At 66.2% G+C, this 57,671-nt stretch carries 52 protein-coding genes and 4 pseudogenes (2 of these 56 cut by a window edge); 28 read left to right on the forward strand and 28 right to left on the reverse strand.

Translation table 11 applies throughout. From position 1 onward, the window contains the following. The 3 genes from L1080_RS34460 to L1080_RS34470 form a co-directional block, all read right to left on the reverse strand. A protein-coding gene (locus L1080_RS34460; protein WP_250776807.1) for an oxidoreductase crosses the window boundary here: on the reverse strand, positions 1-307 show its 5' portion. Its footprint begins 1,709 nt before the window's first position; 307 of the gene's 2,016 nt are visible here — the first part of the coding sequence; the start codon lies at positions 305-307; its stop codon lies off the left edge, out of view. Between the two features lie 140 nt (positions 308-447). Then, a complete protein-coding gene (locus tag L1080_RS34465; RefSeq protein WP_250776804.1) occupies positions 448-2,007 on the reverse strand; it encodes a GMC oxidoreductase in 1,560 nt (519 codons plus the stop codon). A 143-nt stretch (positions 2,008-2,150) separates the two neighbouring features. Beyond that, positions 2,151-3,725 carry a PucR family transcriptional regulator gene (locus L1080_RS34470; RefSeq protein WP_250776803.1) on the reverse strand — a complete coding sequence of 525 codons (1,575 nt, stop codon included), beginning with the start codon at positions 3,723-3,725 and terminating at the stop codon, positions 2,151-2,153. Positions 3,726-3,908: 183 nt separating this feature from the next. Between L1080_RS34470 and L1080_RS34475 the strand changes: the two genes are divergently transcribed. The 3 genes and pseudogenes from L1080_RS34475 to L1080_RS34485 all read left to right on the forward strand — a co-directional run. Further along, on the forward strand, positions 3,909-5,696 hold the full coding sequence (locus L1080_RS34475; protein WP_250776801.1) for a thiamine pyrophosphate-binding protein: 1,788 nt from the start codon (positions 3,909-3,911) through the stop codon (positions 5,694-5,696). Positions 5,697-5,794: 98 nt separating this feature from the next. After that, positions 5,795-6,667 (forward strand): mycofactocin-coupled SDR family oxidoreductase, encoded by an 873-nt coding sequence (locus L1080_RS34480; protein ID WP_250776800.1) that lies wholly within the window; start codon positions 5,795-5,797, stop codon positions 6,665-6,667. 624 nt (positions 6,668-7,291) lie between these two features. Next, positions 7,292-7,855 (forward strand): annotated as a pseudogene (locus tag L1080_RS34485) (IS256 family transposase); the annotation flags it as partial. A gap of 905 nt (positions 7,856-8,760) precedes the next feature. Here the strand turns inward: L1080_RS34485 and L1080_RS34490 are convergent. After that, complete coding sequence (locus L1080_RS34490) at positions 8,761-9,255, reverse strand: FBP domain-containing protein (RefSeq protein ID WP_250776799.1); 495 nt, start codon at positions 9,253-9,255, stop codon at positions 8,761-8,763. A gap of 61 nt (positions 9,256-9,316) precedes the next feature. Between L1080_RS34490 and L1080_RS34495 the strand changes: the two genes are divergently transcribed. Further along, complete coding sequence (locus L1080_RS34495; protein ID WP_250776798.1) at positions 9,317-9,985, forward strand: TetR/AcrR family transcriptional regulator; 669 nt, start codon at positions 9,317-9,319, stop codon at positions 9,983-9,985. Positions 9,986-10,521: 536 nt separating this feature from the next. On the opposite strand, the gene L1080_RS34500 is transcribed toward L1080_RS34495, so the two are convergent. After that, the gene (locus L1080_RS34500) at positions 10,522-10,905 is read right to left on the reverse strand and encodes a MerR family transcriptional regulator (protein ID WP_250776797.1); all 384 of its coding nucleotides are present in this window, start codon (positions 10,903-10,905) and stop codon (positions 10,522-10,524) included. A 57-nt stretch (positions 10,906-10,962) separates the two neighbouring features. On the opposite strand from L1080_RS34500, the gene L1080_RS34505 reads away from it, so the two are divergent. Further along, a complete protein-coding gene (locus L1080_RS34505) occupies positions 10,963-11,652 on the forward strand; it encodes an RBBP9/YdeN family alpha/beta hydrolase (RefSeq protein ID WP_250776796.1) in 690 nt (229 codons plus the stop codon). Positions 11,653-11,865: 213 nt separating this feature from the next. Beyond that, positions 11,866-12,026: pseudogene (locus L1080_RS34510) on the forward strand (double-stranded RNA binding motif domain-containing protein); the annotation flags it as partial. A 161-nt stretch (positions 12,027-12,187) separates the two neighbouring features. On the opposite strand, the gene L1080_RS34515 reads toward L1080_RS34510, so the two are convergent. The 5 genes from L1080_RS34515 to L1080_RS34535 all read right to left on the reverse strand — a co-directional run bounded on the left by L1080_RS34515 (position 12,188) and on the right by L1080_RS34535 (position 15,994). After that, positions 12,188-12,985: a hypothetical protein gene (locus tag L1080_RS34515; RefSeq protein ID WP_250776795.1), complete on the reverse strand. Its 798-nt coding sequence runs from the start codon at positions 12,983-12,985 to the stop codon at positions 12,188-12,190. Beyond that, on the reverse strand, positions 12,985-14,916 hold the full coding sequence (locus tag L1080_RS34520; protein WP_250776794.1) for a hypothetical protein: 1,932 nt from the start codon (positions 14,914-14,916) through the stop codon (positions 12,985-12,987). Before L1080_RS34520 ends, L1080_RS34515 begins: the two co-directional genes overlap by 1 nt. Then, positions 14,913-15,302, reverse strand: coding sequence for a hypothetical protein (locus L1080_RS34525; protein ID WP_250776793.1), 390 nt, complete (start codon positions 15,300-15,302; stop codon positions 14,913-14,915). Before L1080_RS34525 ends, L1080_RS34520 begins: the two co-directional genes overlap by 4 nt. A 166-nt stretch (positions 15,303-15,468) precedes the next feature. Further along, on the reverse strand, positions 15,469-15,639 hold the full coding sequence (locus tag L1080_RS34530) for a hypothetical protein (RefSeq protein WP_250776792.1): 171 nt from the start codon (positions 15,637-15,639) through the stop codon (positions 15,469-15,471). 127 nt (positions 15,640-15,766) lie between these two features. Next, positions 15,767-15,994, reverse strand: coding sequence for a hypothetical protein (locus L1080_RS34535; protein WP_109335662.1), 228 nt, complete (start codon positions 15,992-15,994; stop codon positions 15,767-15,769). Positions 15,995-16,200: 206 nt separating this feature from the next. Between L1080_RS34535 and L1080_RS34540 the strand changes: the two genes are divergently transcribed. Further along, positions 16,201-17,145: a phospholipase D family protein gene (locus tag L1080_RS34540; protein ID WP_250776791.1), complete on the forward strand. Its 945-nt coding sequence runs from the start codon at positions 16,201-16,203 to the stop codon at positions 17,143-17,145. Positions 17,146-18,114: 969 nt separating this feature from the next. On the opposite strand, the gene L1080_RS34545 is transcribed toward L1080_RS34540, so the two are convergent. After that, on the reverse strand, positions 18,115-19,290 hold the full coding sequence (locus L1080_RS34545; protein ID WP_250776790.1) for an MFS transporter: 1,176 nt from the start codon (positions 19,288-19,290) through the stop codon (positions 18,115-18,117). A gap of 142 nt (positions 19,291-19,432) precedes the next feature. On the opposite strand from L1080_RS34545, the gene L1080_RS34550 reads away from it, so the two are divergent. Continuing rightward, positions 19,433-20,794, forward strand: coding sequence for an amidase (locus tag L1080_RS34550; RefSeq protein WP_250776789.1), 1,362 nt, complete (start codon positions 19,433-19,435; stop codon positions 20,792-20,794). A gap of 23 nt (positions 20,795-20,817) precedes the next feature. Here the strand turns inward: L1080_RS34550 and L1080_RS34555 are convergent, their stop codons facing one another. Beyond that, entirely contained in the window at positions 20,818-22,005 is a 1,188-nt protein-coding gene (locus L1080_RS34555) for a CaiB/BaiF CoA transferase family protein (RefSeq protein WP_250776788.1), read from the reverse strand. A gap of 183 nt (positions 22,006-22,188) precedes the next feature. Here L1080_RS34555 and L1080_RS34560 point away from each other — a divergent pair, with 183 nt between their 5' ends. The 11 genes and pseudogenes from L1080_RS34560 to L1080_RS34610 form a co-directional block, all read left to right on the forward strand. Beyond that, positions 22,189-23,292 (forward strand): XdhC family protein, encoded by a 1,104-nt coding sequence (locus L1080_RS34560; protein ID WP_208963945.1) that lies wholly within the window; start codon positions 22,189-22,191, stop codon positions 23,290-23,292. Between the two features lie 91 nt (positions 23,293-23,383). Beyond that, on the forward strand, positions 23,384-25,087 hold the full coding sequence (locus tag L1080_RS34565) for a PucR family transcriptional regulator (protein WP_250776787.1): 1,704 nt from the start codon (positions 23,384-23,386) through the stop codon (positions 25,085-25,087). Positions 25,088-25,252: 165 nt separating this feature from the next. Continuing rightward, on the forward strand, positions 25,253-26,680 hold the full coding sequence (locus L1080_RS34570; protein WP_250776786.1) for a uracil-xanthine permease family protein: 1,428 nt from the start codon (positions 25,253-25,255) through the stop codon (positions 26,678-26,680). A gap of 76 nt (positions 26,681-26,756) precedes the next feature. After that, positions 26,757-27,668 carry an FAD binding domain-containing protein gene (locus tag L1080_RS34575; RefSeq protein ID WP_250776785.1) on the forward strand — a complete coding sequence of 304 codons (912 nt, stop codon included), beginning with the start codon at positions 26,757-26,759 and terminating at the stop codon, positions 27,666-27,668. A gap of 2 nt (positions 27,669-27,670) precedes the next feature. After that, the gene (locus tag L1080_RS34580) at positions 27,671-28,315 is read left to right on the forward strand and encodes a (2Fe-2S)-binding protein (RefSeq protein WP_250776784.1); all 645 of its coding nucleotides are present in this window, start codon (positions 27,671-27,673) and stop codon (positions 28,313-28,315) included. Then, positions 28,312-30,813 (forward strand): aerobic carbon-monoxide dehydrogenase large subunit, encoded by a 2,502-nt coding sequence (cutA, locus tag L1080_RS34585; protein WP_250776783.1) that lies wholly within the window; start codon positions 28,312-28,314, stop codon positions 30,811-30,813. Before L1080_RS34580 ends, cutA begins: the two co-directional genes overlap by 4 nt. Next, positions 30,810-31,466 (forward strand): SRPBCC family protein, encoded by a 657-nt coding sequence (locus L1080_RS34590; protein ID WP_250776782.1) that lies wholly within the window; start codon positions 30,810-30,812, stop codon positions 31,464-31,466. Before cutA ends, L1080_RS34590 begins: the two co-directional genes overlap by 4 nt. Positions 31,467-31,646: 180 nt before the next feature. Further along, the gene (locus L1080_RS34595) at positions 31,647-33,749 is read left to right on the forward strand and encodes a hydantoinase/oxoprolinase family protein (protein WP_250776781.1); all 2,103 of its coding nucleotides are present in this window, start codon (positions 31,647-31,649) and stop codon (positions 33,747-33,749) included. Beyond that, positions 33,746-35,695, forward strand: a complete 1,950-nt coding sequence (locus L1080_RS34600; RefSeq protein WP_250776780.1) for a hydantoinase B/oxoprolinase family protein — start codon at positions 33,746-33,748, stop codon at positions 35,693-35,695. Before L1080_RS34595 ends, L1080_RS34600 begins: the two co-directional genes overlap by 4 nt. Before the next feature lie 4 nt (positions 35,696-35,699). After that, the gene (locus L1080_RS34605) at positions 35,700-36,566 is read left to right on the forward strand and encodes an NmrA family NAD(P)-binding protein (RefSeq protein WP_250776779.1); all 867 of its coding nucleotides are present in this window, start codon (positions 35,700-35,702) and stop codon (positions 36,564-36,566) included. Next, a pseudogene (locus L1080_RS34610) lies at positions 36,518-36,882 on the forward strand (ferritin-like domain-containing protein); the annotation flags it as partial. The gene L1080_RS34605 and the pseudogene L1080_RS34610, both read left to right, overlap by 49 nt. A gap of 148 nt (positions 36,883-37,030) precedes the next feature. On the opposite strand, the gene L1080_RS34615 reads toward L1080_RS34610, so the two are convergent. The 3 genes from L1080_RS34615 to L1080_RS34625 form a co-directional block, all read right to left on the reverse strand. Continuing rightward, the gene (locus L1080_RS34615) at positions 37,031-37,237 is read right to left on the reverse strand and encodes a hypothetical protein (RefSeq protein WP_250776778.1); all 207 of its coding nucleotides are present in this window, start codon (positions 37,235-37,237) and stop codon (positions 37,031-37,033) included. Positions 37,238-37,333: 96 nt separating this feature from the next. Further along, complete coding sequence (locus L1080_RS34620) at positions 37,334-38,164, reverse strand: ribbon-helix-helix protein, CopG family (protein ID WP_250776777.1); 831 nt, start codon at positions 38,162-38,164, stop codon at positions 37,334-37,336. 106 nt (positions 38,165-38,270) lie between these two features. Continuing rightward, positions 38,271-38,588, reverse strand: a complete 318-nt coding sequence (locus L1080_RS34625) for a hypothetical protein (protein ID WP_250776776.1) — start codon at positions 38,586-38,588, stop codon at positions 38,271-38,273. A gap of 163 nt (positions 38,589-38,751) precedes the next feature. Between L1080_RS34625 and mihF the strand changes: the two genes are divergently transcribed. After that, a complete protein-coding gene (gene mihF, locus L1080_RS34630) occupies positions 38,752-39,063 on the forward strand; it encodes an integration host factor, actinobacterial type (protein ID WP_208963953.1) in 312 nt (103 codons plus the stop codon). A 447-nt stretch (positions 39,064-39,510) separates the two neighbouring features. Here mihF and L1080_RS34635 read toward each other — a convergent pair whose 3' ends face one another. From L1080_RS34635 to L1080_RS34645, 3 genes and pseudogenes are all read right to left on the reverse strand, one after another. Further along, positions 39,511-39,852, reverse strand: coding sequence for a histone-like nucleoid-structuring protein Lsr2 (locus L1080_RS34635; protein ID WP_250776895.1), 342 nt, complete (start codon positions 39,850-39,852; stop codon positions 39,511-39,513). Positions 39,853-40,173: 321 nt separating this feature from the next. Then, positions 40,174-40,404, reverse strand: a pseudogene (locus tag L1080_RS34640) (hypothetical protein); the annotation flags it as partial. A 30-nt stretch (positions 40,405-40,434) separates the two neighbouring features. Continuing rightward, on the reverse strand, positions 40,435-40,626 hold the full coding sequence (locus tag L1080_RS34645; protein WP_250776894.1) for a glutaredoxin family protein: 192 nt from the start codon (positions 40,624-40,626) through the stop codon (positions 40,435-40,437). Between L1080_RS34645 and L1080_RS34650 the strand changes: the two genes are divergently transcribed. The 3 genes from L1080_RS34650 (at position 40,614) to L1080_RS34660 (ending at position 43,645) form a co-directional block, all read left to right on the forward strand. Next, positions 40,614-40,895, forward strand: coding sequence for a hypothetical protein (locus tag L1080_RS34650; RefSeq protein ID WP_250776899.1), 282 nt, complete (start codon positions 40,614-40,616; stop codon positions 40,893-40,895). The genes L1080_RS34645 and L1080_RS34650 overlap by 13 nt on opposite strands. 148 nt (positions 40,896-41,043) lie before the next feature. Then, positions 41,044-42,015: a hypothetical protein gene (locus L1080_RS34655; RefSeq protein ID WP_250776898.1), complete on the forward strand. Its 972-nt coding sequence runs from the start codon at positions 41,044-41,046 to the stop codon at positions 42,013-42,015. 1,363 nt (positions 42,016-43,378) lie between these two features. Then, positions 43,379-43,645, forward strand: coding sequence for a hypothetical protein (locus tag L1080_RS34660; protein WP_250776775.1), 267 nt, complete (start codon positions 43,379-43,381; stop codon positions 43,643-43,645). A 644-nt stretch (positions 43,646-44,289) separates the two neighbouring features. Here L1080_RS34660 and L1080_RS34665 read toward each other — a convergent pair. Further along, the gene (locus L1080_RS34665) at positions 44,290-44,664 is read right to left on the reverse strand and encodes a hypothetical protein (RefSeq protein WP_250776774.1); all 375 of its coding nucleotides are present in this window, start codon (positions 44,662-44,664) and stop codon (positions 44,290-44,292) included. Positions 44,665-45,087: 423 nt separating this feature from the next. On the opposite strand from L1080_RS34665, the gene L1080_RS34670 reads away from it, so the two are divergent. After that, a complete protein-coding gene (locus tag L1080_RS34670) occupies positions 45,088-45,282 on the forward strand; it encodes a hypothetical protein (protein WP_208963956.1) in 195 nt (64 codons plus the stop codon). Positions 45,283-45,554: 272 nt separating this feature from the next. On the opposite strand, the gene L1080_RS34675 is transcribed toward L1080_RS34670, so the two are convergent. Next, positions 45,555-45,794, reverse strand: a complete 240-nt coding sequence (locus L1080_RS34675; RefSeq protein WP_208963957.1) for a hypothetical protein — start codon at positions 45,792-45,794, stop codon at positions 45,555-45,557. Here L1080_RS34675 and L1080_RS34680 point away from each other — a divergent pair. The 4 genes from L1080_RS34680 (at position 45,781) to L1080_RS34695 (ending at position 50,072) form a co-directional block, all read left to right on the forward strand. Next, positions 45,781-47,157, forward strand: coding sequence for a TrkH family potassium uptake protein (locus L1080_RS34680; RefSeq protein WP_250776773.1), 1,377 nt, complete (start codon positions 45,781-45,783; stop codon positions 47,155-47,157). The two genes, L1080_RS34675 and L1080_RS34680, sit on opposite strands and share 14 nt — an antisense overlap. Further along, complete coding sequence (locus tag L1080_RS34685) at positions 47,150-47,815, forward strand: potassium channel family protein (protein WP_250776772.1); 666 nt, start codon at positions 47,150-47,152, stop codon at positions 47,813-47,815. The genes L1080_RS34680 and L1080_RS34685 overlap by 8 nt, the downstream gene beginning before the upstream one ends. 155 nt (positions 47,816-47,970) lie before the next feature. After that, entirely contained in the window at positions 47,971-49,038 is a 1,068-nt protein-coding gene (locus L1080_RS34690) for a potassium channel family protein (protein ID WP_250776771.1), read from the forward strand. Positions 49,039-49,808: 770 nt separating this feature from the next. Beyond that, on the forward strand, positions 49,809-50,072 hold the full coding sequence (locus L1080_RS34695) for a hypothetical protein (RefSeq protein WP_208963959.1): 264 nt from the start codon (positions 49,809-49,811) through the stop codon (positions 50,070-50,072). 325 nt (positions 50,073-50,397) lie between these two features. Here the strand turns inward: L1080_RS34695 and L1080_RS34700 are convergent, their stop codons facing one another. From L1080_RS34700 to L1080_RS34735, 8 genes are all read right to left on the reverse strand, one after another. Next, positions 50,398-50,676 carry a DUF1490 family protein gene (locus tag L1080_RS34700; RefSeq protein ID WP_250776892.1) on the reverse strand — a complete coding sequence of 93 codons (279 nt, stop codon included), beginning with the start codon at positions 50,674-50,676 and terminating at the stop codon, positions 50,398-50,400. 82 nt (positions 50,677-50,758) lie between these two features. Next, positions 50,759-51,145, reverse strand: coding sequence for a hypothetical protein (locus L1080_RS34705; RefSeq protein ID WP_250776770.1), 387 nt, complete (start codon positions 51,143-51,145; stop codon positions 50,759-50,761). Positions 51,146-51,156: 11 nt separating this feature from the next. Then, entirely contained in the window at positions 51,157-52,644 is a 1,488-nt protein-coding gene (locus L1080_RS34710) for an ABC transporter ATP-binding protein (protein ID WP_250776769.1), read from the reverse strand. Continuing rightward, positions 52,641-53,486 carry an ABC transporter permease subunit gene (locus tag L1080_RS34715; protein WP_208963962.1) on the reverse strand — a complete coding sequence of 282 codons (846 nt, stop codon included), beginning with the start codon at positions 53,484-53,486 and terminating at the stop codon, positions 52,641-52,643. Before L1080_RS34715 ends, L1080_RS34710 begins: the two co-directional genes overlap by 4 nt. Then, positions 53,483-54,433 (reverse strand): ABC transporter permease, encoded by a 951-nt coding sequence (locus L1080_RS34720; RefSeq protein WP_250776768.1) that lies wholly within the window; start codon positions 54,431-54,433, stop codon positions 53,483-53,485. Before L1080_RS34720 ends, L1080_RS34715 begins: the two co-directional genes overlap by 4 nt. Beyond that, entirely contained in the window at positions 54,430-56,010 is a 1,581-nt protein-coding gene (locus L1080_RS34725) for an ABC transporter substrate-binding protein (protein ID WP_250776767.1), read from the reverse strand. The genes L1080_RS34720 and L1080_RS34725 overlap by 4 nt, the downstream gene beginning before the upstream one ends. 45 nt (positions 56,011-56,055) lie before the next feature. Beyond that, positions 56,056-56,886 carry a class I SAM-dependent DNA methyltransferase gene (locus L1080_RS34730; protein ID WP_208963965.1) on the reverse strand — a complete coding sequence of 277 codons (831 nt, stop codon included), beginning with the start codon at positions 56,884-56,886 and terminating at the stop codon, positions 56,056-56,058. Beyond that, a protein-coding gene (locus tag L1080_RS34735; RefSeq protein ID WP_250776766.1) for an MFS transporter crosses the window boundary here: on the reverse strand, positions 56,883-57,671 show its 3' portion. Its footprint extends 468 nt past the window's final position; 789 of the gene's 1,257 nt are visible here — the last part of the coding sequence; the start codon falls outside the window, past its right edge — the gene reads right to left on this strand; the stop codon is at positions 56,883-56,885. The genes L1080_RS34730 and L1080_RS34735 overlap by 4 nt, the downstream gene beginning before the upstream one ends.

The following is a 57,671-nucleotide window of genomic DNA, read 5'->3' on the forward strand; positions in this document are numbered from 1 at the left end:
GCTCGTGCACGGCATCGGTGATCTTCCGCAGGCCCGGGACGATCGCCGGATTGTAGGAATGCGGCTCACCGGGGACGTCCTGTGAGGTGGGATGGATCTGAGGGAACGCCATACCGATCAGCCCGGCGCCGCCGATGGCCCGTTCGCGGTAGTACGCCACGTGCTGATCGGAGGGCAGGAAATCTTTCGCCATTCCGGTGCCGTGTCCGGTCATCACGACGCGGTTGCGGATTTCGACGTGGCCCAACATGATCGGCTCGAACAGCGGGGCAAGCCTCGGATCGGTCGGGGCGGTGGTGCTCGTCATCGGATTCTCTCCTCGTGCTGTCGATCACTCGACATAAGTCAGTTCCGGCGGGCGCCCATCGGCGGCCGCGCCGAGGCTCGGTGGATGTGAAGCGCGGCGATCAAGCGCGAGGGTCGCCCCCGGGACTGGGTTCGGTGGTCTCAGGCCGTGAGCGCGCCCGAGTGCCCCAGCCGCAGCGCCAGTGCTGCGGCGGTGAGGGCGGGGTTGACCGCGGCCGAGGACGGAAAGGGGGAGGTGTCGGCGATCCACAGGTTGTCGAGGTCATGGGCTTTGAGGTCGGCGTCGACGACACTCTCGGCCGGGTCGATGCCCATCCGCGCGGTGCCGCATTGGTGCGAGGTCGCCTCGGCACCGAGGCTTTGGGACAGTACGACGGGGAATCCTGCGGTACGGACGACCTTCTTCATCCGCTTGATCAGGTCGTGGTGGGCGGCCAGATTCGTTTCGGTGCGGTCGATCGTGATCTTCCCGGTGTCATCGACGGTGACGCGGTTGTCGGGCAGCGGGAGATCCTCGCTCTGGATGAACAGGTCGAGGGTGTATTTGGTGACTTCGTCGAGCACCGAGAAGGGAATGTACGGTCGCGCACGCTTGACCATTTCACCGCGCAGCTTGCCCAATCCCTGGACGTTGCCGAGGGGGTACCGGTTCGTCGGTCCGGCGGTGTACCAGTCGTTGATGCCGATCGTCTTCTGATAGACCGCCTCGTTCTTCTTCCGCGGATCGACCGCGAGGAAGAAGGTGGTCACATGGGCCATGTAGTTGCGGCCGACCTCGTCCGAGGAGTTCGCGAGACCGGAGGGGTGAGTGGTCGATGCCGATCGGAGCAGGAGAGCGGCCGTGTTCACCGCGCCGCACGCCACCACGAATTTCGCGGCCCGGACGGTGATCGGACGACCGCGGTGCTCGATCCGGGCGTCAGTGACGGTGCGTCCGCTGCTGTCGGTGTCGAGCCGCTTGACCTCGGCGTTGGTGAGCAACCGGACGGTCGGTGACCGCAATGCCGGCCGCACCGCCGAAATTTCGGCATCGCCCTTGGCGTCGACCATGCAGGAGAACGAGTCACAGGTCGCACACAGTACGCACTTACCTCCGGGCCGCCGATCCAGCGCTTGCGGGGCGGCGAAGGGATGCAGGCCCTGTTTCTTCGCACTTTCCACCAGCCGCGCCGTCGCTCCTTCGTGGACAAGTCCCGGGTAGGGGTAGTCGGTGGAACGCCAGGGGTCGGTGGGATCCTCCCCCTTGTTGCTGTGCACGAAGTACATCTGCTCGGCTTCGCCGTAGTAGGCCTCGAGATCGTCGTAACGGATCGGCCAGGCGGGTGAGATCCCGTCGACGTGCTCGATGTCGCCGAAATCGCATTCGCGGAAGCGTGGCAGTGTCGCACCGTACAGCTTGGTGCTGCCACCGACGTAGTGGTAGTTGCCCGGGACGAAATCCTTGCCGGTCTGCTTGTCGTGCCAGGTCGCCGAATTCTTGTAGCGGCCCTCCATGTGCACCGCGCGCGGGGACCAGTTCTCGCGCTCCATAGGAAGAAAATCACCCTGCTCGATGATCAATACGCGCGCACCCGAATCGCGGAGGGCGTAGGCCAGGGTGCCTCCACCCATCCCCGAGCCGATAATTGCGATATCGCAATCGATGGTGTCGGGCGCGGTGGTGACGACCGGCGACGTACCGGCGGCGAAGACATCGGACATGGTGAACTCCTGAAACTGGGGGTCGCGCTTTCCGTGACGTGGATTACAACCCAATGTATTCGCCTCAGACGCGGCCCCAGAGCGTCAGAATGCGCAGGGTTTGGGCCAGTTCTGCACGATGTGTGCAGCGGTCTTCCTGAAGCTCAGTCGCGGACCGGTCTGCCTTGGCGTTGCAACAAATCATGCCCCCGAACCGCGAACACCAACGCCTGTCTGGCATCCGGATCGTCGAGGGAGCGCCCGAGTATGGCGGTGATGCGTTCGAGGCGGTAATACAAAGTGCGGCGCTGAACGAACAACGTTTGCGCTGCCTGGGTCTTGTTGCCGTCACAGCTCAGGTATGCGCGCAGCGTCGGCAGCAACGGATTCGTGGCCTCTGCATCGTGCTGGAGCAACGGGCCGAGCTCATCTTCGATGTACCGCGCGAGTTCAGGGCCCTTCGCCAGCGAAGCCAACAACCGCAGAACACCGAGGTCGTCGAAACGCTCGACAACCTTGTCCGGCCGCGCGGCCGCCACCGAGACCGCGCTGCGCGCCTGCTCGACCGCCCGCGGCAGCTGTGCCGGTTCGACGAGCTGACTCACCCCGGCACTGACCCCCAGGGTGGTGAGCCGGTCTACGAGTTTCGTTTCCGTTTTCCGATCCACCAGGCCGATAATCGCCATCGTGTGGTCGCCGAGGTCGGAGACGACTGCCGGAACGTGAAGAATCCGGCACAATTCGTCGATCGCCTCTTCCCCGGCAGCCCCCGGGCGCGACTCCTTGTAGACGTAGACGACGACAAGCTGGCGATTGCGAAGATCACGCCCGAGTCGCAGCGCCCGGGTCACGAACGTCTCCCCCGAAATGTCACCCAACAGCAACCGGCTCACCAGTGCGTTCTGCCGCTGCGCGGCCTTCGCTCCACTCTCCCGCGCACCGAGCAGGGCGATGGCTATCCCGTCGGTGGCGCGATCGAGTGCATAAAGTTGCGTTCCGGTGATCTGACGGTCGCCGTGAAGGACATGGAGCCACCCCCACCGCTCGCCACGCAACACCACTGCCCGGCGGGTGCAGTCTCGTCGCTCGGAATCGGTGCCAGATTGCCGAGTCCGTTCATGATCGATTCGCGAATGATGTTCCCACTTCGACAGAATCGAGTCCGCGACCTCATTGGCACCCGAATAGGCCATGACCTGACGAGTGGCATCTTCGAGCACAACAGCGTGACCGACCTCGTCGGCGAGCGCGTCGGTGAACGGTACATAGTCCCGTTCACCGAGCAGCAACTGCATGAACTTGGCGTTGAGCCGCTCGTACGCGGTCAGTTCCAGCACCCGCTGATCCACCAACGACTCGTGGACCTGGGCCGATACCTCGACGAACGGCACTTCACCGTCGAGTCCAACCAAGGGAAAATCTCGCTCGCGGGCCGCGTCGATCAGCGCTTGCGGCATCTCCGCGAACGCACGCCCACTCAGTTCGATGACCAGCACAGCGGCACCGGCATCGGCGATCTCCTCGAGGTACCGTCGCTGCCCCTCGGGACTGTGTCCAATGCCCAGCCCCGCTGTCAGCAGCATCTCACCACCGGTCAGGAAACGAGCGATGTCGACGACCTCACTCGGGTGCACCCACCGAATCGGGGTATTCAGGCTCGCCTGGCCCGCATAAATCGTGTACTCGACGCGACTGAACACCTCCAGCCGCAGCGACGCCTCCACGGTCATAGCCATCATGACTCCATCCTTGGTCCACGACCCCGGACCGCCGCCCCCACACTGTGTGCAAGATCCTCCTCATTTTATGCGCGATATGCGTCTCATCGCCGCCGCTCGAGGTTGGCACACTGAGCTGTGAACGCCATCACACCACTCCGCGATCACTGCGGTCCGTTCAGAAATAGTCAGAAGGGGAGATCGATGCCTACGCTCAATGGAGGGCAGGTCGTTGCCCGCATCTTGAAGCAATACGGAGTCCCGTATGTCGCGGGCATACCCGGGCACGGCATCTGGGGCCTGATGGATGCCTTCTTGGACGAGGAATCGAAGATTCCGTTCATTCAGACCTATCACGAGCAGAGCGCCGTGCACTTGGCCGACGGCTACTACCGTGTCTCGGGCAAGCCGATGGCCGCAGTGACCTCGATCGGCGCCGGCGCATCCAACACGGTCCTCGGTCTCGCGACTGCCTACAGCGACTCCACCAGTGTCCTGGTCATCACCGGAGGCCCACCACGGCACATGCGCGGCCGCGGCGTACTACAAGAGCTGGACCGACAGAAGGACAACGGCTTCCCCCAGGTCGCCGAGGCGGTTTCCAAGCGCAGCTGGGTAGCCAACACCATCGAAGACCTGCCGTTCATCATGCACCGCGCCTTCAGCGCCATGCTGACCGGCCGCCGGGGTCCGGCCCACATCGAAATTCCCTGGGACCTGCACGCCGAAACAGCCGAGGTGTCCTTCCACGATCTCGAACGCCGCCTGCCGGTCGGTCTGCAGTACCCCGACCCCGACGCAGTCAGCCGCGCCGCCACACTGCTCGCCGGCGCCTCGCGGCCGGTGATCGTCGTCGGCGGCGGCACCATCAGTGCCAACGCCACCGACGAGGTCCTCGCCCTCGCAGAAGCCCAGCGCATCCCGGTCGCGACCACCTGGAACGGAAAGAGCGCGTTCCCCGAAGATCACGAATTGTTCATCGGAAGTGTCGGACAGACCGGAACAATCCACGGCAACTACCTGACCGCCAACGCAGACGTCGTCATCTCCATCGGCTGCCGATTCACCGACTGGTCGGCCTCGAGCTACTCCCGCGGAAGGTCGTTCTCCTTCCCACCGGCCAAGCTCATTCACATCGACATCGATCCCCACGAGATCGGCAAAATCTATCCCGCCGAAGTAGGCATCGTCGCCGACGCGAAGCCGACCGTCGCCGCCATCGTCGCCGAGCTCCCCTCCGCAACCCCGGACCGATCGGACTACGCAGCCGAGATCGCCGAACGCAAGGCCGATTGGGAAGAGCAACTCGCCACCCGACGCGACAGCGACCGCTACCCCTTCACCCTGCAACGCCCACTCGGTGCCCTCCGGAAAGTGATGGGCCGCGACGGCATCGTGCTCGCAGGATCCGGCAACACGCAGGGCGCGGTCAAACAGACCTTCCCGGTGTACGAACCACGAACCCACCTGACGACCGGCGGATTCTCATCGATGGGTTGGCCGGTGCCCGCCGCACTCGGGGCCAAACTCGCCGCACCCGACCGTCAGGTCGCCTGCATCACCGGCGACGGCGACTTCCTCATGACCGCCCAGGAAATTGGAGTCGCTGTCCAACACGACATCCCGGTCGTCTTCGTTGTTCAGGACAACTCCGGCTACATCTCCATTCGAGGAGGCCAGAAGAACGCAACCGATCGCCACATCGGCACCGAGTTCAACCGCCCCGACGGATCCCCCTACAGCCCGAGTTTCAAGGACCTGGGCAGCTCCTTCGGCCTCGAGTCCTTCCGCGTCGAATCACCAGCCGACCTGGAGTCGACGTTCCAAAAGGCATTCGACGTCAACGCACCTGTCCTGGTCGAAGTTCCCACCGATCGCGACCTCGCCAGCCCCTTCGTACCCGGCTGGCTCGACTTCCCACCGCTGACCCACATCACCGACGAACGCCAAGACGAGTACCGAGAGAACCGCGAGAACGAGCAACACCAGTAACACCGCAATCTGAAGCAGCAGGCCACCGCAACAACTTCGTCTCCGCGGTGGCCTGCTGCATGCACATGATCTCGATCCCCAATCGCAGGAGAAGCAGCATGACTCGACTCGAAGGCAAAACCGCAGTGATCACCGGCGCCGCCCGCGGACAGGGCCGATCCCACGCAGTGCGAATGGCCGAGGAAGGCGCGAACATCATCGCGATCGACCTCTGCCATCAAATCGACACCGTCCCCTACCCGATGGGTACAGAGCAGGACCTCGATGCCACCGTCGCCCTCGTCGAAGCAGCCGGCGGAAAGATCGCCGCGTACACCGCCGACGTCCGGGACCTCACTGCGCTCGAAACGGCCATCCGCGACGGCATTGCCGTACTCGGGGATATCGACATCGTCGTCGCCAACGCGGGCACCCTCAACGACACCGCACCGCTCTGGGAACTCACCGAAGAGCAGTTCCAGGACCAGATCGACGTCAACCTGACCGGGGTGTGGAAAACCATCAAGGCCAGCGTTCCCTCCATGCTCTCGCACGGGCGAGGTGGTGCGATCATCCTCATCAGTTCGATCTCCGGGTTGACCGCCGAGCTCAACGTCGGACACTACGCCGCCTCGAAACACGGCGTGAACGGCCTCATGAAAACCCTCTCCGGCGAACTGGCACCCCACCGCATCCGGGTCAACACCATCAACCCGACCAACGTCAATACGCTGATGATCGACAATCCCCGCTACAACCGAATGTTCGCCGGCGGCAAGCCCGACGCCACACAGACCGACGCACTCGATGCGCTCACCGCCATGCATGCACTTCCGATTCCATTCCTCGACCCCATCGACGTCAGCAACGCTGTGGTCTACCTCGCGTCCGACGAAGGCCGCTACATCACCGGTTCGGCACATGTAATCGACGCAGGTGCGATGACACCGTTCAAGGCACCACACCTCACCGCACAAGGCTCCAACCAGTAGGGGATCACTTCGTCATTCGAGGTTTCGCGACCCTCGGACCCCCTTGCATATTCCCATCCGGGCGAGTGCCGGACCAAAGTGCGCTTGGCCGGCACTCTCCCCCACCCGCAGCGACCGACGAAGACGTTCACCACGATGCGGCATAACCGACCCGATTGCATTGCATTTCATTCCTAGCGCGCAACCCACCCACCGAGTAGAAACACAGACTGCAATGTCCGATCACTCTGCACAAAGACAACCACGAGGCGAGAACAACGGGAGCCAGGTCACGGCATCGGGGCCACGATCGACGAACGATCGCGCGACGATCGAAGCCGATGTGCGCAACTACCGGCGTGTCCGCGAGGAAAGACGACACCGCCGAGCGTTCGCATCTACGCGCTTGAACGAGGCCGAGGAGCTACTCCGCTTCGCTGAGATGTGGGCACCGTTTGGAGGGCCGCCGGATGTGGACGTGTTCGTCAAATTCGGAATAGTAAAGTCCATGTTCATTGAAAGAGTCTGGCAAATAATCTCTTCCAACCGATGCGACCAGAAGCTTGCACGACGACTATCGATGGCCTACACCCTGCCAACGCAGTAAGACCCATTAATAACGGGACTGTCCGGTAATCGGTTTAGCATCGAGGTGTCGCCGATGTGTGCATTGTGGTGTGTGACGGGCTGAAGGGCCTCCCGGACGCGATCACCGCGGTGTGGGATCGAACGATTGTCCAGACATGTGTCATTCATCTGCTCCGCAACACGTTTCGGTACGCCTCCCGCAGATACTGGGACGAGATGTCACGAGATCTACGACCGATCTATACCGCTGCAAACGAGGCTGCCGCGCGGGAGCAGTTCGACGAGTTCACCGGCAAGTGGGGCTCGCGGTATCCAGCGATCATCCGGCTCTGGCAGAACGCCTGGACGGAATTCATTCCCTTCCTCGACTACGACGTCGAGATCAGGCGAGTCATCTGCTCGACGAATGCCATCGAGAGCCTCAATGCCCGGTACCGGCGGGCAATCCGGGCACGCGTGCACTTCCCAACGGACCAATCGGCTCTCAAGTGTCTGTATCTCGCGACCCGGGCCCTGGACCCGACCGGGAAGGGCAGAGCACGATGGGCAATGAGGTGGAAGCCAGCACTGAACGCATTCGCGATCACGTTCGAGGGCCGGCTCACCCCGAGTGAGAATTAAACGATGTGCCAGATCCAGATCCACCGAATATCTGATAGTCCCCCTTAATAACCCCAGAGACAACAGGAGTCGGTGGCTGAGACTCGGCCGAAGAATGGTCACGCGCAGGAGGATGGCGTACGAACCGAATCCGAATCCGATCGGAGTGTCGTAGCCAAAATAAGTGCCCGCGAAATTGCTGAGAATCTGCCCTCGCGACGAGGCTCGCAGATCGAGCGATGGAAGGACCGTTGATTTTGTAGCTACTGACGTCCAATGTCGGTAGTCCAAGTCGGTAGCCTGAGTTTTCGAATTTGACTGTTGGAGCCGGTTTCTGGCACTGCATCGGATTCCTTAAGTGGCTGGCGTTACATCTTGCTGATCTATTCCACCGCGACCGGTGACGGAGATGCGACGATGGCTACCAACCGTCAGTTTTCGAGTTCAGGTTTGTCGAGGATGGCGAGGAGGTCAGCGAGCAACTTGTCGGCTTCACCTTCAATGCCATCGAGAATGTCAGCGACGCCCTCAAGGTGGGTGTGGGCGTCACGTCGAGCGGCGATTCCGCGTTCGTATTAGCTGTGGTCCAGCTCGACGTCAACTACGTCCAGGACCCGCTCGTTCTCGCGTGACGGCGTCGTGAATCTCCTGATCGGCGGCCGCTTGTGTACCGGCGCTTGCCCGGTCAGGTGCGCGCGGACTAGGGCGGCGACGGATTGGCCAGCAGCGGAGTTGGGGCGAAGGGCGTATGCCCCACCGGTCGATGGATGTGAGCAGCGGCCGTTTCGTCGCGGCGCGGCGATGCTTGCGAACGCCAGTGGGTCTGCACCTTTGTCGAGGTGGTCGGCGAGGAGTTGGGTGCTCGGGTACCGGGTCTAGAGAGCCGAGCACTTTCACCCCATATACGCGTGCGGAGCCCGGATTCATTATCTATTGAGAACGCGGGCGACGAATCCGTCGAGTCGATGGCATAGCTGCGCGATACGCGTCTGTGTAGGGAGGGCATGTTCGGGTTGATTGTCCGGCAACAATTTCAGGCCCCGGGCATAGAGCGAGCAGCAGAAATCGGTGCACAGGTAGGTGCCTATGCTGTTACCTGCCTTTCCCGACGCGCCGGCCTTACGCGCGGTGAAAAGAGCAGTCCCGCCGTGACGATGTACTGCGTGGCAGAGGTTGCACATGGCGCTGCGCGGACGAGCACCCTCGGAGTTCGCCCTCCGGAGTTCGATGCCAATCACTCCGGACGCGTGCGTGGTGACCAGATACGCCCGTTGAGGGGAGCGTGGATCGACCCATCCGTAGAAGTCCAACTCCTCCCACTCTGCCTCATCGAAGCTCGGAGGAAAGGCCACTGTCTTGATTCGGCTCTGGGAGCTGTTGACGAAGGAGCGAAGGATCTCCTTCTTCGTCAGGCCGTGCATGTCAATCCCCTTTTTACACTACGAACGATTCATGAACCGATCGTAGTATAAAATTACCGGCATGGGTCGATACAAGGATGCCGCCAGGTACCGAGAGTTGCTCGACGGATGTACTGCATATGCCGAGGAGCACGGCTTGTTCGACCTGACGCTGCGCCCACTCGCTGAAGATCTCGGAACGTCAACTCGCAATCTTCTTCACCATTTCGGTAGCCGTGAGCTGTTGATCGAAGCTGTGGTGGCCAGGGTGCGTGCGTCCTACCTGGACATGTCGCGCGAGTTGATTTCCCGAATCCGGTGCCTCGCAGCGGAGTCGGAGCAGCGATCGAAACCTGAAGCAGTTGCGGACGTCATTGCCGAAGGATTAAACCTGGCATGGACGGAGGCTTCGGCTCCTTCCGGGCGACGTCGAATTGCTCTGTTCTTCGAAATCTATTCAACAGCAGCGCGAGATCCAGGGTTGCGTGAGAGCTTTCTCCGGCCCGCCGTGGACGAGTGGCTTACCCCGATGGCCGATGCGATCGAGAGAGCGGGGGCACCGCCTCGGGCAGCTCGGTCGATCGCTGCCCGGATCGTTGCGGTGCATCGTGGACTTCTCCTGGAATACCTCGCACTGGGCCCCAATGCGGATACACAGTCCGCACACGACGACGCGGTCGTTGCAGCGCGTGCAGAGATCCTCGCCGGTACCCCACCTACCATGTCCGATTCTGCGGCCGAGGCGAAATGACAATGTCGAAGACCGAGAGAAACGAGGCAGCGAGAGGGCGCGCAATACTTGTCCGCGAAATGCATGCCCCCCTGGCAGTCCTCTCGGCGATCGCGGCACTGGGTGGTGCCGTTACCCGCTCCGCGTGTGTGATCGCGATCGTGCCGTTCGTCTCTTCGCTCTCGTGACCGAGCCTGTCGGTGGCACTGCGGAAAGCGTCCCTCCCTGTGTGGTTGCCATGCCAGCTGCACTGGTCCGTTCGGGGCCCTGGTGCTGGACGATATTCCAAGGAATGGGAACGGCGATCAGGACGCTGATGGGGGACCGAAAGCCGAGTCCTTACGCGTCGAACTCGCCGCGACGTATGGACGGTACGCACACCGACATCTTTCCCGGCTGCGGTGGCCAGGGACCGTGACAAGGGCAAGTATCTAGCCCTGGGAGCAGCGGAACCGTCACCGGGGCGTATCGACGTCCCTGCGCATGTCCGGCCGCGTCGACGCTCGTCCCGGAACGGGATCCCGCACCGGGCGGGGCACGCTAGTAACCCGACGCACTCACCCGAGAGTGTCTGCCCGTTCATCAGTGGCGAGCTGTGTGCCCGTCAACTCGGCCAAGCGTTGACGGGTAGCGGCAAGGGCAGCCTGTTGCTGGGTCAGGCGTGCCGCGATGCGGTCAATTTCGGACCTCAAGTCGGGGCACAATTCCAGAGACGTGCCGTGGACACCAGTGCGGGCACAGTCCAGATAGCGTCGAATCATACTGGTGCCCAGACCAGCAGTGATCATGGCCTGGATCTGCTCGACGACGGTCACGTCTGAAGCAGCGTAATGCCGGTACCCGTTGGTGTCCCGGACCGGTCCGAGCAGTCCCTGATCCTCGTAGTGTCGCAGGGCCCGAGCGCTTACTCCCGTCCAGTGCGCGAACTCCCCGATGAGCACTGTTCCTCCTCGTCGCCTTGACCTTCACACTGGCGTGAACCACTAGCGTCCCCGAACGTGACTACGAAACCAACAACGGCCCGCGCAATCATCATCCACGGTTACGCCGCGACTCCGTCCGACCACTGGTTCGGCTGGCTGGGCGAGCATCTCGAATCCGCTGGCATCCCCACATTGATTCCAGCACTTCCGTTCCCGGAGGCACCGGATCCGAGAAGTTGGCTGAATGCCGCGCAGCAAATCGGCATTCCGGACGAGGACACCATCATCATCGCTCACAGCCTCGGATGCCTGACCGTCCTTCGCTACCTGGCGGCTCTACAGCGGCCGTGGCGGCTAGGCTCGCTGATCCTGGTCGCGGGATTCCTCGAGCGGCTCCCCGCGCTGCCGAACCTGGACGGGTACATCGGGGAAGGCTGCGATGTTAGCTTCATTCCGAATCACATCGGCCGACTGACAGTGATCCGCTCCGACGACGACCCCTACGTCCCGACGGACCACACCGATCGACTGGCCAACCAGTTGATGGCAACTCCGCAGGTGGTTACAGGCGCGGGGCACTTCCTCGCCGATAATGGGGTTACCGCAGTGCCCGAGGTCCTCGAGAAGGCGTTGACCGCTAGTACCCCAGCCGATTCCTCAACACCTCACCACCGGAGGGCATGCGGCCGGCTCGCCGCGCAACCCGCTCTACCGCGGCCGACGGTCAACGGTCGCGCTCAGATCGCCGACGCAACGACCACGTGACAATGTCCGAAACTGACCACTGCATGGGCGACATCGAAGTACCGAGACTCATCATCTCACCAGTCGGTGGACATTCCGTGTGGGATCGCTGCCTGACGTCGTGAATCACCCACTACGGCGGTAATCCTGTCCCACTCGACGATCGGTGCGACATCGTTTAACCGAGGCTGGGATGGGCGCACGGAATCCTACGCCCGTCACTCATGGCGATGACCTGAGTGGAACTTCTGCACGGAGGGACCCGCACACGCACCTCGGTTCACCGCCACCGTGCGCCTCGCCGGCCACAGCCCACCGCTGACGCGACCACGGAAACGGCGGCGAAGACCGCATCGGCCACCGCGCTCATCGAGACACTTTTCAGACAGCGCTGAAGACGACAGGTGCCTGCCGAAGGGGTTCCTGCTATCCGATCCCACCGAGCCTCCGGCATTGCGAGGAGCGCTAGATGAGATAGCAGCACTCTGCGATAGCACCGATTCCGCGACGCTGACCTTCCGAAACCTTGTCCGCCCGCGGTTCGGTCCGTCTGAAATCAGATCCAGTCGATGTGGACGGAGTCGATGTGGTCGAAGTGGAATCCGAATTGGTCGCTGTATCTGTCGAAGCCCTTGTTCTCCGGGTAGTCGAGGGTGGCGTGCCGCTCGAGCAAGGCGACAACGCGGGCGTGATCGTCGTTGGCGAGGGCGGCGGCGAGTTCGCGCGACTCATCGGGGCTAAACGGGGTGTCGGAGTTCGCGAAATCCAGGGTGCGGACCCGGTAGTCGTAACCTTCGTCGGCGCCGTTGCGGACCATCACACCACCCTTGACGCGGATGACCGCGGTCTTCGGTGTTCCATCGGGCCGCAACACCCCGGCCCGTTTCATGATGTCCTCGGCCCGCACGTTCTTGAGTTTTTTGCTGGCGTCGGCGCGTAACTCGTTGGTCTCCCCGGAGCGGTACCGGGACACCGCGGAGCGGGACCTGCCGATCTTCGCGGCCACGGCATCGATACCGCCGAGGCGCTCGATCGCCGCACGCCGTTGCGCCCGCTCGAGAACGTCCGGGTGCGGGATACGGCCTTGTTGCGCCCACCGGCGCAGTGTGCGGTCCGACGGCGGGGTGCGGCCGGCGTCGATCGCCGCCTGACGCAAACCCTCGTTGCCGAGCTCCTTCCGCAATTGTTTGACGGAGACCTTGCTGGTCAGCCCGGCCAGTCCCCCGGTTTTGACCTGCTTCGACTTCTCCACCCCACTGGTCGCGGCATTCGCGACGGACACCTTCAGGCCGTCGAGGCCGACCGCCTGTTGCGCCGGTTTCTTGGTCCGCGGCTTCGGCAGATGCAGGGCCATCAGTCGTCTTCCTCAGAGAGCTCGTCGTCGGTGAAGGCGGCCTTGATCGCCAGGTTCACCTCGTGCACATCCGCAGCCGACGCCATGGAGGCGAGGCGGGTGTTGGTGAGGGCCACGTCCTTTTCCACCGTCATCTTTCCCAGCGCCTCGCTCGGGTCGGCAATGTCTTGACCGTTGGGGAGGAGGTATACCCAGGAGTCGGTGACGGTGCGGACCGGCCAACGATGATGTTCGCGGGCGATGCGCATCGCGACGCGGCGGCCACGCCACCGGCAATGCGCGATGATCGACGCCCGCCACAACGGTTGGTGGTGATGTTGCATCCGGGTCGCGGTCCACATGTCCGGGTTGACCATCCGCCCGATGTACCCCTTGTAGCAGGACCCGATGAACCCCTTCATCGCCGCATCCGCAGTGTCCACCGCCGTTTTGCGGGCCTCGCGCAGGATCTTCGCCCACTTGTCCAGCACCCGGCCCTGCTGGGGGTACACCCACGCCTCGGTGATGTCGAGATCGTCGAGATCGGCACCGATACCGCCGTCGGCTACCGGTGCGCACAGTCCGTCGATGCTGACCGAGGTGACCCAGGTCTGCACCGGCTGATCGGCGAGCATGTGCGGATGCGGCAGAGGCAGTTTCTCGGGCAGCGACAAGGTCTGCCCCGCAGGGAGCGTGATCCGCCACAACCCGAACGGGGCGCCCTTCTCCCCTGATGCTGCGGCGGCCGCCGCCCCACCGGTCAGGTGCTTTGGTTGCCCGTAGCCGAGTTCGAGCATGCCGGCTGAGGCGAGGTAGGCGGCGCGTTGGTCGATCGACACCAACCGGCACGCATCCTCGAGGTCACTTGTTTCGGGTACCCGGGTCCAGCCGACCGCGGGCTCGAGGTCCCCGCGCGGGGCGCCATCGAGCGGCGGCACCGGTCCGGCGGTGGTCACCACGATGCCCTTACCGCTGCGGGTGCGTTCGCGTTTGATCTTGTCGAGGATCGCGGCGCCGGTGCGGGCCGGTGTCGGCCCGGGGAGCACCCCGAGATGCTGTGCGCACCATGCCAGCCGGCGGCCCAGCTCCCGCGCGGCCGGTAGGTCGTCGTCCGGGAGATAGGTGCCGGCGGCCGGTGATCCGAGGACACCCATATCGCCGACCCGGTTGTGCCAGCCGAAGTCCTTGTTCCAATAGGTCCACACATACGGTTCGATCACCACATCGACCATCGAGGTGAAGTTCCCGATCGTGCGGGACAAATGCACCACATGACCCGGTTCGCCGCGCAGCTCCCACCCCGCATCGAGCAACGGTGGCAGGGTGGCATGCAGGGTCGCGGTCAACTCGGATGCGGCGCGGGTCCGCAACGCTTCCATGTCGTCGACGTCGTCCTCACTGCCCGGATCGATGACCCACCCGAGTAGCTCACACGCCGCCAACCCGACGACCCAGATCTGTGCGGGTGCACCCAACGGGGTCAACGAGGCCCAGCGAATCAGCTTGTCCAGCTTCTCGAGGCAATCGACCGGACCGGTCAACTCCTTTCCCGAAGGGGTGTACGTCCCGGCGGCGGTCACGATCAACGCATGCCCGTCCGCGGCCTCCCCCGCCGGCAGCGCCTCCCACACCGGCGGTACGACCGCGCCGCTCCCGGCCACGTTGCTGTCCGCGTCGGCGCTGGCCGGCTCGGGAGATTCGGGGTCCGTGGGAGTTTCGGCAACGTTCCCCTGCTCGTCCGACTCAGCGTCCCCCTGCTCGTGCGAGTCAGCGTCCCCCTGCTCGTGTAATTCAGGGTGCGTGGCAACGGTGGGTTCCCAGCCCGACTCATCGGTTACACCCGCCGAATCGGTGGCGTTGGGGGAACCGTCTTTCTCGGCGGATTCGGGGGGCGTCGCCGGCGCGGTGTCGGGCAGTGTGAAGAGGGGGATTTGCTCCCACGGGGAGCTCATGACTCCTGCTCAGCGATCCGGCCGTCGAGATCGGCCGGTGGGACACTGTAGCGGTCGAAGAATTCCTGCAGAGCAACGTCCACGACGTTGGTCACCGTAGATTGACGGTGGTTCACCAGCCAGTTCAACCGAGCCTCCGTCGAGACCAGTACCCGGGTGTTGAGCGGAACTTTCGTCGGCCCCTTCCGCGGCTCCAGCTTCGCCGTCAGCTCCGGACTCGGCGTCCCCGACCCCGAGACGCCCCCCTCATCGGGACCGCGCTTCGCCGACCGAGCGGCACCGCCGCGCCCACCCCCGCTCGCGCGGCGGGCGCCGCCCCCAGTGTTTCCCACCTTCGCCATACCCACCCCACTCGTCTCCGCCCGTGTTACTTCGGTTTCAGTCATCCTACCCACTACGTGCCTTCTTGCATGTATCTACGCGCGCGAACCTGCATGCATATATGCGCGCAGTATCGGTACGGTGGGGCAGGGATCCGAGACGCGAAGTCACGCACAGTCCGTGGACCACGCACCTTCTCGCGAAACCGGAGTCGATGATCGGCCAGACTCGTCACTCCACCAGCGTGATGGGCACCCCGGGCGTGATGTACAGGTGGTGTCGAGCGCCGCCGTGGGTGAGGGACATGGCCACTCCTATGGTGTGTCCCTCGGCGAAGCGGGAGAGCAGTTCACGGGTGGCCTCGAATCTGGTGGGGCTGATGCCGTAGGTGACGCCGCCCAAAGATGAGGCTGGGCACCCTATCCTCCTTCTGCTGACCGGTGGACCGTTGCGGAAAGTGTTGTGACACCTCGATCGGTGAGGACGGGGGTACCGTCGCGGTGCGTGGGTGTATCGGCTCTGAATGGGGTTACCAGCGGTAGACGATGCTCGGGTTCGGCTCGTCGCTGCCGCGAATCGCAATCGGAGTCGCCGGTGTAATCAGCAAACGTACCGTCGAGTTTTGGCTGACAAAACCGACGAATCCGCCGTTGCCGTTGTTCTCGAAGATGCCCCTGACAGCATCCTCGAGGCCGTGCGCGGCGGCCGCGTCGGCGAGCGGATAGCGGACCCCGTCGTAGATCGCTTCGTAACTCATGATCCTTCTCTCACTGATGTCGTGGTGCTCACAGCGTAAGAGCGCTGGACCGAGTTGTGGCCGGTGCCGACACATTTTCCCTCAACTGAAATTAGGCCGGATTTCTACACTTCGGGTGACCGTAGTCGGCCCGTCAGGCGCGCCACCGTTGACCGGTGTAGGGAGAGCGTCACACCCGGCAAGACGGGCGGTTACCGTCTGTCGGTATGGGGACCACCTTTCACGGGCCGAGCCCGTGGCCGCATATAACCCGCGCCATCCGCACCCGGGGCGCCCGGTACGCCGCGATCGGCTACCTCGGGCAGGACGCACCCGAGCTGCTCCCGCTGCGCGCGGGGGACCTGTTGGTCGTCAATGCGTCCAAGGCCGCTATCCGGGCGCACGCCACCTCCCCCGTCGCCCTCACCTATTACGTCGAGCGGGGGGTGCGGGTGCTGTCGTCGCCGACCCTGCACGCGAAGGTGATCGCCACCGATACCCGGGCGGTGATCGGGTCGGCCAACGCTTCCGAGAATTCCACCCTCGCCGATGACGCTGTGGTCATTACCGATGATCCCGAGATCGTCGCCGGTGTCCGCACGTTCATCGACGGCCTCGACGAGATCACCGAGGTCGATCAGGTGTTTCTCGACGACGCGATCCTCGAGTGGGAGATCGGCCGCGCCGTCCCACTGCCCGGGGTCACCGGCCGCGTTCGCACCGAAACAGATTTCCTGCCCACACCGGTGGGCCGGATGTTCGTCAAACACGCCGTCGATTACGAACCCACCGACACCGAACAACAGGTCCTCGACACCCAGCGGGGCCGGCATTCGACGGTGGGCGGGCCGGTGGTGAAGTACCAGCTCGAGTCGCTCCGCCTCGACACACGCGGCACCCTTCGGCGCGGTGACGTGATTGTCTTCGTCTCCGCCGGTGACGAGTGGATCCACCCGCCGGCCGTGGTGATCTCCGATCCGATGCGGATCCCGCGGTCGGGCGGTGCGGTGTTGTTCTTCCTGCGCACCCGCACCGACCTGCCACCCGTGCCTCTCACTGACGCCGAGAAGGCGCTGACCGACCTCGGGCACCCTGGGTCACGGCTGCGGACCGATCACTACGTCCGCTCACCCAGCCTCCGGACCGCGCTGCTCACACTGTGGGAACTCTGAGCGGACACGGCCACGAAATGAGCTGCGCACCATTACCGAGCCGCCCCGCCCCTCGAACGCCCCGAGGTCTGCACGGAACTCGACAACGTTTTCGTCCGCGATCTCTCGTGCTCGACAATGTCTGGCGTGTAGCTGCTGCTTTCTCCCTCAACGGCGAACACAGTCTCTGTCGTTGCCGTCGACCGGTTCCACCACTACCCACCTCGCCACGAGAAGTGACTGCCGGGGTGGTCAATACCCATGAGCCACAGGACGGGCGCCGTGCGACGCCCACCACGTAACCAATGCGTTGCTAGCTAGCGTAGCGTGGTTAGCTATCCTCGCCTTGCCGTCACGGTGCGGAGCGTCCGCGCTCGCTTGATGACGATGCCACTCTGCGGCACGCCATCCGGTTCAGGCGGAGAAGTTTGGGAACCCGGGGCCGCTTGGGCACCCACGTCACTGTGATGAAAATTTTGTCCTCCCCCACGAGGGCGGCACGACATTCAATCACCAACCGCTCAGCAACTGAACGCCGTCACCACCCACTTCGGGATCGTGGGCGGCGTGTGGCGAGCGTCAGGTCATTAGACACCTCCGAGGAGACCGCGCTACAGCTCGACGGATGTACGTTGCTGCATCGTGCGGGGTGTGGGTGTTCGCTTGCGGCGATGGCGGATTGGATACGGCAGCGCAGGTTTTCGTCGTCCAGATGTGGAATTGCCAAACCCGGTTACCACCAGCAGCGCGGTTCCAAATGCGGATGTGGGCAGTCTTGTTGACGACCGCAATAGTTGACACGGCGCCGCCTGTCGCTGATCGAGCGCCTGATCTTCGGTCTCGTGCGCGGCCTCGACTTCTGCGTGCGCGGGGCCGCCTCGGCCAGCACTGGCCGTGGCCGCCGCTCCCGGTGCGGTCGCGGGTCGGTGCGCCACGGCCGCACAGTGAGCCGCTGGTGCCCGTGTGCGGCGCGACCAAACGGTAACTCGCTCACGTGTGGGTGAGTTGCCGGTCCTTCACTTTCCGGCCCACTGCCACGCACAGCAGCATCAGCAGTGCCGCCCCCACGAAGCAGGTTGCGTAGCCGAGGTGCGGAGCGAGGAGTGAGATGACGAACGGGACGGCGAAGCCGATGTAGATCAGGCAGTAGAACACCGCGACGGTCTGCGCGAGTTCGTCTGCCGGTGCCAGCTTTTCGACAGACGCGAGACCGGAACCGAGCAGGATGCCGTAGCAAGATCCGAGGAGGAACGCCGCGACGACGATCGCGGCGACGGACAGCGCACCGCCGGTGTATGCGACGACGGTCGCGGCGGCGAAGCCCAGCACTCCGAGGGCGATACCGACCCGGATCCCGGCGGCGGCGTCGTCCAACTGCGACCACCGTTTGGCCCACGGCTGGATCACCGCCCCGGTGATCAGGGTCAGCGCCGCGACGAGCCCGGTGAACGCCACCGACGTGGAGCGCAGCGACTCGGAGACGAGCGGTGGAAGGGTCGCGAACGACACGGTCGCTACACCGAACACCCACGGCGCCCAGGGGGCGATGCCCCACCGGAACTGGGGTGTCGCCAGCACCGACAGGGGTTTGGCGATGAGGTCGGTCGCCCGGACCCGCACGTCGGGCACCGCCCACACCAGCACCAGGGCGCCGACCATCAACGCGATGTGCACCAGGTACGGGAGCAGTTCGGGTGCGGGGAGCCACTGCGCGATCACGCCGGCGAAGAGGGCCCCGCAGCCGAATCCCGCGGACAACGACACGGCGGCGCGGCGTGCACCCGCCCCGGCGGGCGCGGTGGAGCTGAGTTCCTTCATCCAGGCGGTGCCGGCGCCGAACGCCATGCCGGAAGCGAGTCCGGCCAGAACCCGGCCCAGATAGAGCAGGTCGGGGACGGCGGCGCCGGCGATGAGCACGAGCGAAGAGACGATGCCCACGGGGATCATCGGGCGGATCACCGCGCGCCGGCCGAACCGGTCGGACACGCGACCGAAGTACAGTAGGGCGGGTACGAGCCCGACGACGTACGACGCGAGCATCGCGGTGAAGGCGCCGTTTCCGAGACCGAGATGTTCCCGGTAGACGAGCTGCATCGGGGCGAACTGGTTGGCACCCCAGCTGACCGCGAACAGCGCGGCGGCGAGGCGGACCCAGGGCGAGAGCATCACCTGATCCTCCCAGAGCCCGTAGCGCGGCGAAGTATCAACTCTTCACAGCTCGGGCCACGGATTCCTGTGCACACTGGCCGTGTGCGGCGGGTTCGGGGATGTCTAGCGTCGACCCCTGAGCACGAGCCGAGGAGGACATGTGTGGGGTAACGACGGCAGCTGGGTCGGCTCGGACGCGCAGACGATCGCCCGCGCGGTGATGAACCGGGAGGTGTCCGCGAGTCAGGTGCTCGACGACCACCTGGCGCACATCAAGGCCCGGAACCCGGAACTGAACGCCGTCGTCACCGTCGCCGAGGAGCAGGCGATCCGGGCCGCCGACGACCTCGATACCCGAATCGGCCGAGGGGAGGTCGTCGGTCCGCTGGCCGGCGTCCCGTTCACCGTGAAGGATCTGATCGCGACCGCGGGTGTCCGGACGACGGCGGGATCGCGCGCGCTCGAGCACAACGTGCCTTCTGTCGACGCGCCCGCGGTGGCCGCGATGAGGGCGGCCGGCGCGATTCTCGTCGGGAAGACGAACACCCCGGAGTTCGGGGCGAGCGGCCTGACGCACAACGATCTCTTCGGGTACACGGTGAATCCCCTCCGACCCGACGGTGTTCCCCGCTCACCCGGTGGGTCGAGCGGCGGCGAAGCGGCGGCGATCGCGTCCGGGATGAGCGTGGTCGGTCTCGGCACCGACTTCGGCGGCTCGGTGCGCTGGCCCGCCCACTGCACGGGGCTGCGCTCGGTGCGCCCGACGATCGGCCGGGTGGACCCCGACGGACAGTATCCCGGCGTCCCGTCGGGTGATCACCTGTTGACCAATCCTGCGACCATGCACGGCACGTTGCAGACGATCGGCCCGATGGCGCGGACGCTGGACGACGCGGCCCTGGTGCTGCGGGTGCTCTCGTCCCCCCGGTTCCCGTGGACGGATCCGGAGTCGGTGGACCTCTCACGTCTCGACATCACCTGGGCGCCCGGTGACGGGACCGTCCCGGTGGACACGGAGATTGTCGCGGCCGTCGCCGGCGCCGCCGGCAGGCTCGGTGCCCGCCCGTACGAGGGCGGGGCGCTGTCGGAGGGCAACGATCTGTTCGGCAGGTTGCGTGCGGTCGAAACCCACACCGACATCACCGAACTCGGTACCGACTTCGGAACGAACATCGCCACGATGCTCGCCGACGCGCGGGACGTGGACCGGCGCCTGGTCGAGCGACTGTGGGCGCAGCGAGCGGAACTCGTGCACCGATTGCTCGGCGAGATGGGCGACGTCCTCGTCCTTCCCGTCGCCTCGATCCCGGCGCCGCCGCTCGGCGACGAAGTGTTCGACGTCGGTGGACAGTCGCTCACGTGGTCTCAGGCCCTGGCGAGTTGCCGCGCGATCAGCGTGACGGGTCTGCCGTCCGTCGTCGTTCCGGTGGGAAGCACCCGGTCCGGTTTGCCGATCGGCGTGCAGGTCGTCGCGCGGCTGTGGTGCGAGCACGTGGCGTTGGCCGTGGCCGCCCGGTTGTGAGGCGACCACGGCCGACGCCCGCGTCAGATCACCCGGTCTCGCCGGAGGCCCTCGATGTCTTCGTCACTCAGCCCGAATTCACCGAGTACCTCGGCCGTGTCCTGCCCCAGCACCATCGGCGGCGCATTCCGGATCGGCAGGGTCTCGTCGTCCACCCAGAACGGACCCCGGACCAGCGGCATTTCCCCGCCGTCCGGTGTGGCCACCGGCTGCACCATCTTCAGCTCCTGTACCTGCGGGTCGGCGAAGGCCTGATCGATCGTGTGGACGGGACCGCACGGGATGCCCGCCGCGCGAATCGATGTGACCCATTCGGCGGCCGGCCGCACCGACAGCAGTTCGAGAAGTTCCTTGGTGAGCCGATCGCGGTGCGCGAGTCGTGACTGGCCGGTGCGGTATTCGGGCCGGTCGGCGAGGTCGGGGTTTCCGAGAACCTGGCACAGCGACACCCAGTGCCGGTCCGAGCCGGTCGCGATGATGATGGGGAAATCGGCGGTGTCGAACGTGCCGTACGGCGTGATGGTCGGGTGCGTGTTTCCGTTCGGCTCCGCGACGCGTCCGGTGCTCAGGTAGTTCTGCGCCTGGAACGACATGATGGACAGGGCCGATTCGAGCAGCGACGTCTGCACGTGATGACCGGCGCCGTCATTGCCCCGGGACACGAGCGCCGCCGTGATGCCCAGCGCCGCATAGATACCGGACACCGTGTCGATGATCGGGACGCCGACGCGCATCGGCGTGTGGTCGCCGGCCCCGGTCACCGACATCAGACCCGACATGCCCTGCGCCACCTGATCGAGTCCGGGTGAGAACTGCTCGGGTCCGGTCGGGCCGAAACCGCTGACACTCATGACGATCACTCCGGGGTTGTCCTCGGCGAGCGACTCCTGGTCGAGTCCCATGTCGGCGAGGACGCCGGGACGGAAGTTCTCCACGATGACGTCCACGTCGACGGCCATGCGGCGCAGCAGTTTCCGGCCCTGCTCGCTGCGCATGTCGAGCGCGACGGAGCGTTTGCCGCGGTTGACGGAGGCGAAGTACAGGCTGTCGCTGCCGTCGAACGGCGGCCACTGCCGGGAACTGTCGCCACCGGAACGGGTCTCGACCTTGATGATGTCGGCGCCGAAATCCGACAGCAGTGCCGTGCACAGCGGACCGGCGAGGGCCCGCGTGAGGTCGAGGACCCGGATCCCGCTGAGCAACTGATTCATGGTGGATCCTCGGTTCTCTGTGAAGGAAGGGGGACCGTCCGAGAATTGCGGAGACGCCGATCGATAGCGATGGCGAGAATGCACAAGCGGCTGCTGGGGATTTCGGCGCATTGTGTGCCGCGTCGGCCGGTCGCCGCCGGTTAGCGTGAGGTTCCCGACGAAGCACCCGAGGAGTACGAGACGATGCGCGACATCCTGACGGGCCTGGAATCGTGGTTCGACCGCGGCGAGAATTTCGCCCTCGCCACGGTGGTGCGCACCTGGAAATCGTCTCCGCGGGCGCCGGGCGCGGCGATGGCCGTGTCGGAATCCGGTGAGGTGCTCGGAAGTGTGTCCGGTGGGTGTGTCGAGAGCGCGCTGTACGAGACGGCGGGGGATGTGCTGGCCGACGGGCGCAGCCGGACGGAAGTGTTCTGCGTGGCGGACGACGACGCGATCGGTGTCGGACTCACGTGCGGCGGCACCATCGAGGTGTTCGTTCAGCGCATCGGGCGCAACGACTTCCCGGACTTCGCGAACGTGGCGCACAGGATCCGCAGCGGTGAGTCGATCGCCGTGGTGACGGAGACCGGCGACGGATCACGGACCCGGCGCTGCGTGATCACCGGGGACGGGGTCGCGGGCGACCTCGACCTGCCCGAGACCGATGTCGAGAATGTCCGCCGCCGTCTCGACGCCGGTGAGTCGGTGGTGTATCAGCTGCAGTCCGAGACGGCGTGCATGGTCGAGATCTTCGCGCCCCCACCGCGGATGTACATCTTCGGGGCCATCGACTTCGCCGCGGCCATGTGCACGCTGGGCGCATTCGCCGGCTACCACGTCACGGTGATCGACGCCCGCGCCGTGTTCGCGACGCGCGCCCGGTTCCCGGACGCCGACGACGTCGTCGTGATGTGGCCGCACCGGTTCCTCGAGACCGCGCCGGTCGACCACCGGACGGTCCTCGCGGTGCTCACCCACGACGAGAAATTCGACATCCCACTGCTGGAGCTGGCCCTGCGGTCGGACGCCGCGTACATCGGCGCGATGGGCAGCCGGGCCACGCACGAACGCCGGGTCACGCTGCTGCGGGAACAGGGAACCACCGCGGCGGAGCTCGCGCGGCTGCATTCACCGATCGGCCTCGACCTGGGTGCCCGCACCCCGGAGGAGACCGCGGTGTCGATCCTCGCCGAGATGATGAAGACGACCCGGGGCACGTCGGGGCGGGAGCTCCAGCAGCTGAGCGGTCCGATTCACCGTGATGCGCCGGCCGGGACCGGCCGTCCGCTCGAGTGCACCAGGTGACCGTCGTTTGACGGGTATTCGGGTCGCGACTTAAGGTCACACTTTCGCGCCATCCGGGGCGAGTGTCGGATCAGGTGGGCAGGGTGTTGCAGTGACGACGAGGGACGTCGGTAGTTCCGCTCCCGGGTTCCGCGCAGCCGCCGACACCGGCGACGGGCCTGGTCCGGGCGTTGCGCCGCAACCGTTCGCCGACGTGCTGATGTCGGATCTCCTCGTCTCCCCGACCCTGGTCGCCGGCGCGACCGGCACCTCGCGTGAGGTGTCGAACGTCGCCGTGATGGCGGTGCCGGACATCGGACCGTGGCTCCGGACCGGACAGTTGCTGCTCACCACGTCCGCGGTTCTCGGCCGGCTGGTCGAGCCGATCGACGCGTTTCTCGCCCGGCTCGACAGGCGGGGCGTCTCCGGACTGGCCGTCCGGCTCGACGACCCCACTGCGACGCTGCCGGCCGAGATGTCCCATGCGGCTGACGAACTCGGGCTTCCCGTCGTCGTGGTCGCGGACCTGTACTCGCAGGCACACCCGCTGGCGGGTGCGCTCGCGGAGTCGTCGGCCCGGCAGGTCGACGCCGTGTTCGAGGCCGACCGGTTGCGGAGAGTGCTCGTCGACGTCGTAATGGCAGGCGGTGGATTCGCCGAACTCGCCGTCGCCGTCCACGGTGAACTGGGCGGGGCCGTCTTGATCACGACACCCGACGGACGTCAGTTGTGCCGGGCCGGCGACGAGTCCGAGCTGAACCGGCTGGCGTCGAGTGCCGCGCTCGACTCCACCGGCCGGGTCCGCACCGATTCGACCGAGGGCGGGCTCGGCCTGCACCGGCTGGGCGACGAGTTCCTCGCCGTCTCAGCGATTTCGGCCAACGGCATCGACCACGGGCGGCTGGTACACTTCAGCACCGGGCACCCGCTGCGCAGCGAAGACCTGAATCTCGTCGAGCAGGCGGCGGCGGTGTGTGCCCTGGTCGTCGCCCGCGAACTGGTCGTGTCCTCGGTGGAGGAGAAGCACCGCGCGAACTTCGTGCGGGACCTGCTGCTCGGCCGCGGCGGCGAACACGAGCACGTCGCCGCGCATGCCAAGACGTTCGGCTGGGACCTGGACCGTCCCGTGGTCGTCGTGGTGATCGAACCCGATCCGGTCGATGAGGACGAGCCGTCGATCCCCACCCGGATGCCGCTCGTCGAGCGCCAGGCGCGGGCATTCACGAGTGCCGTCGCGGGCCGGGACACGGGCGCCGCCGTCACCGCACTGGCGACGGAGACGGTGATCCTGATGGGTGTCGGCACCGACACGCTGAACCTGGTCCACGAACTGGTCGCGTACGTGCGCGGCGACGGCGGCGGTGGGCGCATGCCCTTCGGGGTGGGGGTGTCCCGGCCGACGGACTCGGTGGACGGCATCCCGGCCCTCTACGGCCAGGCCCGGACCGCGCTGAAGGTGGGACGGCAGATCACCGGCGCCTGGGCCGTGACGCATTTCGACGACCTCGGCGTCTACCGGCTGCTGAGCCTCGTCGAGGACGACCGGGAGCTCGAGTCGTTCGCCTCCGAGACCCTCCGCGAACTGACCGCCGACACACCCGAGGCGCAGGACATGCGCCGCACCCTCGAGGTGCTGCTCGCCACCAACATCAACATCGCCGAAACCGCACGTCAACTCCACTTTCACTACAACACCCTGCGGTACCGGGTGGTGAAGCTGGAGAAGATGCTCGGGTCGTTCACCGATCACCCCGAATTGCGCCTCGACCTGTCGCTTGCCCTGAAGATCATGGCGATGCGCGGCATCAATTCCTAAAGTTGCCAATTTCGCCGGGCACGCACTGGCAGATTCTTCTCACGCCGGGTGGCTGACGCTGTAATAACGTTTCCCTCCTATCGAGGTGCAACTGTGACATGCGGCACATCATCGAAGCTGGCCGCCCGGCACCCCTGCACCGTCACCTGTCTGAAAGGTCCCCCTATGCCTATCTGGACACTGCACGGAGATGGCAAGACCTTCGCGCCCGGGGAGGTCGTCGCCCCGAGCGAACGGCTCAGCTGGGGTCGCACGATCGGGCTCGGCGGGCAGCACGTGGTCTCGATGTTCGGGGCCACGTTCGTCTTCCCGATCATCATGGGTCTCAATCCTCAACTGGCCGTAATGTTGTCGGGTTTCTGCACCCTCTTCTTCCTGCTGGTCGTCAAGGGCCGGATTCCCAGCTACCTGGGGACGTCGGCCGCGTTCGTCGGCGGCATCGCCGCCATCCGCGCCCAGGGCGGCACCTCCGCGCAGGTGACCGGGGCGATCCTGGTGTCGGGTCTCGTGCTCGCCGGGATCGGCGTGCTGATCCACTTCCTCGGCGGCGGGGTGGTGTTCAAGATCCTGCCGCCCGTGGTCACCGGCGCCGTCGTCATGCTGATCGGGTTCAACCTGGCCCCGGTCGTGGCCGGAACGTACTGGCCGCAGGACCAGTGGGTCGCGTTGACGGTGATGGTGGTGCTGGTGGTGGCGAGCGTCGCGCTCCGAGGGTTCCTCGGGCGGGTCGCGATCTTCCTGACGCTGCTCTTCGGATATGTGCTGTCGTGGGTGCTCGACCTGACGACCGGCATGATCACGTCGTACGACCCGGTCGCCGGCGGGGTTACCGAGCACTTCCGCGTCAATTGGGACGGTGTCTCCTCGGCGTCGTGGATCGGGCTGCCGCCGTTCTCCGATGAGGCGAACGGCATCGTGGGTATCCACGCGCCGTCGTTCAGTCTCACGTTCATCGTCCTCGTGCTGCCCGGTGTGATCGCCCTGATCGCGGAGAACGCCGGACACGTCAAGGCGGTCGCCGAGATCACCAAGACCGACCTCGACCCGATGATGGGACGCGCCCTGATCGGCGACGGTTTGGCCACCACGATCGCGAGCAGCGTCGGCGGATCGCCCACGACGACGTACGCCGAGAACATCGGCGTCATGGCCGCGACGAAGGTGTATTCGACGGCCGCGTACGCCGCGGCAGGCGTCATTGCGATGCTGCTGGGCTTCTCCCCCAAGTTCGGTGCCGTCATCTCCGCGACCCCCGGTGGGGTGCTCGGCGGAATCACGGTGGTGCTCTACGGGATCATCGGCCTGCTCGGTGCGAAGATCTGGAAGGAGAACGGCGTCGACTTCGGCAACCCGCTCAACCTGATGCCCATCGCCGCCGGCCTGATCATCGCGATCGGTGACACCGAGCTGACGTTCACGGACAGTTTCTCCCTCAGCGGCATCGCGCTCGGCACGATCGTGGTGATCGGGATGTACCACCTGTGCCGCGTCATCGCCCCGAAGGACGCCGGCGACGCGGGGGCCGGCGACCGCACCCCGAAGCCGACCGCGGACGACGGAACGGCCCCGGATCGGGTCGGTCAGCTCACGTGATCTGCCATCGGTGGGACGTGAGTTTTGTCACTAGTTCACGAAACGTCGAGCGCACGATACGGGCAGGATCTGAAGAATGAAACCGTCGCCACTGACTTATCACCGACCTCGGTCGATCGACGAGGCCTGTCAGATCCTCGCGGACGTGGCTCACGAGGGAAAAGTGCTCGCGGGCGGGCAGTCGCTGATCCCGTTGCTGTCGATGCGACTCGCCGCACCGGCTCACCTCGTCGACATCGGATCGATCCCCCGGCTCGACGCGGTGTCGTCGTCACGGGAGCTCGGTGTCACGTTCGACGCGCTGACCACCCATTCAGTGCTCGAAGCCGACCGCGGCGCCGCACAGGTGCAGCCGCTGATCGGCCGCGGACTGCGTCTCGTCGCGCACCCGACCATCCGCAACCGCGGCACGACGGTCGGATCCATCGTGCACGCAGACCCGTCCGCGGAGATGCCAGCGGTGCTTGCGCTGCTCGGTGGTTCGATCACCGTGCGTTCGGTGCGCGGGGTCCGGGAGATCCGGTCGACCGACCTGTTCGCCGGGCCGCTCGAAAGCACACTCGAGGCCGACGAGATCGCGACCAGTGTCACGGTCCCGGCTGCCGAGCCCGGGGTCGGGACGGCGATCGACGAGATCGCCCGCAGGCACGGCGACTACGCCCTCGTCGGGGTCGTGGCGCAGGTCCGCGTCGAGGGCGGCGCGGTGGCGGAGGCCCGGATGACGTACGTGTCGGCCGGCGAACTCGGTGAGGTCGTCGACTACACCGACGTGCTGCGGGGTGCGTCCGCGACGGACGACCGGGACCCGTTGTGGCGGAATTTGTCCGAGTTCGCGAGGGAGCGGATCGACACCGAACCCGACATCCACGCCACGGCGCGGTACCGGTCGCAGCTGGTCGCCGCCCTGACCGCCCGGGTCGGGTTCGCGGCCGCGCAGGATGCAGTACTCGACGGTGCCGCCGTGCACGCGTCGGCGGGAGGAAGGTGAAAATGGCAAAGGCAACACGCAGCATCGACGAGCAACTCGCCGAACTGCAGGAGGATACAGGTGAACAGCACGTCGCGGTGACGTTCACGCTCAACGCGGTGACGCAGACGGTGCTGCTGCCGTCCCGGACCCTGGCGTCCGACGCGATCCGGCACCATCTGCGCCAGACCGGAACACACGTGGGCTGCGAGCACGGGGTCTGCGGCGCCTGCACCGTGCTGCTCGACGGCAAACCCGTGCGGTCGTGCCTGGTGCTCGCGGCGAGCCTCGAGGGCCGGAAGGTCACCACCGTCGAGGGTCTCGTCGAACCCGACGGCACCCTGCATCCGGTGCAGCAGGCGTTCATCGACTGCCACGGCCTGCAGTGCGGCTTCTGCACACCCGGTTTCGTCACCACCATCGCCGCGTTCCTCGAGGAGAACGATTCGCCCACCCGCGAGGAGGCCACCGACGCGATCGCCGGCAACCTCTGCCGGTGCACCGGGTACCAGAACATCCGGGCGGCCGTGCTACGCGCCGCGGAGATCAAGCGCGAGCGTTCGGGCGAATTCCCGCTCGGCAAGGACGACGAGACGGCACGCGCCTCACTCGATCCGAAGGTCCGCGGCACCACCAACCCCGTCGGCGGAAGGACAGGGCGAGCATGAGCGTCACGAAACCCCGCACGGATCCGGCGCGCACGAAGGAAAGCGGTTCGGAGACCGCAGAATCCGAGAAGCTGTTCGGTAAGCCGATTCCCCGCACGGAGGATGCGCGGCTCCTTTCCGGTAACGGCCGCTACCTCGACGACCTCGGGCACAACGCGCTCATCGCCGCCTTCGTCCGGTCGCCGCACGCGCACGCCCGCATCACCGGGATCGACGTCGATGCGGCGCTGGATCTGCCCGGCGTGCACGCGATCTACACGTACGACGACCTCGCGGACGACTCCCCGGAGATGGCCGAAAATCTGCCCCTGCTCATCCCGCACCCGGCGATCACCGCCCCGCGCAACGGGTATCCGCTCGCCAAGGACGAAGTGAATCACGTCGGCGAGGCGATCGCGATGGTGGTCGCCGACAACCGGTACATCGCCGAGGACGCGTGCGCAAAGATCGACGTCACGTACGAGATGCTCCCGCCGGTCGTGGGAATCGACGTGGCGCGACAGGCAGACAACGCCGTGCACCCCGACGTCCCCGACAACGTGGCGGCGCACCTGCAGCACGGCTTCGGCGACGTGGACGCCGAACTGGCGAACGCACCGCACCGGCTCACCCTGAACCTCGAGATCGAGCGGTCGGCGTCGATGCCGATGGAAGGCAAGGGCGTCTACGCGCGCTGGGACACCGACGAGCAGGCGCTCACGTTCTGGACCTCCACGCAGACGTCGACGTCGGCGCGTGCGGCCATCGCCGCGCGACTGAAAATGGCGCACAACAAGGTCCACTGCATCGCCCCCGACGTCGGTGGCGGTTTCGGTGTCAAGATCGTCCACCCCTGGCCGGAAGAGGTCATGGTCACCTGGGCGGCGCGGCAACTCGGGACGGCGGGCATCTCGAGCGAGGTCAAGTGGGTCGAGGACCGGCGCGAGCACTTCGTGTCCAGCGCGCACGAGCGCGGCCAGATCCAGGAAGTGACGGTCGGATTCGACGACGACGGCACACTCCTCGCCTTCGACTTCACGTTCTGGCACGACAACGGCGCGTACCTGCCGTACGGCATCATCGTCATGCTCAACACGTCGACGCAGGTGCTCGGGCCGTACAAGCCGAAATCGTTCCGGGTGGACGCGTACTCGCTGTACACGAACACCGTCATCGTGACGCCCTACCGCGGCGCCGGCCGACCGCAGGCCGTGTTCGCGATGGAACGCGCGATGGACGCGATCGCGAAGTACCTAGGCAAGGACGTCATCGAGGTCCGCGAACACAACTTCATCCGGCCCGAGGAAATGCCGTACGACTTCCACCTCACGTTCCAGGACGGGCGCCCGCTGATCTACGACACCGGCAACTACCAGGCTGGGATCGACAAGCTGAAGAAGCTCATCGACTGGGATGGGTTCGCCGAGTACAAGAAGCAGGCGAAGGCCGAGGGCCGGGCCGTGGGCATCGGGATCGGCGCCTACGTGGAAGGCACCGGACCCGGACCGTACGAGGGCGCCCACGTTCTCGTCGAGACGTCGGGGAAGGTCAAGGCCGCAACGGGTCTGACCACCCAGGGGCAGGGCCACCAGACGGCGTTCGCGCAGATCGTCGCCGATGACCTCGGCGTGCCGGTCACCGACGTCGAGATCGTCACCGGCGACACCCGCCGATTCGGTTACGCGGTAGGCACTTTCGCGTCTCGCGGCGCCGTGATGTCCGGATCGGCGTTCCACGTGGCCGCGCAGATGGTGGCGGAGAAGGCCCGGACGATCGCCGGTGAGGCGCTGAATCTCGACCCTGCGGAAGTGGAACTGCGCGGGGGGCACGTGTGCAAGATCGGCACACTGCCCGGCGCCGAGGGCACGTCCATCTCGCTGGGTGTGGTCGCCGTGCTGTCGAATCCGCTGCGCTACGCGTTCGACGACGCGTCGCGGCAGGCCACCGGGTTCGCGAAAGCCGACACGGACATGACGATTCCGCCGGTCCGGGAGGGTGAACAGCCCGGGCTCGAGGCCACCGGCTACTACTCGCCGCCGACGTCGACGTTCGCGTCCGGTGTGCACGCGGCGATCGTCGAAACCGATCCGGTGACGGCGGAGATCCACGTGCGGCGGTACGCCGTGATCCACGACTGCGGCAACGTCATCAACCCGCGGATCGTCGAGGGCCAGGTCATGGGTGCCGTCGCGCAGGGTGTCGGTGGCGCGCTGTACGAGAGGATCGTCTACGACGAGCACGGCCAGATGCTCAACGCGTCGTACATGGATTTCCTGATGCCGTTCGTCACCGAGATGCCCGACTCGCTCGAGATGGACCACACCGTAACCCCGTCCGGTCTCAATCCCCTCGGGATGAAGGGCGCAGGCGAGGCGGGCGTGATCCCGACGTCCGCCGTCATCGCGGCAGCGATCGAGGACGCGGAAGGCATCCCGATCACCTCCATGCCGATATCCCCTTCCGAGTTGTTCGAGCTTCGCCTCGCGCACGCGTCGTCACAGAGCAAGGAGAACGAATGAGAATCGCCGGCACCGCCCTACTGACGGCCCCACCGGAGGCCGTGTACGACAACCTGCAGGACGGACGGGTCCTCGCCGCGACCATCCCCGGGGTGCAATCCCTCGAGCAGCTCAGCGACAACCATTACAAGCTGTCCATCACCGCGGGCGTCGCGTCCATCAAGGGCACCTATGACGGCGAAGTGATTCTGTCGCAGCAGAATCGGCCCGAGTCGTTCGTGATGACGGCATCGGGTGCCGGTGCTCCCGGCACCGTCAAGGCCGACGTGACGGTGCGGCTAGAGGAACGCGACGGCGGCACCCTGCTCAGTTACGACGCGGACGCCGTCGTCGGCGGCATGGTCGGCGGTGTCGGGCAGCGGATGATCACCGGTGTCGCGAAGAAGATGGCCGGAGTGTTCTTCAAAGGCATCGACGGTGTGATCGCCAACGGCATCCCGGCCGCCGAAGCCGCCGCGGTAGCGGCCGAGGTTCCGGCGGTCGCCGGCGTCGCGGAGGCGGTCCCGGTTCCCGCGGCAGCCGCCGCAGGGGTGCGGGTGTCCGAGGGCACCTCCACGACAACCGTTCTCGCGTCGGCCGCACTCGGTGCGGGCATCGCCCTCGCCGGTGTTCTCGTCGGAGGCATCCTCGTGCGGGGCGCCTGCTCGAAGTAACGCCGCCACAACTCGTCACACAGCACCCCGAACCTTCCGGTTCGGGGTGCTGTCGTCTGTCCGGGGGCCTCCGGTCGCGGCAACGCCGAACGAGGACCGGTGAGTTCGGCGATATGTGACAAAGAAACCGGGCGTCCGAAGCGGTGCAATTGCCTTACAGAGACGAGCCCAGGAGGAATCGTGGAATCCAGAAAGATTCGGGTCGGTATCGACACCGGCGGAACATTCACCGACGTCGTGGCTGTGGACGAGGAGTCCGGAGCCGTCGTCACCACCAAGACACCCTCGACGCCCGCCGACCCGGCGCAGGGATTCCTCACCGGAATCGAGAAGGTGCTCGCCAAGCTCGGTGAGACCGGCGACGCGATCGGCGCCGTCAGCCACGGCACCACCGTCGCCACCAACAAGCTCCTCGAGGGGAAGGTCGAGAACCTCGGGTTCATCACCACCGAGGGGTACGAGCACGTTCTCGAGATCGCCCGCCAGTCCGTTCCCGACGGCTACGGCAACTCCTACTTTTGGGTCAAGCCCGACCGCATCGTTCCCGCCGACCGCGTCCGCACCATCGGCGGCCGGCTCGCGTTCGACGGCAGCGAGATCCGCCCCCTCGTCGAGGACGACGTCCGCGAAGCGGCCCGGTTCTTCGCCGAGCGCGGCATCCGCACCATCGGTGTGTGCCTCATGCACTCCTACGCCGACCCGAGCCACGAGAACCGTGTGCGCGACATCCTCCTCGAGGAATATCCCGAGGCCACGGTGAGCATCTCCAGCCAGGTGCTACGCGAGTACCGCGAATACGAGCGGTCAATCACCACGCTCGTCGACGCGGCCGTGAAGCCGAACATCCGCAATTACGTGAACAACATCGCGAACCGGCTGCGCGAGTTCTCCTCCGACGAGGGTGAGGCTCGCGACATCCCGTTCTACGTGATGAAGTCGAACGGCGGTGTGCTCTCCGCCAAGGAGGTCGTGCACCAGCCGATCACGACGGTGCTGTCCGGCCCGGCGGCCGGCGCACTCGGTGCGGCGCTCATCGCGAGTGTCGCGGGTGTCGAACAGGTCCTCACGTGCGACGGCGGCGGAACGTCGACCGACGTCACCGTCGTGGTCCGCGGTGAGCCCGTGCTCACCACCGAGGGTCGGGTAGGGGCGTACCCGTCGAAGATCCCGATGATCGACGTCGTCACCGTCGGCGCCGGCGGCGGCTCCATCGCCTGGCAGACCCCCGAGGGCACGCTCCGTGTCGGACCGCAGTCGGCGGGCGCCGACCCCGGCCCGCTCTGCTACGGCAAGGGCGGCAACGAGCCGACGATCACCGACGCCCACGTGCTGCTCGGCCGTATCCCACCCCACCTGCTCGGCGGCGAGATCCCCCTCGACACCGAACTGGCCCGCAAGGGCGTCGAGCAGCTCGCCCACCAGTTGAAGCTCGACTTCGAGGCGTGCGCCACCGGCATCCTCGAGGTGTCGGCGTGGAACCAGGCCAACGCGCTGCGGCAGATCACCGTCAAGCGTGGCCTCGACGTCCGCGACTTCACCCTCGTGACGTTCGGCGGATCCGGTTCGCTGCTCGCCTGCCGGCTGGTCGACATCCTCGGTCTCAAGGACGTCCTCGTCCCGCTGAACCCGGGCAACGTGTCGGCATTCGGGCTGCTCACCGTCGACGTTCGCAACGACTACGTGCAGACCCACGTCTGCAGGCACGACCGGTTGAAGATCGAGGAACTGCAGTCCGGGCTGGACGCGCTCGCCGCCGAGGCCGAATGCGCACTCGCCGACGAGGGCTTCGGCGAGGCGGAACGCAAGTACGCGCGCTCGGCCGACCTCCGCTACCTCGGCCAGGCATTCGAGGTCCGGGTGCCCGTCAGTGAAGGTCCCGTCACGCAGGAGTTGATGGACGACGCCGCGGACCGGTTCCACCAGGCACACAAGGAACTGTACGGCTACGACTTCCGCGGCGACCCGCACCAGCACGTCGAGTGGGTCAACCTGCGCGTCAGCGGCATCGGCCCGATCAAGCGCCCGACGCTGAACGAGATCGCGGCGGGGACCGGAGCGGAGTCCGCCGTGACCGGGACCCGTCCGGCGTACTTCGACGAGTGGGTCACCACCCAGGTCTACGACCGGGCCCGGCTCGGCGCGGGCGACGTCCTCGAAGGTCCGGCGGTGATCGAGGAATTCAGCTCCACCATCCCCGTGCACCCCGGTTTCCGGGCGCGGATCGACACCTTCGGAAACATCCGCATTACCAAGATCGCCGACTCGAACGGAGCGAACCGATGACCGTCACCACCGAACCCTTTGCAGTGCAGGCGGTCAAGCCCTACCGGCTGACCCCGGTCGACGGCGCGACACCCGACCCGGTGCTGGTGGAGATCGTCGCCGGCTACCTCGCCAGCGTCGAGATGGAGGTCGAGACGTCGATCTCGCGGACCTCCCGCTCCCCCATGATCCGCGACGCCCACGACTTCCGCGCAGGCATCCACGACCGCAACCTCCGGAAGCTCACGGGCCGTTCGTATTCGGCGCTGGTGCACCCGGTGGCCCGGGACTTCCCGCTCGACACGATGAAGCCCGGCGACGTCTACTTCCACAACGACGTCTACCTGTCCGAAGGCGGCATCGGCCACCTCCCCGATCTCTGCGTCACCGTCCCGGTGTTCGCCACCCGGCCGGGCGAGGAGGAACCGTCCGTCGTCGCGTTCGTGCAGGCATTCGGCCACCACGACGACATCGGCGGCTGCTGCCCCGGATCGATGCCATCCGGCGCGACCACGGTGTACGAGGAGGGCCTGATGGTCCCGCCGATCAAGCTGTGGAATCAGGGTGTGCCCAACGAGGCCGCACTGCGCATCATGACCCGCAACTCGCGGATGCCCGACGCGCTGGCCGCCGACCTCGACGCCGAGTGCTCGGCCTGCCTCATGGGGGCCCGTCGCCTCACTGAACTGTTCGAGCGGTACGGCTGCGACACCGTCGAGGCCTGCTTCGACGCCATGATGGACGCGACCACCGAGACGTACCGCCGGGAAATCCTCAGCAAGATCCCCAAGGGCGAGTACACGTGGGAGGACTACGCCGAACACGACGGCGTCGACGAACCCATGCTGCACCGCCAGCGGATCACACTCACCAAGACCGGCCCCGAGGACGAGGGCGGCGAACGCCTCATCCTCGACTTCAACGGCACCGGACCGCAGGCCAAGGGCCCCATCAACCACTGCGGTGACTACGCCGACGGCAACTTCCTCATCAAATGGCTCGCCCCGATCCTGCGCAACCTCGCCGACAGTCCCGAGCGGATGGCGGAACTCGACGTCAACGAGGGTGTCGTGCCGTTGATCGAGATGAAGTTCCCGGAGAAGGGCACACTGATCACCCCGATCTTCCCGGCACCCACCAACGCCCGGACGTTCGTGATCCTGCGGCTGCTCGGCGTGCTCGCCGGCGTCGTCGCGAAGGCCGTCGACGGGAACATGCCCGCCGACCAAGAGACCATCCGCTACACGGGGGTATACGGCGAGGACTTCGACGGGCACTCGTACCTGATGCGGGAGGTGCTCGGCGGCGGGTCCGGCGGCAGGCACTACGCGGACGGTGAGGACACCATCCACGTCGTGCCCGACTCACGGAACCTGCCGACCGAGTTCACCGAGAGCCGGTTCCCGTTCATCGTCGAGAAGCTCGGCCTGGCGAAGGACTCCGGCGGCGCCGGACGCTACCGCGGCGGCCTCGGGTACGAAAAGCACATCCGGATGCTCAAGGACGCGAACTTCATGTCGATCGCCGACCGCTCGATCCTGTCCTGCTGGGGAGTCAAGGGCGGCAGGGCCGGACATCCGTTCTCTGTGGTCCTCGACCCCGGCGGCCCGAACGAGCGCGAGTTCGACGCGCTGACCGACGCCGAACCGATCAAGGCCGGCGAAGTAGTGCGCATCCGCACCACCGGCGGCGGCGGCTGGGGTGACCCGCTCGACCGTCCGATCGAAGAAGTCGTCCGGGACGTGCTGTGGGGCAAGGTGTCCGCGGAGGGCGCACGCGCCGACTACGGTGTGGTGCTGGCGTCGTCGACCGGGGAACCGGTCGCGGACGTCGACGCCACCGACGCGCTGCGCGAGCAGATGCGCGCCGACCGCGGCCTCGACGAGCCCTTCTTCGACCGCGGTCCCGGCTACGAACGTCTCTCCGGCGGCGCGAAGTTCGCCGAGTTCGACTTCATCGACGGGTGATCCGATGACCGAGTCACTCTCTCGCGCCGCCGAGATCGCTGTCATCGGCGCCGCGGGGAAGACCGGAGCCGCCGTCGTGACGGCGCTCGAGGGACTCGCTGACGTACGCCGGGTGGTGCACACCGCCCGGCGTCCCGCCGACTTCGCCGTCGACCTCGAAACGGGTGTGGGACTGGCCGAGGCGCTGTCGGGGTGCCGGGGCGTGTACTTCATCGCCCCCAACGTCCATCCCGACGAGCCCGCGCTGCTGCGGAACGCGATGCGCGCCGCGGCGTCGGTGGGCGTCGAGCACCTCGTCTACCACTCCGTGGCCTGGCCGTACACCCCGCTCATGCCCCACCACGTCGACAAGGCGTGGTGCGAGGACGAACTCCGGACGTTCGGCGGGCTTCGGTGGACCGTCCTGCAGCCGTGCGCCTACGCCGAGAATTTCGGGGCGGTGCTGGCGGGCACGGCGACGACCGTCGAACTGCCCTATAGTCCCGACGCGGCGTTCTCGTTTGTCGCACTCGCGGACGTCGCCGAGGTGGCCGCCCGAGTGCTGATGGAGGGCCCCGACATCCACCACGGCGCCACCTACGAACTCGGCGGCCCGGAGCCCCTCAGCGTGCGGGACCTGTGCGCCCGGGCGGGTGGCCCGGTGTCGGTGAAGCAGGTGTCCGTCGACGAGTGGATGTCGCGGCACGGGCGGGACCTGACGGACGATGGTCGCGCGCGACTGTCGGCGATGTTCGAGTTCTACGACCGGTACGGATTCCTCGCGGGCAGCGCAATGTTCGAGTCGCTGCTCGGGCGCCCGCCCACCACCCTCCCTAGCGGGAACTGCCCAGCCGGGGCGCGCACGCCGGGGACGTCGCGGTCAAAATACTGACCGCGAGCCGCGACGCCGCACTCGAGACCGCCGAGAAGGTCACCCGCAGCAAGGCGCCGAGGGTGTAACCGACGCCCTGCGTTCGGTCCGCACCGGCACCGCCACCCGTGTCCCGGCATCGGGCGAGTTGCCGATCGAGGACTTCGACGAGCTCAACTTCTCCCAGGCCGTGGCCGCGGTGAAGGAACTCACCGATCCCGCCGACGTGCGGGCGATCGTCGCTTACGAGGAAGCGAACAAGAACCGGCACGGGGTCGTCTCCACCGCGCAGACCCGGCTGGCCGCGATCGCCAAGGAAGTCGCCGGCCTCACCTGACCCGGACGCAGCGGGTGCCGGGGCCGGCAGCATCCGCGGTCCCACACCCGTTCCATGCGAATACCCCCGCAGCCTCGAGGGATCTGCGGGGGTATTCCTCTGCAACCAGGCTCGAGCGGGACGGTTGCCGGCCCGACCTGGCACCTGCCTATTCGGCGAGTTTCGCGACTGCCTGCGCCCAGAGGAAGAACTTGTTGGTACCCAGATCCGCGACGGTCTTGATGTTGAACGCCGCCTTGAGATATTCGGCGTCGGACTCACTCACCCCCTCGAGCGCGGCGACCGGGGCCTGGGCGAGTTCCTCGATCGGACGGGTTTCATAGGCCTTGTCGAACTTAGACGCGATACCTGCCATGCGCTGACCTCCATTACTCGTTGTGGTTCCATGGTCGAGCCGCCGCACCTGCTGCGGTCGATCAGTTCGTATGGAGCGGAAAGGGTGTGCGGTTGATCAGTCGGGCTGCGTGCGGCGTCGCGCCTGGCGGCGGGCGTGGCGGGCGATGAGATGCGCTCTATTCTTTTCGCTGCGGAAGATCTCGTGGTTCACTGCCTGTTCGATCATGCCTGGGGCCTCGAGTACTCGCTGCGCAGCCAGACGCATCAACTCGGCACGATCGGACCCGACTCGTGCGGCCAACCCGTCGAGCTTGTCGAGGAGTGGGGCGTCGAAGTGCACATTTACCCTGGCGGAGAAGATTTCGGGCCGAAGATCGCGCAACGGTGCGATGTGCTCCAGGTCTGCGGTGAGATCACCCGGCGTGTCGAGTAGGCGCCGAAGGGCAACCCGAAGAAGAGCGGTGCTGAGCTTGTCCCCGTGCCGGCTGGCGAGGCGCCAGATTTGTTGCTTGGCTGATGGGTTGACCATGACCTCGACCTTGTCGGACAGTTCGGTCCGCTCCGCCTCGCGGAGCATCGGATGTTTGTAGCGGCCGGGGGTTTCCAGGAATCGGTGCAGGGCAATCCGCATGAGGGCGCTGACCGTGGTGTCGTACTCGGCGGCCAGCGCCGTGAACTTCTGCGCGGTGTCCGGTTCCAGTTTGAGCGTGAGCATGACCAGCGGGATCGCCCGCCGGACTGCCGAGAGTCGCCGCGCTTCCGCGAGGCGGTTGCGGACGGCTTTGGGCTGGGTGATCAGTCGTTGGCAGGCGACGCGGATCAGCGCCCCGAACCGGCGAGGGCCGATGCCCTCGGCCATCGCGTCGAGTCGGTGTTTGGTCTCTGGGTCGAAGCGCAGCGCGATGGGATCGCCCACCGGGATCCGCCCTGGCCTCGACTCCGTCATCCCTCAATCTTCCCGTCCTTCTCGTCCTTCTCCTCCTTGTCGTCCTTCTCGTCCTTCTCGTCCGCCGGTGCGCATGAGTGTGCCCCGGGATCGGCCAGCCGTTCCATCACTCGCACTCGGCTGTGATCGCCGATGCAGGACACCACTGGGTGATTTCGAGACTCCCCCGCTTGTTACCGGTGGGAATTGCGAACGTACATGCCGCCAGCCATTCTCCCCGGGAGGTACGCCCCCAAGCCCGGAGCAATCCGCGGACTCGAACATCCAGGTCGAGCCCCTCGGCTCGCACTCGAAGGGGCAGGTCGTTCGCGGATCGTCCGCCGTCGTGAGCGATGGCGGCAGAGACGTCGACCAATATCCGCTGGGGTGGGTCTACGACCCGCCACGGCTTCGGGTCGTAGACCGACACCCATCGTTCGAACACACTTTCGATCCTAGCTGCTATCGTGATGGTCGCCGCCGCCAGCGGTCGGTGAGGGAAGCGCAGGCCGCTGGCGTCGCCGTTCGTTTCCACGCCGCGCTGGCGTTCTACCTGGCACGATAAATAAACCCGTCCTGGGCGGTGAGAGCAACGAGGAGACCCGTATATGGCATTGCCCGTCATGACCCCCGAGCAGCGTGCAGAAGCACTGGAGAAGGCCGCAGTAGCGCGGAAAGCACGGACCGAACTGCTGTCCGCGGTAAAGGCCGGTGACCTCACGGTCGCGGGCGTCCTCGCAAAGGCGGAGACGGACGAAATCGTCAAGAAGACCAAGGTGTCAGCCCTGGTGAAAGCCCTGCCTGGCGTCGGGAAGGTACGGGCAACGCAAATCCTCGAAGAGCTGGCGATCGCTGACACCCGCCGGATCGGTGGCCTGGGCACCAACCAGCGTCAAGCACTCCTCGACATCACCGCCTGACCCGACAAAGACCGGAACATCAGCGCCATCGGCGCCGTTGAAGGACGCGACGGTGTTCGACCCAATGCCCCGGGTACCACATCAAAATCGTCGCTTCGAGCGACCACTTGCCGAGAGGCGCACTGGCGGGCACCGTCACCCTGACCGGGTCAGACCTACAGTGCGTAGCGTGCCCGAGCAGGTAACGAAGCCGCTGACACCACGAGGTGCCGGCGGCTTCCCACGTCAGAGGCACTCGAAGCGCCAGGTCGGGACCTGGCTTTGCCGCCCTGCGTCAGCTCCGTCGATTCACATTGCCCGAGCCCTCACGTCGATGCGGCGCGTCGACCGGGACCGACTGGGGTAAGGCGTGGATCAGGCGTGCCCGGTATTCCGGAGTATCGGGCGTGTTCAGGCCGCGCCCGGTTCTCCAGTGAGCCGGCGCGGCCGCCTCGTGTCGAGATGGGGTCAGTGTGCTGCGTCGAACGCTTCCTGGATCTCGGCGGGGATCCGGCCTCGTGCGGACACTTCGTAGCCGTTCGCGGCCGCCCACTCCCGCACCTCCCGGGCCCGCGACCGGGACCGCGCCGAGCCGGCCTTGGCGGTCGGGCGACGCTTCTGGCCGCCGACCTTGGCGGCATGTTCGATGTAGAAGTCCATCGTCTTGAGGAATTCGCGGGCGTTCTTCGTCTTGAGGTCGATCTCGTAGTCGACACCGTTCACTGAGAAGGTGATGTGCTCGCCCTTGCCGGCCTCGATGACAGTGCCGTCGAGGTCGTCGACCAGCTCCACGACCATTTTCCGCGCCACCTGTGGACTCCTTCTGCTTTCGGAACAGCCAGGCAGGACACTACTGCCCCGGCGACGAAAGCTACCGGCTTCATTGTCGCGCAGGAAGACAATCACCATGGATAACGGCTCGTCGGGGCGGACAATCAGCGGATGAGCGGTGCCGACCGGGGGCTGATTGCTCCGATGTTGGCGCCCCTGGGCGCACCGCCCGAGGGTAAATCGAGTGGGTCGTGGGCTGCGGAAAACAAGTACGACGGCTGCCGACTGCTGACCTCTGCCGGCGGCGACCATCGTGGAGTCGTGGGGTTTTCCGGCGCGCACGAGTCGGGCGATAACGGTGAACAGTTCGCGATGGATGGGTCGTTCGAAATCTCCAGCCTCGAGGGCGGCGACAGCCCGGGCCGCAGCCTCGCTTGGCGCCCACAAGAGAGCGCACAGGCAGAGGGCCTCGACATCGGTATGCGTGTTGGTGTCGATGTCGCCGACCTGAATCTGGTCGGTGTCGACGGCGGTGTCATCCGGGACGAGCGCGAGGGCGGCGGTCATTGAGCGGTCCTTTCGTGATGCCATGTTCGGCGGGCCGGGTCGGTGGGGTGGGACTCAGACAGCCACGAGTGCTTTGATGCGGTCCGGACGGAAACCGCCCCAATGCTGGTCACCGGCAATGACGACCGGGGCCTGGCTGTAGCCAAGCGCCCGAAGAGCGTTCACAGCGCGAGGGTCGCCCTCCAGATCGATCACGGAGTACTCGATCACCTCTTTATCGAGACCGTGCGCGGATGACCTACGGATTCGATCCGCTGGATCCGTCGATGGCGAACGATATTCCTGTCGACGCCGCGGTGCTGTTGCGAAGTGTCGCTCCGGATCTGACCGACGACGAGCGCCTCGACATACTGCGACGCACCGCGATGTCCGCGGGTTCCCCCTCGATCGTGTCGGCAGCGACGGCAGGTGGGTCCGGATCGATCTTGTTGCCGCGTCCGCAGCGGCGTAGGGCGATGTACGTACCCGAAGCTGTTGCAGCGCTTGACCGTCGTATGAACGTTCCCGGCCTGTGAGCTCACTCCGGCCACGTCTTCTCAGGGTTCGAGTTCCGGGTCTTCCCCGATGTTGCTTACGGCATGCGGGTGATTGACTGGGAAAAGCGGCTCGGACATCTTGCTGAATTCCGCTTATGCGTACTCGAATTCGACCGGAAGGTTTGTCATGAACCTGATCGTGCGCCCTTCGGGCCCTGATGATGTATCCGTGCTTCGGGGCGGGATATGCATCGCAACCGTGGTGGCATGCCTGCCGTATCTTCTGCTGAAAGTCGCATGGATCATGGGTTGGACGATCGGCGTCGAGGATGCCGGTTTCGCCGACACCACCCGGGTCGCCAATCTCGCTACCTCCGGTATGGAACTGGTCGCGATCGTGATCGCGATCGGACTGGTCGCCTCGTGGGGAAGAAAGATCCCTGCCTTCGCAATCGCTTTCCCCGTCTGGGTTGCGACCGGTCTGCTCGTCCCCGTTGCAGTCGGTTCGGTGCTGGGCGGTGTGATCCAAGCGGTGACCGGTGGCGGAAACGCATACAGCGGCAACGACGAAATGGCCGGATGGGTATTCGGTTTGGTGTACGGAGGCTTCGCGCTGCAGTCCGTCCTACTGTTGGCCGGTTTCGTTCTCTACGCGCGCGACCGCTGGGCGGTCGTAGCCGACGGTGGCCGCATGCATGACGGCGCCGGAAAGACCCGTCCCCTGCAGAATCTCCTGGGGGCTGTCTTCGTCGTCGCCGCGACGATCTTCGCCCTTCAACAGCTGAGTTGGGCGGTATGGGGTGGTGGGATGTTCTCCGATCTGACGACCGCTCAAAGGGTCTTCCTCGTAGCGGGGGCCCTGTCCGCTGTCGCAGGTGCCGCAGCCGTGGTCGGTCTACTCAGGGGGAAGCGACTCACGATCTCCGGGCTGACGCTCATCTGGTTGGGCACCTCCGTGACGTTCACCAGTGCGCTCAAAGACACGTTGACGACCCTCGCTGTGGACGCCGAGGCCTGGGGCGCGTCCCGCCAAGATCCGGGCAATGCGGCGCTGACCCTGCTTGTCCTACTCGGCGCATTCGCTGGCGCCATCGGAGGTGCGCTGCGTCTCGTCGAGGAAGTGTCTCCGGCGAGCGAGGTCTCGAAGGTCGCGGCGTGAGTATGTCAGACCACGAATCGTCGGCGTTGCCGCGCTTCGCGCAGAGAAAGTTGTCCAACTCCAGACCCGCTCGGGATTCGTCTTGTACACCGATTGGTGCGTATCCCGACGCTGCACTACGAACTTTCCGGTGTCGCGGACCTACCCCAATAAATAAACAGAGCGTTCAGCCCCCCAGGGTTCTTCGGCATGGGCCCAGTCAGTCAGCTCAGAGGTAATGGTCAACGGTCAAACCCTATCCATAACCCAGGCACCTACCCGTTCAGCGTCCAAGTGAAGTACCTCGTCCCGGCCGATTCCTAGCGCAGCCAGCACACTCGCTGGGCCCCACATCAGGCCTGTCTGTCGCGCGCCTGGGCCATCCGATCAGCCAAGCGGTACACCGCCCGCTCGTCAGGGATACCGACCATCCTGGCGTGCTCGTGGGCCGCAAGGAACGCCGTGACCTCTGCATTCCCCCGGTTGGCGGTCTCGGTGCTGGAACGCCCGGCGTGCCTCGGCCAGTTCCTCGAGGACCAACCATTGGAAGCGATCTAGCGTCGCCGCGATTTCGGCCATCCGCGCCCGCTGCGATCGAGCCTCGCGCCACCGCCCGGCCAGGGATGACCCAGACAGCAGCGCATCGACGACGGCGCCCCGGAACTCGCTGATCACGGAGCGGCCGTTCCCTCATCACCGGCCACGCTGGACACAGTCCGTCCACTTCGCCTTTGGTCATCCCGCAGGGTCGCGCGGGCGAGCATCTGCTCCATCTGGGGCCACCCGAACCGGAGATCGGCGGGATCATCCCCGCGCGGGTATCCAGGTCCGGCTCGAACGCAGTGAAGACGACCCTCGCCGCCGGTGCGAGAACAGGTTGCTGCAGCCAGGTAGTCCACACGCGAGTTCCCCGGGGCAGGCACAAGGACTTGAACCGGTCCAGGAGAATATCAACATAGGCACGAATCCCGAAGCCCCGTCGGCGGGCGCGGGCGCGGGTGCGGGACGGCAGTACGACGTCGGCGGGTGCGCTGGTGTTGTGGGGACTTCCCTCAGACAGGGGTTCGGCCGGGAATGCGTACACATTCTCGGCCGGATCTCTGCTTCTCGAGTCTTTCATCGTTACCGATTACTCTCTCGATCCGCGAGTTCCAATATACGCGCGGACCGCGGCCAATCGCAACGGCCGAATTTACGCTCACGTGCCGCCGGGATGCGATTTCTGACCGAGGGTTTCGGCGCCGATCGTCCCTGACAGGAATACCTCCCGGGAGGACACTGTGAGGTATGCGGAGCGTGTTCGCGCACCAAGCTGTTCTGTTCATGACTTCGGAGGCTGATATCGGTGCCCCCGGGGCCGCGGTGACGTCCGCGCTTTGCACTCATGAGGGCCGTCAGCGGCCCTGCTCGCTGGCACCGCACCGCACACGCGGCCCGTGACGGCGTGGAGGTCCGGATCCGGGTCGTGTTCGCCGTCGACCCGGCCCATGAAAGCGCTGTCCGGTGCCGCATCGAGAGGGCGCTGGCCACCGGCCACCTGTGTGGGCCAGGCGTTGCCAACACCGAATGGCAACTAGGCAGCTGCGCCCCCGCCGCCCCGACCGCGGGAGAAAACGAGCAGGTCACCCACCAGTTTCCTGACGCCGGATGAGTCACCCGGCGCCCCCTTGAAGGATGAATGCTATCCGAGGCGATCCGGATTCGCGGAACTGCAGAGCATGACAGCGGCCCGGCTCCCACTGTGCTGGTGAGTCGAGCTGCTGCCGTCCTGGAACTAGGCCCCGAGCGGTCAGCCGATGCCGATGCCACCGCCGAAGGTGACGCTCAACCACTTCAGGAAAGCGTCGAATGCGACACTGAAGTCAATACCTGCAGAGCCCATCAGAAGTCACTCCTTACCCTTGTTACATTTCCACGGGATCCGTTGATCCGCGCTTACTTGCAAATCGCCGAAAATCCCGAATCGTTTCACGGCGCGGAATATCTTTCGGGTTTATCGATTCGAACGATCGACCAATTCCCATTTGGACATTCGATCATCAGCCGTCCTGGACGAACAGATAATTAAAAAATGTCTAGACCGTTGTGGCCTACACAGAGCAGTTCGCCTCGGCACCGTTGCGGCCGGCGGTCGTTGGAGCAGATGAAGGCCGTCGCATGTCATCGACCATGACGCGACAGGGCGGGTAGTGGCGAGATTCCCACACTCGGCTGTGCACGGACCCGCACGGACCCGAAACCCACTGGACCGACTGCTCTGTCCCGGCAGGCCGTTTCCCACTCAGGCGTTGGTGACTATTCGGCGAGCTCTCCGACCTCGGCGGTGGTAGTGACGGGTTCGAGCCCGATCTGTGGCCATCCGGCGATCAGCGTGATGGTTCCGGAGGTGGGGAGGGTGTTAATCCAGTACCGGGGCACGGTGCGGTACTCCATGCCTTTCCCCACCCCGGTGTTCGTGGTCAGCGGGTAGTACGGGTCTGCCTCACCGGAGAGGTCGTCGACTCCGATGGTCACGGTCAGATATGACCACTGGGCGGAGAAGTCGTCGCAATTGGTCAGGGCGCGGGTTTCGTGGCGGGCGATCTCGGCGCAGATCTCGGTGGCGGTCAGCGCCAAGCGTATCTGCATCCCGGAGGGGTAGGCGATGATCTCCGAGAGCTGAAGCCGCACACAGTGCAGGTCGGCGAGAACCTTGGGGCCGTGCCCGTCTGCCGCCGGTGGTCGGTGGTGGCTGCGCCGGCCACCGGTGTCTGCCCATGACCCGATAGTCCTCCGACAGCTCGTGGGGTGCCACCACGTCGTGCAAGCACCGCATCGCGGAGCGACGCGAGGAAGATAAAGGAATAACCGACCACGTTGACCGATCCGTTGCTGTTGCCAAATAGCGTCGGGCACACGTGCCAGATAGGCCACCAGCCTGTGTGCCGAACTCGCGCCCCACGAAACCCGCCCGCTGACCAACCCCGACGACTTCTCCGGAAGCTTTTCTTACCTGTGCGTGCGGGTGCGTGCCGGGTATCTCGAGTGTGAGGCGGACCCGTACCTCCCCGTCACCAGGTCGCCCCGTACCTGCTCGGCAATCCAGTACCGCACATGTCCGCGCTACTGGATCACAAACTCGACTCGAGCACTCTCACGGTGACGGCCGGGTGGCTCCAGATCGGACTCGACCCGGTCCAGGAGAACATCGACCTAGACACCACACACCTGACCGGACACCCCGACCGGGATACGGGGTCAGCACCAGGCGGGTTGGGTGCAGGAAGGACCGAGATGGAGTCCGTATGACCGGCAGGCCCGGAGCTCGGCCCGTCGGGCGGGCGCGCGAGTACGGCCGGAACGTCTACGGCTGCGCTGGTGTTGTCGCGACTTTCCTCAGACAGGGGTTCGCCCTGGAATGCGTTCACATTCTCGGCCGGATCTCTGCTTCTCGAGTCTTTCTCCCCGCCCACTGTCATGGGCCGCTTTCCGGGAGGAGGACCTCTCGTAAACCGAAGCCACGTACACCCTTCACAGGGGTGAGCGTGACAACCATCGAGTTTCTGGTTCGACCATCGAAACTACTCGACGATCGCTATGTCGCAGCCCGCTTTGTTGGCGTCTTTGACGGCTGCGGCTGCCCCTTCGTCGGAGGGTGTCGAAGAAATCGCAGTTCCCCAACTATCACACACCTCGTCCAGGCTGGCACTGCCGGTTTCCATCACGACGACCATCCTTCCGCGGGGTGCATCGGGAGCCTTGGACACGAACGCCAGGACGGCGACGTCCGGGTCTACCCTGCTGTTCGTGACTTCTCGCACCGGCGCGTCGCCGAACACCCCGCTGCGGCGGGCAGCGGCACGAGCGACCCTGACCCCGGTCCGGGTGGTTGCCCTGGGCTTCGCGGCCGCGATCGCGCTCGGAACCGGGCTGCTCCTGCTTCCGGCGGCGAGCCAACCGGGAGCGGAGACCGGGTTCGTGGATGCCCTGTTCACCGCGACGTCGGCGATGTGCCTGACCGGGCTGGTCGTGGTCGACACCCCCACCCACTGGTCGGGGTTCGGGCAGGGGGTCATCCTCGGGCTGATCCAAGTCGGTGGCTTCGGGATCATGACGATGGCCTCGGTGGTCGGGCTCATGCTCGCCAACCGGATCGGGCTGCGGGCCCGGCTCAACGCAGCCGCCGAGGTCCGCGCGTCCGGTCTCGGGGACGTACGGAGCGTGGTCGTCGGGGTGATCCGGATCAGCATCCTCATCGAAACGGTCACCGCCGTGTGCCTGGCGGCCCGGTTCGCCCTCGGCTACGACGAACCACTCGGCCGGGCTGTGTGGTTGGGGATATTCCATGCGATCTCGGCGTTCAACAACGCCGGCTTCGCGCTCTACAGCGACAACATCATCGGCTTCGCCGACGACCCCTTCATCTGTGTGCCGCTGCTGGCCGCGGTGATCCTCGGCGGCATCGGATTCCCGGTGCTGTTCGAGGTCGGCCGGCGCGTGCGCGGCACCTCCCGCCGGTGGAGCCTGCACACAAAGCTGACCGTCACGGTGACCGCCATCCTGTTGGTGCTCGGCCCGGCACTGGTGCTGCTGTTGGAGTGGGGCCACACGCTCCGCGGGCACGATCTCGGGGCGAAACTGCTCGTCGCCGCGTTCCAGGGCATCATGCCGCGCACCGCAGGCTTCAACAGCGTCGACTACGCCCAGATGGATCCGGCGACCCTGCTGGTGACGGACGTGCTGATGTTCATCGGCGGTGGCAGCGGCGGCACCGCCGGCGGCATCAAGGTCACCACCTTCGCGCTGCTGCTCTTCGCGATCGTCGCCGAAGTCCGCGGCGATCGATCGGTAACCATCTTTGACCGGCGGATCGCACCGCGGGCGCAGCGGCAGGCGCTGTCGGTCGCGCTGATCGGCGTCGCGCTGGTGATGGTCCCAACCATCGTCCTGTTGGCGGGCACCGCCTTCGACCTGAACGTGCTGCTGTTCGAGGTGGTCTCCGCGTTCGCGACCGTGGGGCTGTCCACCGGCATCACCGCGCAACTCCCCGTCTGGGGCCAACTGATCCTGATCGGCCTGATGTACCTCGGCCGGATCGGCTCGATCACCCTCGTCAGCGCGCTCGCCGCCCGCCAGCGGGACCGCCGCTACGAACTCCCCGAAGAAAGGCCCTTCATTGGCTAGGAAACCGTCCTCCGACGTCGTCGTGGTGCTGGGATTGGGCCGATTCGGCAAGTCCCTCGCCCTCGAACTGATGGAACAGGGCACCGAAGTGCTCGGCATCGACTCCAGCGAGGCGGTGGTGCAGAAGATTTCACACCGGCTCACCCACGCCGCCGTCGCCGACACCACCGACGAGGAATCACTGCGTCAACTGTCAGTGCACGACTACGACCGGGCCGTGGTCGGGATCGGCTCCGACCTCGAGGCCAGCCTGCTCACCGCGTCGGCGCTGATCAACCTGGCGGTGCCGAACGTGTGGGCAAAGGCGATCAGCAACGCCCACGCGAAGATCCTCCACCAGATCGGTGTGCAGCACGTCGTCCGCCCCGAACACGACATGGGCAAGCGGGTAGCGCATCTGGTGCGGGGCCGGATGATGGACTACATCGAATTCGACGACGGCTTCGCCATGGTCAAAACCACCCCACCCGCCACCGTCATCGGGAAGCGCCTCGGCGAAACCACCGTCCGCTCCACCTACGGGGTCACGGTGGTGGCGATCAAACGTCCCGGCGAGGGTTTCACCTATGCCACCGCGGACACGGTCATCCAACCCGGTGACACCATCATCGTCTCCGGTCAGGTGCGTGACACCGAACGATTCAGCGAACTGACGTGACCTCGTGTCGCTTCTCGCCCGATCCGTGGTCTGGCCCAGGGACCGGGGCGGAGGATGTTGCGGTGGCGCCCTGATAGTCCGGTGAGCGAGTCCCGGCGGCTGTCGGCGCGTAGGCTCCGCCCGGAGACCAGCGACGAGAACGGGGTGATCGAGCGATGCCCGGCAGGTTGCACGCACGGCTGCGTCGATCCGACGTGCTCACCGAACGCCCCGATTTCGCGCTGGTGGGGATTCTGCGGGTACCGCAGCTACACGGCAGTCCCGGGCGTGCCATCACCCGGCGGATCGGCTACGCACTCGCCGCCCTGGCTGCGGTGGTCCTGATCGTATATCTCGACCGCGACGGCTACCGCGACGTGCAGGAGAACCCGCTCTCGTTATTGGATTGCGTGTACTACGCGACAGTGTCGTTGTCGACCACCGGCTACGGCGACATCACCCCGATCACCGCGCAAGCCAGGCTGGTCAACGTCCTGATCGTCACCCCGCTGCGCATCTTCTTCCTCATCGTGCTGGTCGGCACCACCCTCGCGGCGCTAACCGAGAACTCCCGGCAGAGCTTCAAGATTCAGCGGTGGCGGCGCCGCACCCGCCATCACACCGTCGTCGTCGGCTACGGCACCAAGGGCCGCGCCGCCGTCGACGCGATGCTCGGAGACGGCGCCGACCCCTCGAACATCGTGATCGTCGATACCGATCCGACGATCCTCGAGACCGCCAGCGAGCGGGGATTCGTCACGGTGCACGGGTCGGCAACTCAGTCGGACGTCCTCCGGCTGGCAGGCACGCAGCACGCGTCGTCGATCATCGTGGCCACCAGCCGCGACGACACCGCGGTGTTGGTGACGCTCACCGCGCGCGAGATCGCACCCACCGTGAAGATTGTCGCCTCGGTACGCGAAGCCGACAACGCTCACCTGTTGCGCCGGTCCGGCGCCGACACCGTGGTCGTCTCGTCCGAGACCGCAGGCCGGCTGCTCGGCGCGGCCACCATCACCCCGACCGTGGTGGACATCATCGAGGATCTCCTCACCCCGGAGGCCGGTTTCGCGATCGCCGAACGCCCCGTCGAACCCGGCGAGGTCGGCGAGTCACCGCGGCAGCTGCCCGACATCGTCCTCGGTGTGGTGCGCGATGGACAGTTGCTGCGCAGCGGAACCCCCGAGGTGGAGGCAATCGAGGCCGGCGACAACCTGCTCTACATCCGGCATGTGAACGACTGAGCGACCACGAATGCCTCATAAGCAGATACCTCTGCATGCAGTGTCCGACGACTGACCGATCGGTAGTCCAAGCACCGGCGTGCCGCATCCGCCAATGTCACGAATTTCCCTCCCGTGGAGCGGTATACGAAAGGAATACTTCGCAAACCCCCGGTATGTGTCAACGAACGGGACGGCGTGTCGGTTAATTGGATAATTGTCGCCGAAAGTTCGCGTGTGCGCTCCACGGGAATTCGCTGAGATGGGCCGACGCCCTTGCCCTGCAAAGGATCGCTTTCTGCAAGGACAGAGAGCGATGAATCCGAGAGGGAAAAGGCTGGCTTCATCATGCCCTGGTAACGCACTTCTGCGAATTGGTCTGACGTACAGTAAGTTTCGTGTTCTGTTCGCCCGTTCAACCTGGTTTCACTTACTGGTTGGACGTCCAGTGAGTAGATTGATAGTTTGTTACCTAACCGCCTTGGGCGGCATTTCATACCAGCGGTATGATAACTGGGTCCAAACCCTTATCGGGGCCGCATCATCCCTTTGATGGACGGGACGCTACACATCCCGAATCCCGTTGTTTTCTTGGTAACAACTTATATTGCCTTCACGTCTGCTATCTTTCTGCCCGTAGGGCTTCGGTTCCGGTCGGTCGTCGCTGTCGGCAACAGAATTTCCGATACTCCGCGTAACCCGCACCTGCGCCTCTAAAGCCCCTTCCTGGAACGGACGGCGCCGAGGCCGCCCGATCTCGCCGACAGTTACCTCATCGGTTCGTCAAGGAGATGAAGATGTCCAACGAGCACTTCATGAGAGCATCCGAGACCGCGGTGCAGACCGCGGCGCCCAATGGTGATAACAGTTCGCTCATACCGAGGACTACAGCCGAGTTCGCCGCACCGTCCGTGGGCGCGACGAAATTCCCGCAGTTCTCTGCCCGCGTGGACCCGGAGTTGCTGCGGCAGGTGAAGATCGAAGTAGCTACCCGGGGGACGACTCTGCAGGCGGCAACGACCGAAGCATTCAGACTGTGGCTGTCCTCGAAGTAACCGACCGGGGACAGCCGATTCTGTATCGGTTCGAGCCGTAGAACGTCCCCGCGGATCACGCGTCGGCGTCCTCGAGCTCTACCGCACGCAGCCCGGTCCGCTCGAGGCCGCGGCCGGCTACGCCGCTGTCCTCGGTCCAACGGTGTCCCGGAGATCTTGGTGACTGCGTCCTCGATCGCGACCGCGCGTCCTGGGCTCGATTTCAGCCACTCCACCCGTAGGCGGAGTCGGCCGGCCGCGTGGGAGAGCACCCGCTCGTCATACGGCGTCTCGGCGTCGGTCAGCGGGCGGGCGCCTGTCACGATCGGGCATCCGGAGGTGCCGGTCAGTGGGTGTGACCATGTCCGGGTTCCGTGGGCAGTGAGGCCTCTTCGCCGATGTGTTCTTTGGCTTCGGCCACGACGTCCGAGACCGCGAGGCGAGCGGATTCGGCGCCCTCTTCGGCCTTGCGGACTCCACGTAAGCCCCAGGCCGTCACCGTCACCGCGGCCTGTCGGACCGGGGTACGTCGGGCGATTTTCTTTACTCCCTCATAGGCGGCCACCCCGACCGCGCCGGTCACCACAGTCGACGCGGCTTTCACCACCAGCGCTTGCAACATCAGCTCACACCTTTCGCGACTTGGCCGCGGGCTCATGCCAGGTAGTCCAGTTGGTAGGACGCACGGGAGTGTCCTCCTGCTCACCCTACGAGGATCGGCGCAACGACGGGGGCGCCTGCGCCGGACCGTGTGACCAATCACCGGCGGCCACCCACTCCACCAGGGCGGAGTAGGTCTGCGGGGTGTCGGCGCAGCCGACCCAGAACGCGGCGACCGGTCCGGCACAGTCCGCGGCCCGGTACCCGACCGCGACGACGGGTCCGGCGCTGCACGATCCCACGCACGGTAACGGCACCAGCACTGCACCCCGCGTGGTCCTGACCACCTCCCGGATTCGCGAGGGCCCGTCCGCGTCGAACACGTCGCCGGGAGTGTCCGTCTCGTGCCGACACCACAAAGCGGCACAGCGCATTCCGGCACACAACCCCACCGTCGGTCCGCCCGCGTCCGGCGAGTGATCATTGGCACCCATCGCAGCTCTCCTTAATGGCAATGATTATCGAATACGGTAGCGGGGTTCCCAGCGCTCGACGACCCGGAGGCGTCCGGAGTCGTGGTGCCGCTGTGCAGGTCGACGACCCGGTCGGCGATCGAATCCACCACGTCCGCGTCGTGACTGATCACCAGCAGAGCCAGGTGTCGGCTGCGGGTGAGATCCGCCAGAACGTCGAGCACCCGGCGCTGGGAGATCGGGTCGAGGCCGGTGGTGATTTCGTCGCAGATCAGGACCGTCGGTGCCGCCGCCAGGGCACGGGCGAGGACGGCGCGTTGCGCCTCCCCGCCGGAGAGGGCTCCGGGGCGCTGGTGTGCGATCTGCTCGTGCAGGCCGACCTGCTCGAGCGCGCGGCGGGCTGCCGCGGCCGCTTGCCGTTCGGTGGCGCCACGCAGGCGTGTCGGCCCGCGCACGATCTGTTCCCACACGCTGCGGTACGGGTCGAACGCGGCCTTGGCGTCCTGGAAGACGTACGCGATGTCGGCCACCTGATCGCGGGCACGCCGCCGCACCGATCCCGCCACCGGCACCCCGCCGAGGAGCACACCCCCGGCGGTGGGTGGGTGCAGGCCCGCGGCCACCCGCGCGGCGGTGGACTTGCCGCATCCCGACCGGCCGACCAACGCCACGCATTCTCCCGCATCTATCGACAGCGAAAAGCCGTGCAACACGGGGGTGGTGCGATACCCGGCGGTGACAGCGTTCAGTTCGAGTCGGGGGGCGGCCGGGGTGGTGTGGTTCCTCGCCGCGGCGCCCGCCCGGGGGCTCTGTGACTTGGCCGGTGCGGGCACGATGGTGGTGTCGCCGGTGTCGATTACCCGCCCCTCGGCCATGACGATCACGTGCTCGGCCACCTGGTGCACGGCGTCCAGGTCGTGGGTGACGAGCACGATCGTGAGCCCCTGGCCGCGCAGTCGCAGGATTTCGTCGAGGATGGCGGCCCGGTTGATCGGATCCTGCCCGGTGGTGGGCTCGTCGAGGATCAGGCACGTCGGGTCGGTCAGCAGGGCTTGCGCGATGACGAGTCGTTGTTGCTGTCCGCCCGAGAGCTGGTGGGGGTAGCGGCGCAGCATGCCGGGATTCTCTGGGAATCCGGCGCGCTGCAGGGCGTCGGGGACGCTCACCCGGTGTCCGTGCCGGTGGGCGGCGCGGGCGATGTCACCGAGTACGGTGCCGATCCGCAGTGCCGGGTTGAGCACCGAGGAGGGTTGTTGGGGCACGTACCCGAACCGCACCCCGTCCGCGTGCACCTCTGTGGTGGTCACCTCGACGCCGGGCCGGTGCTCACCGAGCAGGGCCAGTGCGGTGGTGGTCTTTCCGCTGCCGGAGGCGCCGATGAGGGCGGTGACGACACCTTGGGGGATGTCGAGGTCGATACCGTCGACGAGGATCCGGCCGAGGGTGCGGGCGGTGAGCCCGCGCACCCGGATCGCGGTGGTGGCAGGAGCGGACGCGGCCGCCGGGAGAGTGTCGGTCATCGCTGCTTCCTTGTCGGCAGTTCGCGGGCGGCCGCGCGGGCCCCGGAGTCGAACAGCAGGTTCACGCCCATCGCGAGGGCGATGATCAGTACTGCGGGCACGATCACCCCCCAGGGGACGAGGGCGAGGCCGGCGCGGTTGCGGTCGATCATCACGGCCCAGTCGGTGCCGGCGGAGTCCGCGCTCACCCCGAGGAAGCTGGCGGAGGCGACGAGATAGATTGCGCCGACGAACCGCAGGCCGGCGTCCGCGGCGAGGACCGGCAACAGTGAGCGCCCCAGGTAGCCGAGGTGGCGGCGCCACCAGGTTTCGCGTTGCAGGATCAACGCTTCCATGGCCGGGGTGTGCGCACCGTGCAGCGCGCTGGCCCGCACCAGACGCGCCGCATCCGGGAACAGCAGCACCGCCACCACCGACGCCAGCACAACCTGATCGGCGTCGGTGATCGCGACGATCAGCAGGAGCAGCATCATCGACGGCAGCGACAGCAGCAGATCCAATGGCCGCATCAGCATCTCGTCGACGATCCGGCGGCGGGCGGTCGCGGCCGCCACTGCCCAGGGCACGGCGAGCAGATAGGTCAGCACTACCGCGGCTGCGGCCACCATCACCAGCGAGCGGCCGCCGAGCAGTACCTGTGTCAGGACGTCGCGGCCCTCGGAATCGGTGCCGAGCAGCCACTTCTCGCCTTGGGTGAACGCCGGGCCCCGGCCGGCGTCCCCGGCGATCAGGGGGCCGAGCACCGCGACCGCGAGTGGCACCGCGGTCAGGACTGCACCGACGAGCACCCGCGCCGGAATTTTTGGCCCGCGGGCTCGCTGCGGCCGGGCGGGGGCGCTCACGCGGCGACTCCTGCCACCGGATTGAGCTGGTACGCCACAATATCCGCGACCGTGTTCACCGTCACCGTGACCACGGCGAACAGCGCCACCAGCCCCATCAACAACGGGAGGTCGCGGCTGCTGACCGCAGCGACCAGTACCTGGCCGAGTCCGCCGAGCGCGAACACTGCTTCGACGACCACGACGCCGCCGAGTAGCCAGTCGGTGACCCGTGCAAGGTGCTGGGTGGCTGGGGTCAGGGAGCCGGGCAGGGCGTGCCGCCAGATCACCCGGCGCATCGGTATCCCGAGCCGGAGGGTGTGCCGGATGTACTCCGAATCCAACGTGCTGATCATCGACGCGCGCACCAGCCGCGACAGCGAGCACACCGGCCGGATCACCAACACCAGCACCGGCAGCACCCATAGCTGGGGTTGCAGCAGCAACGACCCGCCGGCGCCGACGGCGGTGGGGGCGAACCATCCCAGCCAGACCGCGAACACCGCGACCAGCACGATCGCCATCGCGAATTCCGGTGCCGCATACAGGGCTACGGCCAGGGCGGTGATGGTCCGGTCGACCGGTCGGTCGCGGCGCACCGCGGCCGCGACCCCGAGGAGAAGCGCCAACGGCACGAGCACCACGAACGCCAGCGCGGCGAGCGTCAGTGTCGGCGCCAGCGCCACCCCCAGCATGTCGGCGACGGGCCGCGCGGAGACCGCCGAGTTCCCCAGGTCGCCGTGAAGTAGCCCGGTCAGCCAGTGACCGAATTGCACCGGCAGCGGCCGGTCCAGGCCGAGGAGCTCGCGCAGCTGCGCGATCCGCTTGGGGTCGGCGTCGTCACCGGCGATGACCACCGCCGCATCGCCGGGCAGCGCGGCGGCGATGGTGAAGACGACGACGAGGACCCCCAGCACCTGGGCCAGCCCCACCGCGAGCCGGGTGCCGGCGTAGCGGGCGAGGATCACCCCAGCCAGGCCTTGTCGAATCGGGCGTACCCGAGGGTGTTGGTGGGAGCATTCTGGGCCATCCCGGCCAGATTCGGTGCCAGACCGTGCAGACCGTCGGAGAACCCCCACACCAGCAGGCCACCCTCACTGTGGAGTTGCGATTGCATCTGCCGGTACGCGTCGACCCTAATGTTCTCGTCGGTGGTTTCACTCCCGGTGGCGAACAGCGCGTCGAAGCCGGGACGGCGCCACTGGGTGTAGTTCTTCGGTGACGTCGACAGCATCCGCTGCGCCAGATGGGTTTCGATGGGCATGGCCCCGGACCGGAAACTCGACAACACACCCTCGTCGAGGGTCCGCGTCCAATACGTGGAACCCTCACCGACTTTCACGTCGATCGTCAGTCCGGCACGTCCGGCCTGTTCGGCGAGGATGTTGGCGGCCTCGACGAACCCGTTGGTGGCACCGGTGGTCTGCAGTTCGATGGTGGTGTTCAGGGCGCCGGCCTTGCGGATCAGCGCCTTCGCCTCATCGAGGTCCAGGCTGCGCTGGGGCAGATCGGTGGCGTAGTACTTGGCGTCCCGCCCGAACAGGTCGTTGCCCACCACCCCCGTGCTGCCGAGCACGGTGGACACTAACTCGTCCCGGTCGACCAGGGCGAACATCGCCCGCCGCAGATCCAGGTTGTCGAAGGGCGGCCGGTCCACCTTCATCGCGAACCCGGACATCGCACTGCGCGGGGACCGCAGAATCTGCAGCCGGGTATCGGTGGCGTAGGTGCGGGCCGAGGTCACCCCGAGGTCGTCGGCGTACTCCACCTGCCCGCCGAGCAGGGCGTTGATCCGCGCGGTCTCGTCCGGGGCGGTGAGGATTTCCAGTTCCTGCACATGAGGGGCACCGTCCCAATAGTCACCGAACCGGGCGGCGACGAAGGATCGGCCCGGCTCGAACGAGGTGAAGGTGAAAGGCCCGGAGCCGACCGGGCGGGTGAAGTCGGTGGTGCCCTCGGGGATGATGTAGGCGCCGAACGCGGCGAGGACGTTGGCCAGGTCCCCGCACGGGCGGGCGCACACGAATTCGATGGTGCGCTCGTCGACGGCCCGGGAGCGACCGATGTCGATCACCTCGAGTGAGGCCCGCGGGCGCAGCGCGTTCTTCGGGTCCAGCATCCGCTGGTAGGAGTACAGCACGTCCGCGGCCCGCACGGGGCGCCCGTCGTGGAACACCGCCGGGCGCAACTCCACCGTCCACACGGTGGCGTCGCCGTTCGGTCGCCAGGTGGTGGCCAGCCTGGGGACCGGGCTGAGGTCGTCGCCGTATTCGACGAGCTTGTCGTAGAGTGCGTTCGCGCGGGCGACGTCGGCATACAGGTTGGTTTTGTGCGGATCCAGCACCTCCTGTGCGCCGCCGCCGGCGAACACCGCCCGCAACCGGCCACCGTCGCGGGGCGCCGCTGTCACCGCGGGCGCGGTGTCACCGCCCGTGCCGCACGCCCCGAGCAGCACGGCGCCGGTGGCGGCGGCGCCGAGGCCGAGGAACGAGCGCCGACTCAGGCGAGGGCGCGGGGATAGGGGCGATCGGGGGACCGGATTCATCGGGGTTTCTCCTTGAACAGTGAATTCGACAGCTAGGTAAGCGAATTAGATGGCCTCGGCGATCACATGCATCCGGTCGCCGGACAACGTGCTCGCACCGGCATCGGCCAGGGCGGCTGGGCCCGGCCAGCCGGTGTCGGTGCGGGGCCCGGGTGTGTCGAACACCGCGCGCACCGCGAATCCGGCGCGGCGCAGATGGCCGGTCAGCTCCAACGGAAACAGCAACCGCCACGCCGAGGTCTGCACGAGCGGGTCAACGGAATCGGGGATCTGCCACTGCCGGCGGCGGCGCAGCAGCTGGGCGGCGTGGTCGATCCACAGGGTGGTTTCCGCCCGCCAGAGGCGGCCATTCCACGCGAAGGACGAGGAGGTGGGGGCGTCGAGGAGCTCGGTATTGCCGAGGAAGAATGCGCCGTTACGCATCTCCGCGATCAGCAGCCCACCGGTGCGCAGGTGGGTACGGGCGCAGCGCAGGCACGATTCCAGTTCGTCGTCGGTGTGGCAGTACAGCAGGGAACTGTCCAGGCAGGTGATGGCGTCGAACCGTGCACCGACCTCGAAGCTCCGCAGGTCGCCGACCGCGGCTTCCACACCCTCGTACTTGTGCTGCGCGTAGTGCACCATCGCCTCGGACTGGTCGATGCCGACGCAGTGATATCCCTTCTTGGCCAGGTATCCCAGGTCGCGGCCGGTGCCGCAGCCCAGGTCCAGCACCGACTTCGGCCGGGTCTCTGAAGCGTCCACTTCGGAGCCAAAGTATGTCCGCAGGATGTCGTCGACGAATCTGGCGGCGGTGTGGTCGGGGTCGGGAAACCGCGCCTCGTACAGTGCCGGGTTGTCGGTCAGCAGGTTCCGTGCCTCGGCGTCGGTGGTCATGTTCGGGCTCCGGCCGGGTCGGCGAGTAGATTGCGACGATGCAGCAGCCAGATCCCGGCTGCCGACCCCCAGGCAAGGACGATGCACACCACCGCGCCGGGCCAGCCGTTGCCGAGGTCGATGCCGTAGCCGATCAGGGCGTTGCCGCCGGCAGCCGCGATCCCGGAGACGAGGTAGAACATCCCGAACAGGGTTCCCGAGATATTCGAATTACCGTAGGCGGGAATCAGTTCCATCACGAAGGGTTGGGCGATCATGATCCCGGCCTCGAGGATCAGCGCGGAGAGCACCAGCGGCGCCAACCCGAACGCCACCTGGGCAGCGGTGTGTGCCGGGGCGGCCCACAGAACGGGCAGTACCGCAACGAACGCGGCCCCCATCAACGCCAGTCCCGCGGTGATGGCGGGGCCCCGGCTGGTCCGGCGATCGAACCACCGGGTCAGGCGGACCTGAGCAAACAGGCTGAAGATAGTGGTGGACAGGAACAGCGCCGCGATCGCACCGCCCCAGTCGGTGATCCGCCCGGCCAGCACCGGATACACCAGATACATCTGGGTCTGCAGGGCGAACATGCCGAGCATGGCAACGGTGAACAAGACGAACCGGCGGTTGGCCAGGACCGCACCCCAACCGCGGAGCACCGTCGTGTCGGCGCGTTCGACCGGGTGGGCGGGCAGGAACCGCAGCTGCGCCAGGGTGAGGGCGGCGAAGATCACCGCCGCCGCGATCGCGACGGTGCGAAAGTCCACCGCCAGCAGGGCGCTGCCGATCAGCGGCCCGGACAG

Origin of the sequence: Rhodococcus sp. MSC1_016 (assembly GCF_023667485.2) — a bacterium.
GTDB classification, from domain to species: Bacteria; Actinomycetota; Actinomycetes; order Mycobacteriales; family Mycobacteriaceae; genus Rhodococcus_F; species Rhodococcus_F oxybenzonivorans.

What these genes read in the sequence shown, in the direction of transcription:
- L1080_RS34465 (WP_250776804.1), bottom strand. Translation starts at nt 2,007, where the DNA reads ATGTCCGATGTCTTCGCCGCCGGTACGTCGCCGGTCGTCACCACCGCG.
- L1080_RS34470 (WP_250776803.1), bottom strand. Translation starts at nt 3,725, where the DNA reads ATGATGGCTATGACCGTGGAGGCGTCGCTGCGGCTGGAGGTGTTCAGT.
- L1080_RS34475 (WP_250776801.1), top strand. Translation starts at nt 3,909, where the DNA reads ATGCCTACGCTCAATGGAGGGCAGGTCGTTGCCCGCATCTTGAAGCAA.
- L1080_RS34480 (WP_250776800.1), top strand. Translation starts at nt 5,795, where the DNA reads ATGACTCGACTCGAAGGCAAAACCGCAGTGATCACCGGCGCCGCCCGC.
- L1080_RS34490 (WP_250776799.1), bottom strand. Translation starts at nt 9,255, where the DNA reads ATGCACGGCCTGACGAAGAAGGAGATCCTTCGCTCCTTCGTCAACAGC.
- L1080_RS34495 (WP_250776798.1), top strand. Translation starts at nt 9,317, where the DNA reads ATGGGTCGATACAAGGATGCCGCCAGGTACCGAGAGTTGCTCGACGGA.
- L1080_RS34515 (WP_250776795.1), bottom strand. Translation starts at nt 12,985, where the DNA reads ATGGCCCTGCATCTGCCGAAGCCGCGGACCAAGAAACCGGCGCAACAG.
- L1080_RS34520 (WP_250776794.1), bottom strand. Translation starts at nt 14,916, where the DNA reads ATGAGCTCCCCGTGGGAGCAAATCCCCCTCTTCACACTGCCCGACACC.
- L1080_RS34525 (WP_250776793.1), bottom strand. Translation starts at nt 15,302, where the DNA reads ATGACTGAAACCGAAGTAACACGGGCGGAGACGAGTGGGGTGGGTATG.
- L1080_RS34535 (WP_109335662.1), bottom strand. Translation starts at nt 15,994, where the DNA reads ATGAGTTACGAAGCGATCTACGACGGGGTCCGCTATCCGCTCGCCGAC.
- L1080_RS34540 (WP_250776791.1), top strand. Translation starts at nt 16,201, where the DNA reads ATGGGGACCACCTTTCACGGGCCGAGCCCGTGGCCGCATATAACCCGC.
- L1080_RS34545 (WP_250776790.1), bottom strand. Translation starts at nt 19,290, where the DNA reads ATGCTCTCGCCCTGGGTCCGCCTCGCCGCCGCGCTGTTCGCGGTCAGC.
- L1080_RS34555 (WP_250776788.1), bottom strand. Translation starts at nt 22,005, where the DNA reads ATGAATCAGTTGCTCAGCGGGATCCGGGTCCTCGACCTCACGCGGGCC.
- L1080_RS34560 (WP_208963945.1), top strand. Translation starts at nt 22,189, where the DNA reads ATGCGCGACATCCTGACGGGCCTGGAATCGTGGTTCGACCGCGGCGAG.
- L1080_RS34570 (WP_250776786.1), top strand. Translation starts at nt 25,253, where the DNA reads ATGCCTATCTGGACACTGCACGGAGATGGCAAGACCTTCGCGCCCGGG.
- L1080_RS34575 (WP_250776785.1), top strand. Translation starts at nt 26,757, where the DNA reads ATGAAACCGTCGCCACTGACTTATCACCGACCTCGGTCGATCGACGAG.
- L1080_RS34580 (WP_250776784.1), top strand. Translation starts at nt 27,671, where the DNA reads ATGGCAAAGGCAACACGCAGCATCGACGAGCAACTCGCCGAACTGCAG.
- cutA (WP_250776783.1), top strand. Translation starts at nt 28,312, where the DNA reads ATGAGCGTCACGAAACCCCGCACGGATCCGGCGCGCACGAAGGAAAGC.
- L1080_RS34590 (WP_250776782.1), top strand. Translation starts at nt 30,810, where the DNA reads ATGAGAATCGCCGGCACCGCCCTACTGACGGCCCCACCGGAGGCCGTG.
- L1080_RS34600 (WP_250776780.1), top strand. Translation starts at nt 33,746, where the DNA reads ATGACCGTCACCACCGAACCCTTTGCAGTGCAGGCGGTCAAGCCCTAC.
- L1080_RS34605 (WP_250776779.1), top strand. Translation starts at nt 35,700, where the DNA reads ATGACCGAGTCACTCTCTCGCGCCGCCGAGATCGCTGTCATCGGCGCC.
- L1080_RS34615 (WP_250776778.1), bottom strand. Translation starts at nt 37,237, where the DNA reads ATGGCAGGTATCGCGTCTAAGTTCGACAAGGCCTATGAAACCCGTCCG.
- L1080_RS34620 (WP_250776777.1), bottom strand. Translation starts at nt 38,164, where the DNA reads ATGACGGAGTCGAGGCCAGGGCGGATCCCGGTGGGCGATCCCATCGCG.
- mihF (WP_208963953.1), top strand. Translation starts at nt 38,752, where the DNA reads ATGGCATTGCCCGTCATGACCCCCGAGCAGCGTGCAGAAGCACTGGAG.
- L1080_RS34650 (WP_250776899.1), top strand. Translation starts at nt 40,614, where the DNA reads ATGACCTACGGATTCGATCCGCTGGATCCGTCGATGGCGAACGATATT.
- L1080_RS34655 (WP_250776898.1), top strand. Translation starts at nt 41,044, where the DNA reads ATGAACCTGATCGTGCGCCCTTCGGGCCCTGATGATGTATCCGTGCTT.
- L1080_RS34660 (WP_250776775.1), top strand. Translation starts at nt 43,379, where the DNA reads ATGAGGGCCGTCAGCGGCCCTGCTCGCTGGCACCGCACCGCACACGCG.
- L1080_RS34670 (WP_208963956.1), top strand. Translation starts at nt 45,088, where the DNA reads ATGTCCGCGCTACTGGATCACAAACTCGACTCGAGCACTCTCACGGTG.
- L1080_RS34690 (WP_250776771.1), top strand. Translation starts at nt 47,971, where the DNA reads ATGCCCGGCAGGTTGCACGCACGGCTGCGTCGATCCGACGTGCTCACC.
- L1080_RS34695 (WP_208963959.1), top strand. Translation starts at nt 49,809, where the DNA reads ATGAAGATGTCCAACGAGCACTTCATGAGAGCATCCGAGACCGCGGTG.
- L1080_RS34705 (WP_250776770.1), bottom strand. Translation starts at nt 51,145, where the DNA reads ATGGGTGCCAATGATCACTCGCCGGACGCGGGCGGACCGACGGTGGGG.
- L1080_RS34710 (WP_250776769.1), bottom strand. Translation starts at nt 52,644, where the DNA reads ATGACCGACACTCTCCCGGCGGCCGCGTCCGCTCCTGCCACCACCGCG.
- L1080_RS34725 (WP_250776767.1), bottom strand. Translation starts at nt 56,010, where the DNA reads ATGAATCCGGTCCCCCGATCGCCCCTATCCCCGCGCCCTCGCCTGAGT.
- L1080_RS34730 (WP_208963965.1), bottom strand. Translation starts at nt 56,886, where the DNA reads ATGACCACCGACGCCGAGGCACGGAACCTGCTGACCGACAACCCGGCA.